Source organism: Cobetia sp. 3AK (assembly GCF_029846335.1).
Classification (GTDB): Bacteria; Pseudomonadota; Gammaproteobacteria; order Pseudomonadales; family Halomonadaceae; genus Cobetia; species Cobetia marina.
The window spans coordinates 285,776-343,446 of record NZ_JARWKR010000006.1; the positions used below are offsets into that span (position 1 = coordinate 285,776).

At 63.1% G+C, this 57,671-nt stretch carries 50 protein-coding genes, 2 tRNA genes and 1 other RNA gene (2 of these 53 running past the window's edge); 34 read left to right on the forward strand and 19 right to left on the reverse strand.

Translation table 11 applies throughout. From position 1 onward, the window contains the following. Positions 1-516, forward strand: the 3' portion of a protein-coding gene (locus QD228_RS11030; RefSeq protein ID WP_077379535.1) for a DUF2780 domain-containing protein. It extends 69 nt beyond the left edge of the window; 516 of the gene's 585 nt are visible here — the last part of the coding sequence; its start codon lies off the left edge, out of view; its stop codon occupies positions 514-516. Positions 517-655: 139 nt separating this feature from the next. Here the strand turns inward: QD228_RS11030 and ybiO are convergent, their stop codons facing one another. Further along, entirely contained in the window at positions 656-3,115 is a 2,460-nt protein-coding gene (gene ybiO, locus QD228_RS11035; protein WP_279875578.1) for a mechanosensitive channel protein, read from the reverse strand. A gap of 426 nt (positions 3,116-3,541) precedes the next feature. On the opposite strand from ybiO, the gene QD228_RS11040 reads away from it, so the two are divergent. The 4 genes from QD228_RS11040 (at position 3,542) to QD228_RS11055 (ending at position 7,768) form a co-directional block, all read left to right on the forward strand. Further along, positions 3,542-4,498: an ABC transporter substrate-binding protein gene (locus tag QD228_RS11040; protein ID WP_077379531.1), complete on the forward strand. Its 957-nt coding sequence runs from the start codon at positions 3,542-3,544 to the stop codon at positions 4,496-4,498. A gap of 155 nt (positions 4,499-4,653) precedes the next feature. Continuing rightward, entirely contained in the window at positions 4,654-5,622 is a 969-nt protein-coding gene (locus tag QD228_RS11045) for an iron ABC transporter permease (RefSeq protein ID WP_077379982.1), read from the forward strand. Positions 5,623-5,794: 172 nt separating this feature from the next. Continuing rightward, positions 5,795-6,775 carry an iron ABC transporter permease gene (locus QD228_RS11050; RefSeq protein WP_347882131.1) on the forward strand — a complete coding sequence of 327 codons (981 nt, stop codon included), beginning with the start codon at positions 5,795-5,797 and terminating at the stop codon, positions 6,773-6,775. A gap of 132 nt (positions 6,776-6,907) precedes the next feature. Further along, on the forward strand, positions 6,908-7,768 hold the full coding sequence (locus QD228_RS11055; protein WP_279875579.1) for an ABC transporter ATP-binding protein: 861 nt from the start codon (positions 6,908-6,910) through the stop codon (positions 7,766-7,768). 87 nt (positions 7,769-7,855) lie between these two features. Here the strand turns inward: QD228_RS11055 and ssrA are convergent. Together ssrA and smpB are read right to left on the reverse strand one after the other, a co-directional pair. Next, positions 7,856-8,210, reverse strand: a transfer-messenger RNA (tmRNA) gene (gene ssrA, locus QD228_RS11060). Positions 8,211-8,390: 180 nt separating this feature from the next. Further along, positions 8,391-8,867, reverse strand: a complete 477-nt coding sequence (smpB, locus tag QD228_RS11065; RefSeq protein ID WP_077379524.1) for an SsrA-binding protein SmpB — start codon at positions 8,865-8,867, stop codon at positions 8,391-8,393. 162 nt (positions 8,868-9,029) lie between these two features. Between smpB and QD228_RS11070 the strand changes: the two genes are divergently transcribed. Both QD228_RS11070 and QD228_RS11075 read left to right on the forward strand, forming a co-directional pair. Next, on the forward strand, positions 9,030-9,467 hold the full coding sequence (locus tag QD228_RS11070; protein WP_077379522.1) for a type II toxin-antitoxin system RatA family toxin: 438 nt from the start codon (positions 9,030-9,032) through the stop codon (positions 9,465-9,467). 72 nt (positions 9,468-9,539) lie between these two features. Next, positions 9,540-9,848 carry an RnfH family protein gene (locus QD228_RS11075; protein WP_191236458.1) on the forward strand — a complete coding sequence of 103 codons (309 nt, stop codon included), beginning with the start codon at positions 9,540-9,542 and terminating at the stop codon, positions 9,846-9,848. A gap of 159 nt (positions 9,849-10,007) precedes the next feature. On the opposite strand, the gene QD228_RS11080 is transcribed toward QD228_RS11075, so the two are convergent. Further along, a complete protein-coding gene (locus QD228_RS11080; RefSeq protein ID WP_077379518.1) occupies positions 10,008-10,436 on the reverse strand; it encodes an outer membrane protein assembly factor BamE in 429 nt (142 codons plus the stop codon). A gap of 78 nt (positions 10,437-10,514) precedes the next feature. On the opposite strand from QD228_RS11080, the gene fur reads away from it, so the two are divergent. Next, positions 10,515-10,937 (forward strand): ferric iron uptake transcriptional regulator, encoded by a 423-nt coding sequence (gene fur / locus QD228_RS11085; RefSeq protein WP_077379516.1) that lies wholly within the window; start codon positions 10,515-10,517, stop codon positions 10,935-10,937. Between the two features lie 155 nt (positions 10,938-11,092). Here the strand turns inward: fur and recN are convergent, their stop codons facing one another. After that, positions 11,093-12,763, reverse strand: a complete 1,671-nt coding sequence (gene recN / locus QD228_RS11090; RefSeq protein WP_279875580.1) for a DNA repair protein RecN — start codon at positions 12,761-12,763, stop codon at positions 11,093-11,095. 364 nt (positions 12,764-13,127) lie between these two features. Here recN and grpE point away from each other — a divergent pair, with 364 nt between their 5' ends. The 3 genes from grpE to dnaJ all read left to right on the forward strand — a co-directional run bounded on the left by grpE (position 13,128) and on the right by dnaJ (position 17,213). Next, on the forward strand, positions 13,128-13,757 hold the full coding sequence (gene grpE / locus QD228_RS11095; RefSeq protein ID WP_077379514.1) for a nucleotide exchange factor GrpE: 630 nt from the start codon (positions 13,128-13,130) through the stop codon (positions 13,755-13,757). A gap of 216 nt (positions 13,758-13,973) precedes the next feature. Continuing rightward, on the forward strand, positions 13,974-15,896 hold the full coding sequence (gene dnaK / locus QD228_RS11100) for a molecular chaperone DnaK (RefSeq protein WP_077379512.1): 1,923 nt from the start codon (positions 13,974-13,976) through the stop codon (positions 15,894-15,896). A gap of 168 nt (positions 15,897-16,064) precedes the next feature. Further along, a complete protein-coding gene (gene dnaJ, locus QD228_RS11105; RefSeq protein ID WP_077379510.1) occupies positions 16,065-17,213 on the forward strand; it encodes a molecular chaperone DnaJ in 1,149 nt (382 codons plus the stop codon). Between the two features lie 133 nt (positions 17,214-17,346). Here the strand turns inward: dnaJ and QD228_RS11110 are convergent, their stop codons facing one another. Beyond that, positions 17,347-18,372, reverse strand: coding sequence for an esterase-like activity of phytase family protein (locus tag QD228_RS11110; protein ID WP_077379508.1), 1,026 nt, complete (start codon positions 18,370-18,372; stop codon positions 17,347-17,349). 210 nt (positions 18,373-18,582) lie between these two features. Here QD228_RS11110 and dapB point away from each other — a divergent pair, with 210 nt between their 5' ends. The 5 genes from dapB to QD228_RS11135 all read left to right on the forward strand — a co-directional run bounded on the left by dapB (position 18,583) and on the right by QD228_RS11135 (position 25,461). Then, positions 18,583-19,389 (forward strand): 4-hydroxy-tetrahydrodipicolinate reductase, encoded by an 807-nt coding sequence (dapB, locus tag QD228_RS11115; protein WP_084209490.1) that lies wholly within the window; start codon positions 18,583-18,585, stop codon positions 19,387-19,389. 576 nt (positions 19,390-19,965) lie between these two features. After that, positions 19,966-21,111: a glutamine-hydrolyzing carbamoyl-phosphate synthase small subunit gene (gene carA, locus QD228_RS11120; RefSeq protein WP_279875581.1), complete on the forward strand. Its 1,146-nt coding sequence runs from the start codon at positions 19,966-19,968 to the stop codon at positions 21,109-21,111. 67 nt (positions 21,112-21,178) lie between these two features. Further along, positions 21,179-24,409 (forward strand): carbamoyl-phosphate synthase large subunit, encoded by a 3,231-nt coding sequence (gene carB / locus QD228_RS11125; RefSeq protein WP_084209488.1) that lies wholly within the window; start codon positions 21,179-21,181, stop codon positions 24,407-24,409. Next, positions 24,406-24,882: a transcription elongation factor GreA gene (greA, locus tag QD228_RS11130; RefSeq protein ID WP_077379500.1), complete on the forward strand. Its 477-nt coding sequence runs from the start codon at positions 24,406-24,408 to the stop codon at positions 24,880-24,882. Before carB ends, greA begins: the two co-directional genes overlap by 4 nt. Before the next feature lie 126 nt (positions 24,883-25,008). Further along, the gene (locus QD228_RS11135; protein WP_279875582.1) at positions 25,009-25,461 is read left to right on the forward strand and encodes a hypothetical protein; all 453 of its coding nucleotides are present in this window, start codon (positions 25,009-25,011) and stop codon (positions 25,459-25,461) included. Positions 25,462-25,567: 106 nt separating this feature from the next. On the opposite strand, the gene yhbY is transcribed toward QD228_RS11135, so the two are convergent. Continuing rightward, positions 25,568-25,882: a ribosome assembly RNA-binding protein YhbY gene (yhbY, locus tag QD228_RS11140; RefSeq protein WP_077379496.1), complete on the reverse strand. Its 315-nt coding sequence runs from the start codon at positions 25,880-25,882 to the stop codon at positions 25,568-25,570. Positions 25,883-26,057: 175 nt separating this feature from the next. On the opposite strand from yhbY, the gene rlmE reads away from it, so the two are divergent. From rlmE to pnp, 15 genes are all read left to right on the forward strand, one after another. Then, entirely contained in the window at positions 26,058-26,786 is a 729-nt protein-coding gene (gene rlmE / locus QD228_RS11145) for a 23S rRNA (uridine(2552)-2'-O)-methyltransferase RlmE (RefSeq protein WP_084209486.1), read from the forward strand. A gap of 449 nt (positions 26,787-27,235) precedes the next feature. Continuing rightward, positions 27,236-29,239: an ATP-dependent zinc metalloprotease FtsH gene (ftsH, locus tag QD228_RS11150; protein WP_065392485.1), complete on the forward strand. Its 2,004-nt coding sequence runs from the start codon at positions 27,236-27,238 to the stop codon at positions 29,237-29,239. A gap of 441 nt (positions 29,240-29,680) precedes the next feature. Then, positions 29,681-30,523 carry a dihydropteroate synthase gene (folP, locus tag QD228_RS11155; RefSeq protein WP_279875605.1) on the forward strand — a complete coding sequence of 281 codons (843 nt, stop codon included), beginning with the start codon at positions 29,681-29,683 and terminating at the stop codon, positions 30,521-30,523. After that, on the forward strand, positions 30,520-31,872 hold the full coding sequence (glmM, locus tag QD228_RS11160) for a phosphoglucosamine mutase (RefSeq protein WP_077379492.1): 1,353 nt from the start codon (positions 30,520-30,522) through the stop codon (positions 31,870-31,872). The genes folP and glmM overlap by 4 nt, the downstream gene beginning before the upstream one ends. A gap of 173 nt (positions 31,873-32,045) precedes the next feature. Further along, positions 32,046-32,792 (forward strand): triose-phosphate isomerase, encoded by a 747-nt coding sequence (gene tpiA, locus QD228_RS11165; protein WP_136939438.1) that lies wholly within the window; start codon positions 32,046-32,048, stop codon positions 32,790-32,792. 5 nt (positions 32,793-32,797) lie between these two features. Continuing rightward, on the forward strand, positions 32,798-33,184 hold the full coding sequence (secG, locus tag QD228_RS11170; RefSeq protein ID WP_077379488.1) for a preprotein translocase subunit SecG: 387 nt from the start codon (positions 32,798-32,800) through the stop codon (positions 33,182-33,184). Positions 33,185-33,247: 63 nt separating this feature from the next. Continuing rightward, a tRNA-Leu gene (locus QD228_RS11175) sits at positions 33,248-33,334 on the forward strand. 103 nt (positions 33,335-33,437) lie between these two features. Then, positions 33,438-33,514 (forward strand) — tRNA-Met (locus tag QD228_RS11180). A 123-nt stretch (positions 33,515-33,637) separates the two neighbouring features. Beyond that, positions 33,638-34,096, forward strand: coding sequence for a ribosome maturation factor RimP (gene rimP, locus QD228_RS11185; protein ID WP_077379486.1), 459 nt, complete (start codon positions 33,638-33,640; stop codon positions 34,094-34,096). Positions 34,097-34,172: 76 nt separating this feature from the next. Continuing rightward, positions 34,173-35,666, forward strand: coding sequence for a transcription termination factor NusA (nusA, locus tag QD228_RS11190; RefSeq protein WP_077379484.1), 1,494 nt, complete (start codon positions 34,173-34,175; stop codon positions 35,664-35,666). A 28-nt stretch (positions 35,667-35,694) separates the two neighbouring features. Further along, positions 35,695-38,145, forward strand: coding sequence for a translation initiation factor IF-2 (gene infB, locus QD228_RS11195; protein WP_077379481.1), 2,451 nt, complete (start codon positions 35,695-35,697; stop codon positions 38,143-38,145). Positions 38,146-38,172: 27 nt separating this feature from the next. Then, on the forward strand, positions 38,173-38,598 hold the full coding sequence (gene rbfA / locus QD228_RS11200; RefSeq protein WP_065392581.1) for a 30S ribosome-binding factor RbfA: 426 nt from the start codon (positions 38,173-38,175) through the stop codon (positions 38,596-38,598). Further along, on the forward strand, positions 38,598-39,527 hold the full coding sequence (gene truB / locus QD228_RS11205; protein ID WP_077379479.1) for a tRNA pseudouridine(55) synthase TruB: 930 nt from the start codon (positions 38,598-38,600) through the stop codon (positions 39,525-39,527). Before rbfA ends, truB begins: the two co-directional genes overlap by 1 nt. A gap of 98 nt (positions 39,528-39,625) precedes the next feature. Further along, the gene (gene rpsO, locus QD228_RS11210; RefSeq protein WP_065392421.1) at positions 39,626-39,895 is read left to right on the forward strand and encodes a 30S ribosomal protein S15; all 270 of its coding nucleotides are present in this window, start codon (positions 39,626-39,628) and stop codon (positions 39,893-39,895) included. A gap of 247 nt (positions 39,896-40,142) precedes the next feature. Beyond that, on the forward strand, positions 40,143-42,296 hold the full coding sequence (pnp, locus tag QD228_RS11215; RefSeq protein WP_279875585.1) for a polyribonucleotide nucleotidyltransferase: 2,154 nt from the start codon (positions 40,143-40,145) through the stop codon (positions 42,294-42,296). Positions 42,297-42,408: 112 nt separating this feature from the next. On the opposite strand, the gene QD228_RS11220 is transcribed toward pnp, so the two are convergent. The 9 genes from QD228_RS11220 to dksA form a co-directional block, all read right to left on the reverse strand. Continuing rightward, entirely contained in the window at positions 42,409-43,590 is a 1,182-nt protein-coding gene (locus QD228_RS11220) for an acetyl-CoA C-acetyltransferase (protein ID WP_084209482.1), read from the reverse strand. 278 nt (positions 43,591-43,868) lie between these two features. Continuing rightward, on the reverse strand, positions 43,869-44,249 hold the full coding sequence (panD, locus tag QD228_RS11225; protein ID WP_077379473.1) for an aspartate 1-decarboxylase: 381 nt from the start codon (positions 44,247-44,249) through the stop codon (positions 43,869-43,871). A 99-nt stretch (positions 44,250-44,348) separates the two neighbouring features. Continuing rightward, the gene (gene panC, locus QD228_RS11230; protein WP_176503562.1) at positions 44,349-45,203 is read right to left on the reverse strand and encodes a pantoate--beta-alanine ligase; all 855 of its coding nucleotides are present in this window, start codon (positions 45,201-45,203) and stop codon (positions 44,349-44,351) included. After that, entirely contained in the window at positions 45,203-45,994 is a 792-nt protein-coding gene (gene panB / locus QD228_RS11235) for a 3-methyl-2-oxobutanoate hydroxymethyltransferase (RefSeq protein ID WP_279875587.1), read from the reverse strand. Before panB ends, panC begins: the two co-directional genes overlap by 1 nt. Before the next feature lie 181 nt (positions 45,995-46,175). Then, positions 46,176-46,673: a 2-amino-4-hydroxy-6-hydroxymethyldihydropteridine diphosphokinase gene (folK, locus tag QD228_RS11240; protein ID WP_136939433.1), complete on the reverse strand. Its 498-nt coding sequence runs from the start codon at positions 46,671-46,673 to the stop codon at positions 46,176-46,178. A gap of 29 nt (positions 46,674-46,702) precedes the next feature. Beyond that, a complete protein-coding gene (gene pcnB, locus QD228_RS11245) occupies positions 46,703-48,103 on the reverse strand; it encodes a polynucleotide adenylyltransferase PcnB (protein ID WP_077379465.1) in 1,401 nt (466 codons plus the stop codon). 1,105 nt (positions 48,104-49,208) lie between these two features. Continuing rightward, positions 49,209-50,708, reverse strand: a complete 1,500-nt coding sequence (locus tag QD228_RS11250; protein ID WP_176503565.1) for a sigma-54 dependent transcriptional regulator — start codon at positions 50,706-50,708, stop codon at positions 49,209-49,211. 128 nt (positions 50,709-50,836) lie between these two features. After that, positions 50,837-51,751: a tRNA glutamyl-Q(34) synthetase GluQRS gene (gene gluQRS, locus QD228_RS11255; protein ID WP_279875589.1), complete on the reverse strand. Its 915-nt coding sequence runs from the start codon at positions 51,749-51,751 to the stop codon at positions 50,837-50,839. 136 nt (positions 51,752-51,887) lie between these two features. After that, complete coding sequence (gene dksA, locus QD228_RS11260; RefSeq protein ID WP_077379460.1) at positions 51,888-52,325, reverse strand: RNA polymerase-binding protein DksA; 438 nt, start codon at positions 52,323-52,325, stop codon at positions 51,888-51,890. A gap of 275 nt (positions 52,326-52,600) precedes the next feature. Between dksA and QD228_RS11265 the strand changes: the two genes are divergently transcribed. Continuing rightward, a complete protein-coding gene (locus QD228_RS11265) occupies positions 52,601-53,785 on the forward strand; it encodes an aminotransferase class I/II-fold pyridoxal phosphate-dependent enzyme (protein ID WP_084209477.1) in 1,185 nt (394 codons plus the stop codon). Further along, the gene (locus QD228_RS11270; RefSeq protein WP_279855800.1) at positions 53,785-54,651 is read left to right on the forward strand and encodes a DNA/RNA nuclease SfsA; all 867 of its coding nucleotides are present in this window, start codon (positions 53,785-53,787) and stop codon (positions 54,649-54,651) included. The genes QD228_RS11265 and QD228_RS11270 overlap by 1 nt, the downstream gene beginning before the upstream one ends. Positions 54,652-54,684: 33 nt before the next feature. Here the strand turns inward: QD228_RS11270 and QD228_RS11275 are convergent, their stop codons facing one another. Beyond that, a complete protein-coding gene (locus tag QD228_RS11275; protein WP_077379454.1) occupies positions 54,685-55,059 on the reverse strand; it encodes a Rieske 2Fe-2S domain-containing protein in 375 nt (124 codons plus the stop codon). Between the two features lie 200 nt (positions 55,060-55,259). Between QD228_RS11275 and QD228_RS11280 the strand changes: the two genes are divergently transcribed. Further along, positions 55,260-56,321, forward strand: coding sequence for a ChaN family lipoprotein (locus tag QD228_RS11280; protein ID WP_279875592.1), 1,062 nt, complete (start codon positions 55,260-55,262; stop codon positions 56,319-56,321). Between the two features lie 96 nt (positions 56,322-56,417). On the opposite strand, the gene QD228_RS11285 is transcribed toward QD228_RS11280, so the two are convergent. After that, positions 56,418-56,912 carry a hotdog domain-containing protein gene (locus QD228_RS11285; protein WP_279875594.1) on the reverse strand — a complete coding sequence of 165 codons (495 nt, stop codon included), beginning with the start codon at positions 56,910-56,912 and terminating at the stop codon, positions 56,418-56,420. A 235-nt stretch (positions 56,913-57,147) separates the two neighbouring features. Next, positions 57,148-57,671: the 3' portion of a methionine biosynthesis protein MetW gene (gene metW / locus QD228_RS11290; protein ID WP_077379447.1), read on the reverse strand. It continues 91 nt past the right edge of the window; 524 of the gene's 615 nt are visible here — the last part of the coding sequence; the start codon falls outside the window, past its right edge — the gene reads right to left on this strand; its stop codon occupies positions 57,148-57,150.

The window sequence follows — 57,671 nt, forward strand, 5'->3', positions numbered from 1 at the left end:
ACCGGCAACAGCTCTTCCGGCAACACCGCCAGTTCCTCCAGCTCCTCCAGCTCCATGATGAGCCTGGCCAGCAGCATGCTGAGCAGCCAGACGGGCCAGTCCCTGCCGGCAGCCGACCTGATGTCCAGCCTGACCTCCCAGCTGGGCGTGTCTTCCACCCAGGCGCTGGGTGGCTCCGCTGCCATGCTGGCACTGGCTCAGTCCCAGCTGGGTTCCAGCGCGACCTCCGAGCTGTCCAGTGAAGTGCCGCAGCTGTCCAGCCTGACCAGCAGCAGCTCTCTCTCGACCCTGTCCAGCCTTGCCAGCCTGAGCGGCAATGACAATGCCACGGCATTGGCCAGCACCGTCGGCAATGTCGATGACAGTGCGTCTCTGGACAGCGCCTTCTCCGCGCTGGGCATGGACAGCAGCATGGTGTCCCAGTTCGCGCCGGTGCTGCTCAGCTACATGGGTGGCGAAGGTGTCAGCTCGACGCTGCTGAGCTCACTGTCTGGCCTGTGGGGTACCGGCTCCTGAGCCAGCCTCGCGCATGAGGTGTGAGGCATCGATTTACGCCCGCACATGAAAACGCCCCCGAGCCATTGGCTCGGGGGCGTTTTCGTTTCAGTCCGGCGGCCATCGCAGGCAGCCGTGTCGGGATACCCCTGGCGCGCGATCAGTCGCCGTCGGCATCCGGTTGGGTGGTCTGACGGATGCGCTGTTCCTCGGCATCCACGACTTCGCCGTCCTTGGTGGCATGGCGGGTCAGCGGGGTCTCCTCGCGACGCTGAGCCACCTTGGCGGCGGCCTCACGCTGCTCGGGAGTCTTCGGCTGACCGGCGGCGGAGCCATCGATCACGAACGGTTCATGCATGGTGCGAACGTTGGCCGGCGGCGCACCACCGTCCTTGTCCTGACCGAAGTACATGGTCATGTGCGGGAACGGGATCTCGATGCCGGCGGCGTCGAAGTGCTGCTTCACGAGCTTGTTGTACTCGCGGCCGATGGCCCACTGGTTGCCCGGGCTGGTCTTGATCATCACACGGATGTTGACCGAGCTGTCGGCGAGCGACGAGACGCCAGCGATGGTGACCGGTTCGAGAATCTCCGCGCCATAGCTGCTTTCCTGGAGTTCGTCGAAGGCCGCACGCAGGTGCACGATGGCGTGATCGACGTTCTCGCGGTAGGAAATGCCGTACTCGCCGACATGGTAGGCGAAGTCACGCATGTAGTTGGAGACGGTATCCACCGAGGAGAACGGCACGATATGGAAGGTGCCGGACAGATCGCGGATGCCCACCGAGCGGATGGTCAGGCGTTCCGCCGTCCCGGTCACGCCACCGGCGGTGACCACGTCACCGGTGTTGATGGCATTCTCGAGCTGGATGAACACGCCGGTGATGATGTCCTGCACCATCTTCTGGGCCCCGAAACCGATCGCCAGACCGAGCACCCCGGCACCGGCCAGCAGCGGCGCGATGTCGATGCCGATCTCCGACAGCACGATCATCGCGGTGAAGACGATCATCGCGATGGCGATGGCATTGCGGAACAGTGCCAGCAGGGTTTCCACGCGTGAGGAGGGCTTGCCCTTGCCGGTATCCGGATTGAGCTTGTGCTCGATCAGGCTGGCGATGCCGACCCAGATCACGACCGCGAAGGCGAGGATGAACAGCACATGGAAGATGCGTGACAGCAGCAGGGCTCCGGCGTCCGTTGCCAGCCAGTCGCCAAGCGCCACGATGCTCCAGGCATTCAGCACCATGCCGACCACGACGACCAGGATGATGGCGCGCATGATGCGCAGTGCGGTCGGGATGTAGGAGTTGAGGCGCGTCTCCAGCATCGGCAGCTGACCACGCAGCTTGTCGGACACCTGGATGCGCTTGCCGATCAGCTGCGTCAGCACGCGAGACAGCAGTGCCCCGCCACCGATGGCGAGCAGCGTCTTGAGCGTCGCGGCCATCATGAAGGGCAGCGCCTCTTCCGGTGTCGTCTGCGAGATGATGAACAGGGTCGCGAAGTAGGCCAGCGCGATCAGGTGCCAGGTACGCGCCAGAATGCGCAGGCAGACGGCGATGAAGGCATTGTGGGTCTCGCGGGCCTGATCGAGCAGGCGGTCACGCAGCAGAACACGGTTGCGGCTGATGACCACGATGGCCCAGATCAGCGCGATACCCATGATCAGCAGGCTGACGAAGCTGCCCACGGCCGGTGCCAGATTGTTGTTGATCATCGGTACCACGACGAGGATACCGTAGCCGATGAAGCCGGCGAGCAATGCCAGTGAGCGATTCCAGTAGCGGGCGACCTCATCTCGCATCGGCATCAGGCGCAGGCCCTGGTAGCCGGAGGAGAACAGCATGCGCATCAAGGCCTTGACCAGCTCGATCACCAGATAGGCATTCAGGAACATCGACTCGCGCTGTCCTATCACGCCCTGTTCGCCATAGGCGAAGATGGCCAGCAGATAGCCCCCCAGGAACGCCAGACCGATCACGGCCACATCGACGATCGCCGCGATGATCACTGCCATCAGGGTGCGCAGCAGCGGGCTGCGGTGCTGACCATCCAGCGACCATTGGCTGACGCGACTGAAGAGCGGATGGGCCAGCCGGCGCAGGATCAGGAACAGCCCGATGGTGGAGATGACCACCAGCCCCAGACTGATGGCTTCGGTCATGAAGCGCTCCCAGTCGATGCTGCTGGCATCTTCACTGCCGAGGCCGCTGAGCGTCTGGATCATGCGGTCCAGGGTCGCGGAAAGCTCTGCGACAAGCTCCTGGCTGATCTCGGCCAGCTGGCGGGACAGTGACGGTGAGTCCTCGCTCAGCGTGACTTCCGCCCCCGCCACCTCGGCTGCCTGTTCGCTCGTCTTGCTGTCCAGCTGGCGCAAGCCTTCAATCAGTGCTTCACGCTGGTCGGGGTCCTCGAGCAACGTCGCCAGACTCTCATAGGACGAACTGGCGGCGTCAGCATCGCTGGCGGGGGCGGCATGCGCCAAGCCACTGACGCTGAGGCACAGCATGATCGCCAGTGCCATCAGGCCCTGTAACCAGCCGGCACTCAGGCGCGAGGCGATCGATGACGTTGCGGTTTGCGCGGGAGGGGAGTGGGGGGGGATCGGGGTCGCCACTGATGGCTTCTCCTGTCTGGTGAATGTCGGATGGAGATGGAGTCGAGTCATGCGGGCTCCCTGAGGTGACTCAGAGGCACCCGGATAGCTGAGCGTCTGTGCCTTTTGGACATCGGCATGGCCACGTCATACGTCAGGCGCTGTCGATTGGATGTGGGAGCGTGATGTGCGCATCCCGCGCACGCACTCTCCTTTGTTATCGGGGCGATTGCAGGTAACCCAACCCCCGATGACGGTATGCGAGAGATTCTTCAGCGCCACAGCCTGCGGCAGCGCTGCGCATCCTTCAAGCCTTGCTCACCGGATTGTTGCAATGTCGCGTTGCAGGAACTGATGTGGCCCGATGGCTGGACAGGCGGTATTGTTGCGATCAATTATTATTACCATCCGATCTCGCGCCCTGATATTCGCTCCCTGGAGAAACGAATGACCCACTCTTCCCATGTGTTTGCTGTTCCTGCCCTGTCCCGCCTGCGTCGTGGGCTGATGGCGTCACTGGCGGTCGTGTTGATGGGAGCCACGGTGTCTGCCGAGGCTCGTGAGGTCCAGACCGCCTATGGTGAACTGGAGCTCGAGGGCACTCCGCAGCGCGTGGTCACGCTCTATGAAGGGGCATTGGATGTGGCGGTCGCCAGCGAGGTGACGCCGCTGGGCGCGGTCACCACGCGCGGCGGTGATGGCGTGGCCAGCTATCTCCAGTCTCGGGTGCCGGAGATCGAGATCGTCGGTACACCGCGAGAGTTCAATCTCGAGGCCATCGTGGCGCTCAAGCCGGACATGATTCTGGCTCCCCCGGGGCTGGACAAGGCGCAATATCAGCTGATGTCGCGTCTGGCGCCGACCATCGTGCCAGGCGGGGAGGCGCTCAGCCGGGAGGCCTGGAAGCAGCAGAGCCGAGTCTATGCCCTGGCACTCGGGGAAGAGGCCGAAGCGGAGCTCGAGGCGCGTCTGGCCGCCATCGACGCTCACGCGGCGCGCCTGAAGGCCGAGATGACTACACCGCAGACTGCCAGCCTGGTGCGTCGCATGCCGGGTGGCCTGATGGCGATGTCCGATGAGCTGTTCGCGACCGGCTTGCTCGCCGCGACCGGCTATCAGCTGGTGGGCGGGGATCTGGTCAAGCCGGGGCGTCCGCACTCCGACCCGCTGAGCGATGAGAACATGGCGCGCATCGATGCCGACACACTCTTCCTGGCGACCCTGGATGATTCCTCTGAGGCTGCCGCTGACGCCCTGGCGAAGGAGCCGGCCTTCCAGCGTCTCGAGCACGCATCGCGTGACAGTCTGGTCGGCGTCAATGGTCAGTTGTGGACCAGTGCCAGTGGCCCGCTGGCGGCCGAGGCGCTGCTCAAGGACATCGAGCAGGCGCGCAGTGATGGGTAAGCGGGACTGGCCCGTCTCGACTCATCAGGCGTCATGCCGTCAGGTCGGGAGGCAGCATGGCGGCTGAAGGAGCGTCCTCACGGCCTGGCTCCCCACAGACAGCTCTTCGCCCGGCGACCCGCAAGGTAGCCGGGCGTCTGTCGTTGGGGCAGGTCATGCCAGTGGCGTGTCTGGCGGCGGTACTGGCCTGCCTGGCCAGTCTGTTGTGGGGCGCGGGAGATATCGGCCCTGCCCAGGCGTGGGCGGTATTGATGGGGCAGGGCAGCGAGGAGGCCCGCTTTGTGGTCACCGAGCTGCGTGCACCGCGTACCGTGATCGGCATCGCCGTGGGCATGATGCTGGCCTGCGGCGGCGCATTGATGCAGGTGGTCGCACGCAATCCCCTGGCGGAGCCGGGGCTGCTGGGTGTCAGCGCAGGCGCAGCATTTGCCGTCGCCATCGCCCTGTTGCTGGGGATGGAGGCCGCAGGCCTGCATGTGCTGGTGGCTCAGGCTGGCGCCTTGCTGGGCTGCCTGTTCGTGATGAGCACGGTGCGGCTGAGTGGTGCACGCCAGGACCCCGTGCGCCTGGTACTGGCCGGTGCAGCGCTTTCCAGCCTGCTGGTGGCTCTCACGTCGCTGGTATTGCTGATCGACCAGCGCGCGGCAGACGAGATCCGTTTCTGGGTCATCGGCAGTCTGGCAGGGCGTTCGCTGGAGGCGCTGGGTGGCAGCCTGCCGAGCCTCATGCTCGCCCTCGCGTTGACGCTGTGGCTGGTCAGGCCGCTGGCGGCATTGGCGCTGGGAGAGGCGGTGGCCAGTGGACTTGGCCATCACCCGGGGCGCGTGCGCAAGCTGACGGTACTGGTGGTCGCGTTGCTGGTCGGGGCCGCCACGGCCCTCGCGGGGCCGATCGCCTTCGTGGGACTGGCCGTGCCTTATGTCGCGCGTGCGCTGTGTGGCGCGGATATCCGCCGCACCTTGTGGTTGTGCCTGCCGCTGGGCGTGGTGATGCTGGTGAGCGCCGACGTGGTCTCGCGTCTGCTCGTTCGTCCTTCCGAGTTGCCGCTGGGCGTGCTGACCACGCTGCTGGGCGCGCCGGTACTGATTGCCGTGGTGCGCGCTCGTCGCCTGCCGATTCTGTGAGTCAGGCTTCAATGCGCCGTTCTTCATGACAGATAACCCGGAAACGCCCATGTATCGCTCCGCTCCTTCTTCATCGGCCTCTTCTGATGCCGGGGTGCCTCGGCGCCAGGCATCATGCCCTGTCGCCACGGCACCGGCCGATACATTCTGGTGGCGCTGCGGGCCCCTGTCGTTGCTGTGGCATCGGGCCCCATTGCTGGCCAACCTCGGTCTGCTGCTGGCACTGCTGAGTGCCTGCGTGGCCGCCTTGATGCTGGGCAGCGCGGGCCTGGGCCCCTACGCCGCCCTGAAGGCCGCGTTCGGCCATGGTGAATTCGCCGATGTCTTCGTGGTCCGGGAGCTGCGGCTGCCGAGACTGCTGGCCGGCCTCGGAACGGGCGCCGCCTTCTCGTTGGCTGGCTGTTTGATGCAGACACTGGCCAGCAACCGTCTCGCCACGCCGGGCATCATCGGCATCGACAATGGCGCGACCGCCTTTGCGGTTGCCTCCGTCGTCGGGCTCGGCGCCTCGCTGGCGCCACCGGCGATGGCACTGAGCGGCGCCGTGGTCGCCACGGCGCTGGCCTTCGGGCTTTCCGGTGGCATCGGCACGCGCGGCTATCGCTTCCTGGTCGCGGGGATCGGCGTCGGGGCGCTGTTCGGTGCCGGCACCCAGTTGATGCTGGCGCGGGTGTCCATCGATGTCGCCAACAGCGCCTATCCGTGGACGGTGGGGAGCCTCAACGCACGGGATGCCTCCTCGCTCGAATGGCTGGGCATTGCCTTGCTGCTGGCGGTGCCGGCGGCGTTGTGGCTGGGGCGAGGGCTCAATACGCTGCGCTTTACCGATTCTGTCGCCATCGGACTTGGTCAGCATGTCGCCCGTGTGCGCATGGCGACGCTGTGGCTCTCGGTACTGCTGACGGCCGCCGCGGTGGCCGTGGCCGGCCCGGTAGGCATGGTGGCGTTGGTCGGTCCCGAGATCGCCCGCTACCTGTCGCGCCACAAGGGAGTGCCCTTGCTGGGTTCGGCATTGGCAGGGGCGCTGGTGATGGTGCTGGCGGACCTCGCGGGACGCACGTTGCTGTCACCTCTCGAGATTCCGGTCGGCATCGTGATGGCGGTGGTCGGCAGCCCCTATCTGCTGTGGATCCTGCTGCGCAGCCCGCGCTAGTCAGGCTGTCCTGTCCGGCCGATGCCCCCATTCACCGTGTGGCTGACATGTCTGCATCACCGACATGAGAGTCGCCCGCAGCCCTCGCGGACCAATCGGGTCACGAGGGTCATCGTTTCAGGAGAATGCGCCATGAGCGCTGAACATCATCCACGCTGCGGGGACGCCGTGGACGCCACTCTCAAGGCCAGTGAGCTGTCGCTGGGGTATGGCAGCGGACAGCGGCATGTGGCCGTGATCGATGCGCTGACGCTGGCGCTGCCGGATGGCAAGGTGACGGCCATCGTCGGGCCCAACGGCTGTGGCAAGTCCACGCTGCTGGCCGGTCTGGCCCGCCTGCAGGCACCGCATGCCGGCGCGGTATTGCTGGAGGGTCAGGACATACGACGTCTCGGGCGCCGTGATGTCGCGCAGCGCATCGCGCTGCTGCCCCAGGAGACGCACTCGCCGGAAGGCGTGACGGTGCATGAGCTGGTGCGCTTCGGTCGCCAGCCGCATCAGGGAGCCTTCCGTCAGTGGTCGCAGGAGGATCAGGAGGTGGTCTCGGCGGCGATCGCGGCCGCTGACATCGAGAGTCTGGCCGACCGTGAGCTGGCCTCCATGTCCGGTGGCCAGCGTCAGCGTGCCTGGATCGCGATGGCGCTGGCGCAGCAGACGCCGCTGCTGTTGCTGGATGAGCCGACCTCGGCGCTGGATCTCGGTCATCAGATCGAGGTCTTCGAACTGATCCAACGGCTGGCCCACGAGGAAGGCAAGACCATCGTGATGGTGGTGCATGACCTGGCCAGTGCCTGTCGCTATGCCGACCACCTCGTCGCGATGCATGCGGGCAGCGTGGTCGCGGAAGGTCCGCCCTCCGAAGTGGTGACACCGGCGCTGGTGCGCAAGCTCTACGGTGTCGAATGCCGGCTGATTCCTGACCCCGAGACCGGTACCCCGCTGTTGATCGGCGTGCGGCGCACGGACGAGCGCCTGAGTGGCAGTGCTACCTGAGAGCGCCTGGCACGACTCGGCGCGCGGAATATCAGACAGCAGAAAACAAGAAGGCCTCCCCGAGGGGAGGCCTTCTTGTCACGGATATGGTGGAGGCGACGGGAGTCGAACCCGTGTCCGCCGGCACTCCGCCTTCGGCTCTACATGCTTAGTTTCATTATTTGATTTAACACGACTGCCGCCAATGAACAGGCTGCAGCAATGCGATTCTCTGAGTTTTAATCTCGACCTTAGAGACGTCGGCCAAGACGATCCTGTTTATACGGGCTCGTTCTCAATCCACCTTGAACAGGCGCAACGGTATCATGAGCAGCTTATGCAGCTAGAGCGTAGTTGTCGTCGTTTGCGACTATATATTTGCAACGTTTTATTTACGAGATACGTTACGATCTCGGCATGCACCTCAGGGTTTGCCACCAGCGTCGAATGCCAGAACGCCCCCATAACAGTGTTACTGCTTGCTGCTTTGCTACGGTGTCATCATAACAGGTGGAGACTGTGCTACGCCAGTTCAAGGCCTCAGGAATTTTTCTGGTCTGACAGTGATTTGCCGTGATTCAAAGCCCTTGTCTCCCATATCGCAACGGCGCAGGCGCGGCGCGTGATCATGGCGCTGACAGTCTCAGCGATCCCGCAGGATACGTGCCTTCTGGCGATTCCAGTCACGGTCCTTCTCGGTGGCACGCTTGTCATGCATCTTCTTGCCTTCCACCAGCGCGATCTCGCATTTCACGATCGCGTTCTTCCAGTACAGCTTGATGGGGACACAGGTGTGACCCTTGTCCTGGGTGCGCGAGAAGATGCGCGCGATCTGCTTCTTGTGCAGCAACAGCTTGCGCGTGCGTTGCGGGTCCGCCACCGCGTGGGTGTTGACCGTCTCCAGCGGATGGATATGGCAGCCGAGCAGCCAGGCCTCACCGTTCTTGATCACGATGTAGGTGTCCGTCAGCTGGCCCTTGCCCGCCCGCAGCGCCTTGACCTCCCAGCCTGCCAGTACCAGCCCCGCTTCGAAGGCTTCCTCGATGTGGTATTCGTGGCGTGCCTTCTTGTTCTGGGCGATCAGGTTGCCGCCCTGTTGGGGTTTCTTTTTCTTGCCCATGTTGCCTCGTTTGTCGTGTGCTCCTGCCACTGCCCGACGGACAGCTGGCGCATCCTTCTGGATGGGGGGAGGCGTGTTACCATTCAAGGCCAGACGGCACTTCATGCGCCGGCCCATTGTTCATGATACGCAAGGCGCGTATCCAAGTCAGCGGAGAGCTAGATGCCTACGGTCAACCGGTCTGCCCTGGTTCGGCACTCGGCCCAGGCGATGTTCGATCTGGTCAATGATTTCGAGCGTTACCCCGAATTCCTGCCGGGCTGCAGTGATGCCCAGTTGCTTGAGCAGGATGACGCCCATCTGGTGGGCAGGCTGACTCTGTCCAAGGCGGGCATGGAGCAGAGCTTCGTGACCCGCAATGATCTGTTCGCCCCCCAGCGCATAGAGTTGAGTCTGGTCGACGGCCCTTTCAAGCGTCTCGAGGGACGCTGGCTGTTCACGCCGCTGAGCGAGGATGCCTGCAAGGTCTCGCTGGAGCTGGATTTCGAATTCAGCAATCGCCTGCTGGGCATGGCCTTCGGCAAGTTGTTCAGTCAGGTCGCCGGTCAGATGGTCGAGGCGTTCACGCGGCGTGCTGACCAGCTGTACGGCGCGAATTGATGTCCGCCGCAGGCAAGGCCGTAGAGAAGGCCTGATGACGTGGTCTGAAAGGTGAGTCCGACAGGAGCAAGCATGAGCGACAGAATCACGGTCGAGGTGGCCTATGCGCTGCCGGAGAAGCAGAAGATCATCTCACTGGCCGTCGCGCCGGGAACCACGGCGCGCGAGGCCGTGCGCATGGCACATCTCGAGCAACATTTCCCGACACTGGGCGCCGAGGTCTTTCTCGAGGCGGATCTCGGGATCTTCGGCAAGGCGTTGCGCAAGCCCGATGAGCACGTGCTGGATGCCGGTGACCGGGTCGAGGTCTATCGTGCCTTGATCAACGACCCCAAGCTTGCTCGCAAGCGCCGGGCCGACAAGGCACGCGCCGAGAAGTAGCGGTGTCCTCACCGGGCATCGGCGACCGTACGCAAGACGGGGCACCCTGGGGTGCCCCGTCTGTCATCACGACTCGGTCCCTCTTGCTATCCGAGCGCTGGCGGGCATGCCGTTTCCCGCCAGCCGGACCTGTCGATGACGGGCCCGCTGGCGGTCGACTTACAGCTCGTCCGGCAGGTCAGCGGCGCCTGCACCACTGTCGTTGCGGTTCGGCTGTGCGGCACGCGGGTCGATGTCGAGGTCCGGCACGATGACGGTCTCCTTGTCGATGTCGCCGCTCTTGTCGATGGTGGAAAGCACATCGCCGTCGAAATTCAGCGTGACGCGCTTGTTGATGATCTCGCCGTCCGCTTTCTTGAGGCGATATACGTAGTCCCAGCTATTCTCACTGAAGGGAGCGGTTAGCAGCGGTGAACCCATCACATAGATGACCTGTTCGCGGCTCATGCCCGGCTTCAATTGCTCGACCATTTCCGGCTTGATCAGGTTGCCCTGTGGAAGGTCGCGCTTGTAGACGCTGAAGTAGCTACACCCGGTGAGCAGCGACAGGGCGCTGCAAAAGGCGACTGTTTTGATCAAGTTTTGCATTTGCCCTGAAGATTCCCTATCGTTTTGCCTTGGCCGATCATACCTGATACATCAAGCGACTGCGAAGAGTACCCCAGCATGGCCGATCAGAACCATGAACTGCGCAAGGCGGGACTCAAGGTAACCCTACCGCGAGTCAAGATCCTGCAGATCCTCGAGAAATCGATGGATCGACACCTGAGTGCCGAGGACGTGTACAAGGCGTTGCTTGAGGCTGGCGAAGATGTCGGTCTGGCGACGGTTTATCGTGTGCTCACCCAGTTTGAAACTGCTGGACTGGTGATGCGTCACAATTTCGATGGCGGCCATGCTGTCTTCGAATTGTCCCAGGAAGAACACCATGACCACATGGTATGTCTGGACAGCGGCGAGATCATAGAGTTCTGTGATCCCGAGATCGAGCGCCGCCAGCGCGAGATCGTCGAGGAGCATGGCTATGAGCTGGTCGAGCATGCGCTGGTGCTCTACGTGCGTCCCAAGGACACCAAGAGCGACAGCTGATGCTCAGGCCTCGCCTGTGTCAGGGATGACAAGGTTCGCTGCAGGACAGAAACACCAACGGCCGCCCCACAGGGGCGGCCGTTGGTGTTTCTGGCGTTCGAACTGCCAGGAGGTTCATTGGACGAATGGACGTCGGGAAGGCGGCCTTTCGGGGCTCAGTGACGGCTGTCCGCCGCGCTGAGCATCTCGCGAGCGTGTGCCAGGGTCTGCTCGGACAGGTGAATGCCGCCCAGCATGCGTGCCAGTTCCCGCACGCGGCCACTCTCGTCCAGCAGTGCCATGTGGGTACGTGTGGTGTTCTTCTCTGCCTGCTTCTCGATATGCAGATGTTGATGCGCCTGGGCCGCGACCTGAGGCAGGTGGGTGACGGTCAGCACCTGACCCTTGTCGCCCAGTCGGCGCAGCAGCTGACCGACGATCTCGGCGGTCGCACCGGAGATGCCGACATCCACTTCATCGAAGACCAGGCTGGGAATGGTCGAGCGACTGGCGGCCACCACCTGAATGGCCAGCGAGACACGGGACAGTTCACCGCCCGAGGCGACCTTGGCCAGCGCCCGCGGCGGCTGCCCCGGGTTGGCACTGATGCGGAAGTGGATGCGCTCCATGCCTTCGGGTTGCGGGCGCTCGCGTGGCTCGACGGCAACCTCGAACGTCGCCTTGCCCATGCCGAGGAAGGCCAGTTGATCCTGGATGTCGCTGGCCAGCTGGGGGGCGGCAGCGGCTCGTGACGTACCGACCTCAGCGGCCAGGATCTTCCAGGCATCCCGGCGGGCCGCCACTTCCTGGCGCAGTGCCTCGATGGCCTCCTCGTCACCCCCGAGCCCTTCCAGCTCCTCGCTCAGTCGCTGGTGCAGGCCATGCAGCTCCTCGGGCAAGACATGATGCTTGCGGGCGATCTGGTGGATGCGCCCAAGGCGCTCATCGACGAAGGCCAGGCGCTCCGGGTCGAGTTCGGTGACTTCGACGAAGCGGTTCAGCTCGCGTGCCGCTTCTTCTATCTGGATGCGTGCCTCTTCCAGCATGCCCAGTGCGCTGGCCAGCGAACCCTGCTCGCTGCCCGGCAAGTGTGTCAGTCGCGCCACGGCCTGATTGAGGCGCGCGAGGGCGCCTTCATCATCATGATCGCAGCACTCGGCGGCGGCCTGTGCCTCGCTGAGAATCTGTTCGGCATTGGCCAGGGTTTCCTGCTCCTGCTCCAGTGCCTCCAGCTCGCCTTCGCTGAGTGCCAGCTCATCAAGCTCCTCGACCTGATAGCGCAACAGCTGGCGACGAGCGCGTACCTCGTCGCCATCATTGCTCATGCGCTTGAGGCGGCGATGTGCCTCCTGCCAGTGGCGGAAGTCCTCGCGCAGCTGCGTGACCTGCGTCTCGATCCCGGCGTACTCGTCGAGCTGACGCAGGTGCGTCTCTTCCTTCAACAGCGAGTGGTGGGCGTGCTGGGAATGGATGTCGATCAGGTGCTCACCCAGTTCCCGCAGGTCCGCGATGGTGCAGGGGGTGCCGTTGATCCAGGCCTTCGAGCGTCCGCTGGCGGTGATCACCCGGCGCAGCAGGCAGTCGTCGCTGCCCAGCTCACGTTCGTCGAGCCACTCGCGCGCATCGCTGAGGCTTGTGATATCGAAGCGTGCGATGAGATCCGCGCGATCCGCGCCATGTCGCACGCTGCCGGCATCGGCACGTTCGCCCAGGCACAGGCCGAGCGCACCGAGCAGGATGGACTTGCCGGCACCCGTCTCGCCGGTGATGGCGGTCATGCCGCGGCGAAAATCGAGTTCCAGTGTCTCGACGATGGCGAAATCTTGAATGGCGAGCTGTAGCAGCATGACTACCTCCGAAGGGAAGCTGGGGCGTACGCCGTGCCGATCATTGCCCGTTTCGGGGGTGACTACGGAGTCGCCATACAGGATGTACATACAGTGTATATGGCTTTTTATACAGCACGCTCCGTCGGCCTTCAATCCATGCCGGACTCAGCTGGCAGAAAAGCCGCATCGAAGGCTTGAGAAGCCGAGTGCCGGCCCCATATAAAGGCCCTGACACTCATCGTCGGCAGCAATGGCGCGGCCTTGCTGCCCTACAGGCAACTCATGGCCTGTCTTCAGGGGTTTGCCTTCGTCGTCTCGAGGCAGGCTCCGCAGGCCACGAACAGGGCAATGGCGCACAGACGTCGGCCCGCAGGAGAACAGCATGGCTCAGGATCCGCAGACCCCGATGGATGAAGAACTTCAGCGTGCCGCTCGCGACGCCGAGCCGCAGCCGGAAACTCCGGAAGGCGAAGTGATTGAAGACATACTGGATGCCACCGATGTCGCCGCCGAAAGCGAAGGTGAGCTGATCGACAATCCGGAAGCCGAGATGCTGGCCGCTCAGGTCGAGGAACTCGAGCAGGCGGTGAAGGAGGCGAAGGACCAGGCGCTGCGTTCAGCTGCCGAGGCGCAGAACGCGCGCCGTCGCGCCGAACAGGATGCCGAGAAGGCTCGCAAGTTCGCGCTGGAGAAGTTCGTCAAGGAAATGCTGCCGGTGGTGGACTCGCTCGAGAAGGCGCTTGAGTCCATGAGCGACGACGAGGCAGCCAAGGCACATGTCGAAGGTATCGAGATGACCTTGAAAATGCAGCTGGATGCCCTGAACAAGTCAGGCGTCGAGCAGCTGGACCCCCACGGCGAGCCCTTCGACCCGGAATACCATCAGGCGGTCGCCATGGTGCCATCTCCGGATGCCGAGCCGAACAGCGTCATCGACGTGATGCAGAAGGGCTACACCCTCAATGGTCGCCTGGTGCGTCCGGCGATGGTCGCGGTCAGCAAGGCCAACTGAGGCCCTGCGGGGTCGAGTGGCCATGAGGGCATGTGTCGTGATGGCACATGCCCGCCCTGCGGGGCTTCAAGGAGGATCAGGGCGGCAAAAAATGCCAGCACACCCTTGAAAGCCTGACGCGCGACCCCACTTATTGAAGCAAGTTCAGGTGCCGACACAAGGTACCGACAACCAGACTCATCTTTCAGGCTAGCAACAGATTCGAGGTATACGATTATGGGACGCATCATCGGTATTGACTTGGGTACTACCAACTCTTGTGTGGCAGTGCTCGACGGCGACAAGACCAAGGTCATCGAAAACGCTGAAGGTGGCCGCACCACGCCGTCCATCATCGCCTACACCGACGACAACGAGATCCTTGTCGGTCAGTCGGCCAAGCGTCAGGCAGTGACCAACCCGGAGAACACCCTGTTCGCGGTCAAGCGTCTGATCGGTCGCAAGTTCAAGGATGATGTCGTCCAGAAAGACATCAAGATGGTGCCGTACAAGATCGTCGAAGCCGACAATGGCGATGCCTGGGTCCAGGTGAAGGACAAGAAGATGGCACCGCCGCAGATCAGTGCGGAAATCCTCAAGAAGATGAAGAAGACCGCGGAAGACTACCTCGGTGAAGAAGTCACCGAAGCGGTCATCACCGTGCCGGCCTACTTCAACGACTCCCAGCGTCAGGCGACCAAGGACGCCGGCCGCATCGCGGGTCTCGAGGTCAAGCGCATCATCAACGAGCCGACTGCCGCGGCACTCGCCTACGGCATGGACAAGTCTCGTGGTGACAAGACCATCGCGGTCTACGACCTGGGTGGCGGTACCTTCGATATCTCCATCATCGAAGTCGCGGACGTCGACGGTGAGACCCAGTTCGAAGTGCTCGCCACCAACGGCGACACCTTCCTGGGCGGTGAAGATTTCGACATGCATCTGATCAACTACCTCGTTGACCAGTTCAAGTCCGACAGCGGCATCGACCTGTCCGGCGACAATCTCGCCATGCAGCGTCTGAAGGAAGCTGCCGAGAAGGCCAAGATCGAGCTGTCCAGCGCTCAGCAGACCGACGTGAACCTGCCGTACATCACCGCAGACAACACCGGTCCGAAGCACCTGAACGTCAAGGTGACCCGTTCCAAGCTCGAGTCGCTGGTCGATGAGCTGGTCGCTCGCTCCCTGAAGCCGTGCCAGACCGCTCTGGCCGATGCCGGCCTGTCCGCTTCCGAGATCGACGATGTCATCCTGGTCGGTGGTCAGACTCGCATGCCGCTGGTGCAGTCCAAGGTCGCTGAATTCTTCGGCAAGGAAGCGCGCAAGGACGTCAACCCGGATGAAGCGGTCGCCGTCGGCGCCGGTATCCAGGGTGGCGTGCTGGGTGGCGACGTCAAGGACGTGCTGCTGCTGGACGTGACGCCGCTGACGCTGGGCATCGAGACCATGGGTGGCGTGCTGACTCCGCTGATCGAGAAGAACACCACCATCCCGACCAAGAAGTCTCAGGTGTTCTCCACCGCTGACGACAACCAGGGCGCGGTGACCATCCACGTCCTGCAGGGTGAGCGCAAGCAGGCGGCACAGAACAAGTCCCTGGGTCGTTTCGACCTGGCCGACATTCCGCCGGCCCCGCGTGGTGTGCCGCAGATCGAAGTCGCCTTCGATCTGGATGCCAACGGTATCCTGAACGTGTCCGCCAAGGACAAGGCCACCGGCAAGGAACAGTCCATCGTCATCAAGTCTTCCGGCGGCCTGTCCGACGAAGAGATCGAACAGATGGTGCGTGACGCGGAAGCCAACGCCGACGAGGACAAGAAGTTCGAGGAAATGGTCCAGCTGCGCAATCAGGCCGATGGCATGATCCACGCGACCAGAAAGACCCTGACCGAAGCCGGTGACAAGGCCGAAGCCAGCGAGAAGGAAGCCATCGAGACGGCGATCTCCGAGCTGGAAGAAGCCCTGAAAGGCGACGACAAGGACGCGATCCAGGCCAAGCTGGATGCGCTGACCGAAGCCTCCGGCAACCTGGCGCAGAAGATGTACGCCGAGCAGGGTGCCCAGGGTGAGCAGGCTGGCGACGGTCAGGCTGACAAGAAGCAAGACGACGACGTGGTTGACGCCGAGTACGAGGAAGTCAACGACGACAAGAAGTCCTGAGGGATCTCTTGAACGACGTCTGATGACAGCGCGGGAGCCTTGCGAAGGTGTCCCGCGTTGTCGTTTGCACCGGTAGCGTATCGCGTGGGCGCACGCTGTCGGTGACAGCCGATATCCCAGAACAGACAGGCAGCCTTGGGCTGCCAGCAATCCAGGCGGACCTGATCCATGTCCAAGCGTGATTATTACGAAGTGCTTGGTGTCGAGCGTGGCGCCGACACCAAGGACATCAAGAAGGCGTACCGACGCCTGGCTCAGAAGCATCACCCTGACCGCAATCCGGATGACGAGGCCTCGGCGGAGAAGTTCCGCGAAGTGTCGGAAGCCTATGAAGTGCTGTCCGATGCGGACAAGCGCGCGGCCTATGACCAGTTCGGTCATGCCGGTGTCGACGGCCAGGGCGGCGGTGGCTTCGGCGGCGGTGGCTTTGGTGGTGGTGCCGGTGGCTTCGGCGACGTGTTCGGCGATGTCTTCGGTGACATCTTCGGTGGCGGCGGTGGTCGTCGCAATCCGAACGCTCCGCAGCGTGGCAGCGACCTGCGCTACAACCTTGATCTCGATCTGGAATCGGCGGTCGCCGGTACCACGGTCGACATCCGCGTGCCGCGTCTGGCTGCCTGTGGTCACTGTGATGGTGACGGCGCCGAGCCGGGTTCCACCAAGGAAACCTGCCCGACCTGCAACGGCATGGGCAAGGTGCGCATGCAGCAGGGCTTCTTCGCGGTCGAGCAGGCATGTCCGACCTGCCACGGGCGTGGCGAGAAGATCAGCGTACCGTGCCGCAAGTGTCACGGCGAAGGCCGCGTGCAGGAATCCAAGACCCTCTCGGTCAAGATTCCGCCGGGCGTCGACACCGGTGACCGTATCCGCCTGAACGGCGAAGGCGAGGGCGGTGTCAACGGCGGGCCGTCAGGTGATCTGTATGTCCAGGTCAATCTGCGCGAGCACGAGATCTTCAAGCGTGATGGGCGTCACCTGCAGTGTGAAGTGCCGATCAGCTTCGTGGATGCAGCGCTCGGTGGTGAGCTCAACGTCCCGACGCTGGATGGTCGTGTCGTGCTCAAGATTCCGGCCGAGACCCAGACGGGCAAGTTGTTCCGACTGCGCGGCAAGGGCGTCAAGCCGGTGCGTGGTGGCCCTGCCGGCGATCTGCTGTGCAAGGTGGTCATCGAGACACCTGTCAGCCTGAACGAAGAGCAGAAGGAGCTGCTGCGCCAGTTCCAGCAGAGCCTTGGCGATACCGGCAAGAGCCACTCGCCGAAGGAGAACAGCTTCTTCGATGGCGTGAAGAAGTTCTTCGAGGACATGAAGCCCTAGGCTGCGTCTTCGTTCTCCTCCGCGCTGGCGGATGCGCAACGCGAAAGCCCCACCCCGATGACTCGGGTGTGGGGCTTTTTCATTGTCAGGGCTCGCCTGACATGTCATCAGCGATGCGCTGTCAGGCGATGTTTCACTCTTGAGAGGCTGGCGTGAAGGCCTCGGGCTCGATCACCGCGAAACAGCTCAGCAGCGTGGTCTGGAAGCTGCTGAAGTTGTCATCCGAGACCATCAGGAAGCGATTGCCCTCCAGGTGCGTGAGCCCTTCGAAGTTGTCCAGTGACCACCCCTCGCCACTCGACAGGCGGGCAAGGGTGCGGACCTCGACAGTCGTCCCCGGCTCTCCCAGATGCGCGCGACGCAGGCTGATGACCAGCGGATAGGGCGGCGAGAAGGCGCGCTCCAGCATCAGGATGTCCCCGTCCGGCAGCATCTCCATGGCGGTCAGGCTCGAGCCCGTGTCGCTGGCCAGGGGGTAGCGCCATTCCTGCTTGCCATCCAGCGTGAACAGGCGCGTGGTGCCTTCGTCCATGCCCTCCGGGGTGGCTTCCAGACCGGCGAGCAGGCCGTACTCGGGGTGCAGGGTCAGCGCCTCCATGCCATTGTTGGGGGCGGCACCGCGTACGCCCACGGGGGTGGCGGGTTCGCTGATCGCCAGTCCGCTGGGCAGGAAGTGCTCGACTCGGGGTTGCTGCTCGAAGCTGATGACCAGACGGGTATCGCCGCGCCGGCCGTTGTGGTCCTTCAGCAGCTGCATGCCTTCGGCATCGCTCAGGGCGCCTTGCAGGGAGATGTCGGTCTCGTCGCGCAGCGTATAGGTCTTGAGTGCCTTGGCACCGACCAGCTCCCCATGGCGGAAGGCCAGACGCAGGCGGTGCAGCCAGCCTCGGTCCGACACGGCGTACAGCAGGGATTCATCCTTGTCCCAGCCGATATCGGACAGGCCGCCGACGGGGGTGCCATCCAGCCACTTGCCTGGCAGCTTGAGGGTGCCGCACCACTGGATCTCCGGCAGCTGGCTCATCTGCTCCGGCGAGGCCAGCGAGTAGGGGCGCGGGTGAACGCCACAGGCACTCAGCAGGCCGGCAACTGCCGTGGCAAGGGTTGCGAGGCGCAGCAGGCGCCAATGACGAATGGCATAACGATGAAGTAGCGACATGCTGACTCCGGGAACTGAGCGGTGAAGAGGGAGTGACGTGGACGGGCAAGAACTCAGTCTCCCGCTACTCTAGCGCGTAACGGGGGCAAATACATGACGTCAGCCAACGCTGCAGGCGGCTGATATACTCGCGGGGACAGCACAGGTGGCACACCCTCATCATCGCCGTGGGGTGGCTGCCCTCAAGACCCACAACAGGCAGGAGTCAGCATGACCCGTATCGCAATCATGGGCGTCGCCGGACGCATGGGACGCACGTTGGTCGAGGCCGTCGGTGCCGTGGAAGGCCTGACGCTGACAGCGGGCATCGTCGAGGCCGGTAGCTCCCTGGCAGGTGCCGACATCGGCGAGCTGGCGGGGCAGGGGCGTCTGGGTGTGGTCGCCAGTGACAGTCTGGCCGCCGTGGTGGATGACGTCGATGTCGTGATCGATTTCACCGCGCCGCAGGTGACGCTGGCCAATCTGGCGCTGTGTTCGGAGCACGGCAAGCGCATGGTCATCGGCACGACCGGTTTCAGCCCGGAGCAGCTCGAGCAACTGGATGGCTATCGCGACAGCGTGCCCTTCGTGTTTGCCGCCAACATGAGCTCCGGCGTCAATCTGACGCTGAAGCTGCTGGAAACGGCAGCCCAGGCACTGGGGGATGCGGGGTATGACATCGAGATCATCGAGGCGCACCACCGCCACAAGGTCGATGCCCCCTCCGGCACGGCACTGGCGATGGGCGAGGCGGTGGCACATGCCATCGGTCGTGATCTCGAGACCCACGGTGTCTTTGCACGCGAAGGACAGTGTGGTCCGCGCACCGACAAGGAAATCGGCTTCGCCACCGTGCGTGCCGGTGACATCGTCGGCGAGCATACCGTGATGTTCGCCACCGAAGGCGAGCGCATCGAGATCACCCACAAGGCCTCAAGCCGCATGACCTTCGCCAAGGGCGCGGCGCGTGCCGCCGAGTGGCTGTCAGCGCGTGGCGTTGGACGCTACGACATGCAGGACGTGCTGGGTCTCAAGTGATGTCCCGTCGGGGGCTCGGGTCGAGATCGCGTCCCGGGCACTCGATTTGCCGCGTTCGAGTGGCTTCCGGGCGCATCGTGGAAGCTGTCACCGCCGACAGGATATTGTCCGTCGGCAGTGATGGATGTCGCACCTTGCGGCGGGAATTGTTCCTGGCAGGTGACTCAGGGGGCAGGCTCGCGATCACTCCCGATGCTCCATAAGCTGACCGCTGTGACGAAACGACCGTATGGTGGGCACTGCCGCCCGCTCGCGGTGCAGTCATGGGGTGGTCAGCACCGCAGGATTCGGGTAATCTCTACCCAATTTGGCCGCACTCTTGGGGCCGCTGTGACAAGCAATATTCCGAAGAATGATAACAAGCGGGATGAAGCCTGATTTTTCGGTTTCGTCCCGCTTTTTTGCAGCCTGAATTTGCCGCTTCCGGCGAGCGCTCCTCACATGGGGAAGGCGCGTGGGAAGAGTGGCAGCGGGACCCAGACTCGGCGTCAGCCGAGTACGACAATCAAGCAGCATGTCCGGTGTTCGACCGCGGATTCCGGGCAGGAAAGTGGACACTTAGGGGAGGACGTTGCGTTGATCAAACCCGCGATACTGGCCTTGGAAGACGGCAGTGTATTTCACGGCAGCGCCATCGGCGCTGATGGGCAGACCAGTGGCGAGGTGGTGTTCAACACTGCCATGACCGGCTACCAGGAAATCCTGACCGATCCCTCCTACACCCGACAGATCGTCACTCTGACGTATCCGCACATCGGCAATACCGGCATCAACGACGAGGACAACGAGTCCGATCATGTCGCGGCCGCCGGCCTGGTCATCCGCGACCTCCCGCTGCTGGCCAGCAACTTCCGCTCCACTCGCTCTCTCGATCAGTACCTGCGTGACGAGAATGTCGTCGGCATCGCGGATATCGATACGCGTCGTTTGACGCGCATCCTGCGCGAGAAGGGCTCGCTGAACGGCGCCATTCTCGCCGGTGAGGATGCTCAGGGAGGTGACGCCGTCGAGCGTGCGCTGGAAGCCGCTCGTGCCTTCCCGGGCCTCAAGGGCATGGACCTGGCCAAGGAAGTCTCCTGCCGCGAGTCATTCGAGTGGCACGAAGGCGAATGGACCCTGGGAGAAGGCTACGCCGACACCCGTGAGTCAGAGCGCCCCTTCCACGTGGTCGCCTACGACTACGGCGTCAAGCACAACATCCTGCGCATGCTGGCCTCGCGTGGCTGCCGTCTGACCGTCGTGCCGGCGCAGACGCCTGCCGCCGAGGTGCTGGCGCTCAACCCGGATGGCATCTTCCTGTCCAACGGTCCGGGCGACCCCGAACCCTGCGACTACGCCATCACCGCGATTCGTGAAGTGCTCGAGACCGAGACGCCGGTCTTCGGCATCTGCCTCGGTCACCAGCTGCTGGCCCTGGCCTCCGGTGCGACCACCGTCAAGATGGGCCACGGTCACCATGGTGCCAACCACCCGGTGCAGGATCTTGACAGTGGTGTGGTGATGATCACCAGTCAGAATCACGGCTTCGCGGTGGATGAAGCCGGTATGCCGAGCCATCTGCGCGCGACCCACAAGTCGCTGTTCGACGGCAGTCTGCAGGGCATCGAGCGCACCGACCGTCCGGCCTTCAGCTTCCAGGGTCACCCGGAAGCCAGCCCCGGCCCGCAGGACGTCGCCCCGCTGTTCGATCGTTTCATCGAGATGATGCGCGCGCGACGCTGAGCCGAGCGCAGGCCCGAGGGCCTGATCCATCGTTGAGTTCAGTCACCAGATCATTGCGGGAAGAGACATGCCGAAACGTACAGACCTGAAAAGCATCCTGATCATCGGCGCCGGCCCCATCGTCATCGGCCAGGCGTGCGAGTTCGACTATTCCGGCGCACAGGCCTGCAAGGCCCTGCGTGAAGAGGGTTACCGGGTCATTCTGGTCAACTCCAACCCGGCCACCATCATGACCGACCCGGTGATGGCCGACGCGACCTACATCGAGCCGATCACCTGGGAGACCGTGGCGCGCATCATCGAGAAGGAGCGTCCGGACGCCATCCTGCCGACCATGGGTGGCCAGACCGCACTGAACTGTGCACTGGCCCTGGAGCGCGAAGGTGTGCTCGAGAAATTCGGCGTCGAGATGATCGGTGCCAACGCCGATACCATCGACAAGGCCGAAGACCGTGATCGCTTCGACAAGGCGATGAAGAAGATCGGCCTGGCGTGCCCGAAGGCCAAGGTCGCACACTCCATGGAAGAGGCCTGGGAAATCCAGGCCGAGCTGGGCTTCCCGTCCATCATCCGTCCCAGCTTCACCATGGGCGGTTCCGGCGGCGGCGTGGCGTACAACCGTGAAGAATTCGAAGAGATCTGCCATCGCGGTTTCGAGCTGTCGCCGACCCGTGAGCTGTTGATCGACGAATCGCTGCTGGGCTGGAAGGAATACGAGATGGAGGTCGTTCGTGACAAGAACGACAACTGCATCATCGTGTGTGCCATCGAGAACTTCGACCCGATGGGCGTGCATACCGGTGACTCCATCACTGTCGCCCCGGCACAGACCCTGACCGACAAGGAATACCAGCTGATGCGTGATGCATCGCTGGCCGTCCTGCGCGAGATCGGTGTCGAGACCGGTGGCTCCAACGTCCAGTTCGGCATCTGCCCGGACACCGGTCGCATGGTCGTGATCGAGATGAACCCGCGCGTGTCGCGCTCCTCTGCACTGGCCTCCAAGGCGACCGGTTTCCCGATCGCCAAGATCGCCGCCAAGCTGGCCATCGGGTATACCCTGGACGAGCTGCAGAACGACATCACCGGTGGCAAGACGCCGGCGTCCTTCGAGCCGTCCATCGACTATGTCGTCACCAAGATTCCGCGCTTCACCTTCGAGAAGTTCCCGCAGGCCAATGACCGTCTGACCACGCAGATGAAGTCGGTCGGCGAAGTCATGGCCATCGGTCGTACCTTCCAGGAATCCCTGCAGAAGGCACTGCGTGGCATGGAGACCGGTGTCGATGGTCTCGATCCCATCGTGGCCGACTATGGCGACGAGAACATGGCGCGCATCAAGGGCGAGCTGCAGGCCGCCGGTGCTGAGCGTATCTTCTACATCGCCGACGCCATGCGTGCCGGCCTTGGCATCGAAGAGATCTTCCGTCTCACCAACATCGACCGCTGGTACCTGGTGCAGCTGGCCGACCTGATCGCTCAGGAAGGCGAAGTGGCGGCGAGTTCTCTGGGCGAGATGGATGCCAATCGTCTGTTCCGTCTCAAGCGCAAGGGCTTCAGTGATGCCCGTCTGGCGCGCCTGATGGGCGTGTCCGAGAAGGCCTTCCGCAAGCATCGTCAGCAGCAGGGCATCCGCCCGGTCTACAAGCGTGTCGATACCTGTGCCGCGGAGTTCGCTTCCGACACCGCCTACATGTACTCCACCTACGAGGAGGAGTGTGAGGCCGAGGTCAGCGACAAGAAGAAGATCATGGTGCTGGGCGGTGGTCCGAACCGCATCGGTCAGGGCATCGAGTTCGACTACTGCTGCGTCCACGCCTCCCTCGCCATGCGCGCGGACGGCTACGAGACCATCATGGTCAACTGCAACCCGGAAACCGTGTCCACCGACTACGACACCTCCGATCGCCTCTACTTCGAGCCGGTGACGCTGGAAGACGTGCTGGAGATCGCCGACAAGGAACAGCCTGTCGGTGTCATCGTCCAGTTCGGCGGTCAGACGCCGCTGAAGCTGGCCCGTGAGCTCGAGGCCGCCGGTGTGCCGATCATCGGTACCACGCCGGACGCCATCGATCGCGCCGAAGACCGCGAACGTTTCCAGCAGATGATCGAGAAGCTCGGTCTCATCCAGCCGGAAAACGCCACCGCACGCAGCTTCGAGGAGGCCTTCGTCAAGGCCGAAACCATCGGCTACCCGCTGGTGGTGCGTCCGAGCTACGTGCTGGGCGGCCGCGCGATGGAAATCGTCTACTCCGCCTCCGAGCTCGAGAACTACATGACCCACGCGGTCAAGGTCTCCAATGACTCGCCGGTGCTGCTGGATCACTTCCTGAATGCCGCCATCGAGGTCGACATCGACGCGGTGTCCGACGGCAAGCAGGTCGTGATCGGCGCCATCATGCAGCACATCGAGCAGGCTGGTATCCACTCCGGTGACTCGGCGTGCGCACTGCCGCCTTACTCGCTGCCGGCAGACGTCCAGGAAGAGATGCGTGAGCAGGTCAAGCGCATGGCGCTGGAGCTCAACGTCGTCGGTCTGATGAACGTTCAGCTGGCCTGGCAGGATGGCGTGATCTATGTCATCGAGGTCAACCCGCGTGCCTCGCGTACCGTGCCGTTCGTCTCCAAGTGCATCGGCCAGTCACTGGCGCAGATCGCCGCGCGTTGCATGGCCGGCCAGACCCTGGAAGAGATCGGTTTCACCCAGGAAATCGTGCCGACCTTCTACAGCGTCAAGGAAGCGGTGCTGCCGTTCGCCAAGTTCCCGGGTGTCGATCCGATCCTGTCACCGGAAATGAAGTCCACCGGTGAAGTGATGGGCTCTGGCGATACCTTCGCCGAGGCCTTCTACAAGGCGCAGCTGGGCGCCGGGGAAGCCATCCCGACATTGACGGGCGATCGCAAGGCGTTCCTGTCCGTGCGCGAGTTCGACAAGGCGGGCGTTATCGAGGTGGCCCGCTCTCTGGTAACATTGGGCTTTACGCTTTGTGCTACCCGTGGCACGGCAGAGGTGATTGCCGCTGCCGGGCTCGAGGTTGAACCCGTCAACAAGGTGTTCGAGGGGCGGCCGCATATCGTCGACATGATCAAGAACGGCGAGATCGCCTACATCGTCAACACCACTGAGGGACGTCAGGCCATCAATGACTCGTCCGTGATTCGCCGCACTGCGCTGGCGCACAAGGTGCCCTATGCCACGACGTTGGCGGGTGCCAATGCCGTGTGCATGGCGCTCGAGTACGGAAACGATGTCAAGGTCCGTCGTCTCCAGGATCTGCATGCAGGAGTCATGATATGAGTAGAAGTCCGATGACCGTCGAGGGCGAAGATCGCCTGCGCAAGGAGCTCGAGCACCTCAAGGGCACGGAACGCCCCAAGGTCATCGCTGACATCGCGGAAGCACGTGAGCACGGCGATCTCAAGGAGAACGCCGAGTATCACGCCGCGCGTGAGCAACAGGGTTTCATCGAGGGGCGTATCCAGGAGATTGAAGCCAAGCTCTCGATGTCCCAGGTCATCGATGTCACCAAGCTGCCCAAGACAGGCAAGGTGATCTTCGGTACCACGGTTGATCTGATGAACCTCGATGACGACAGCGAAGTGCGCTATCGCATCGTGGGTGAGGATGAGGCCAGCATCAAGGACGGCAAGATCTCCGTTACCTCACCGATCGCGCGTGCGCTGATCGGCAAGGAAGAAGGGGATGTCGTGGTCGTGCGTACCCCGGGTGGCGATGTGGAGTATGAAATCTCCGAAGTGCATCACATCTGAAGCACGTCACATCTGAAGAGCATCGCCTCTGATTCGTCAGATTTCGATGTCATGACAGCCCTGCCGGTCATCCCGGCAGGGCTGTTTTTTTGGCCTGCGGGCACGGAATCCTTCAGGGAGGGAGTAATGGAAGTACAGGGAAGTCAGCCGGAAAAGCGCATCATGGCAACCTCCATGGTGGCCATCTTCATGGTGCTCGGGCTCATGCTGTTCGGGGTGGCATATGTGGTCTCCCAGTCGTTTGCCTATCGGTACACCGGGGACTCGGCGCTGTTGACGCCGTCATTGGTCCTGGGGAGTGCCCTGTTGGCGAGGGGAGTTTTCCACCTGGTGGTGCCGCTGGCGCACTTCGGCGATCAGTCGCTTTATCTGCGGCCGTCACCACTCATTGGGTGTCGCAAGATCGAGTATGAGCTGATCGAGGATTTCACTTTCGACAAGAAGACGCTGGTCATCAAGTATCGTGATGCCGGCAACGGTGAGGGGGAGTCCAGGCAGACGACACTCAAGCGTCATCAGGTCACCCAGCGGGCGCTGGATGACATCACCTTCGAGCTGAATCAGCGCGTCAGGTCGTGATTGTCAGTCACAGAAAACAGAAACGCCGCCCTCGATGAGGGCGGCGTTTCTGTCTGCGGCAGGCGTGGCGTGCGAGGTGAGCCTCGTCAGGCCTGGGCCCGGCGGCTTACTTCTCGCTGAAGCGCTGTACGTTGGACAGCTTCGGCTTGGCCTGCGGGTTGCGGCGATACAGCAGGGCGATCTTGCCGATGCTCTGGATCAGGGTCGCGCCGGTTTCGCTGCACAGGTGGCGAGCCACCTCGCCACGGGCTTCGCGATCATTGATCGCCAGCTTCAGCTTGATCAGTTCGTGATCGTGCAGTGCGCGCTCGAGTTCGGTCACGACGCCGTCGGAAAGGCCGTTTTCCGAGACGGTGACGATCGGGTCAAGATGGTGCCCGATGCTGCGAAATGCTTTCTTTTGTGACTGTGACAAGCTCATGGTATCGTAAAGTTTCCCTGTTGGCGTCCGATGGGAGCGGGGAGCGTAGCGAAAGACAGGGTCGACTCCAGGGCTTGAAATCCAGGGGTGTGAACCCGTCTGTTGCGCAGGCAATGTCTGTGCCCGCGGGCGGAACCGCGCGCAGGACCCGCCATTCTACTCCATGACGACGCTCATGACACGACCCGTGCGCAAGCTTGCCACGCCTTTCGTGTCGTCGTTATCCCCCCGCACCATCTCCCGCCAGTATTCGATTTCCCCCGACATTCCAGGTGACAACGTGGCTCACCCCAGCAAGAGCAGCGCTGGCTGGATGAAGGAACACTTTGATGACGCCTATGTCCAGCGCAGCTGGGCCGATGGCTATCGTTCCCGTGCCAGCTACAAACTGATTGAAATCGATGACAAGGACCGCCTGCTCAAGCCGGGCGCTACCGTCATCGACCTAGGTGCCGCCCCCGGTGGCTGGAGCCAGATCGCCGCGGATCGCGTCGGCATGGAAGGCGTGGTCATCGCCTCCGACATCCTTGAGATGGACGCCCTGGCCGGCGTCGATTTCATCCAGGGTGACTTCACCGAAGAGGCCGTGCTGAACCAGATTCTGGCCACCTTGGGGGATCGCCCGGTGGATCTCGTGATCTCCGACATGGCACCCAACATGAGCGGCATGAGCGCGATAGATCAGCCTGCCGGCATGTATCTGGTCGAGCTGGCGCTGGATCTGGCGCGCCAGACGCTCAAGCCGGGTGGCAACTTTCTGGTCAAGGTCTTCCAGGGAGAGGGCTTCGATGCCTACCTGAAGGACATGCGTGGCAGCTTCAACAAGGTCGTCACGCGCAAGCCGGAAGCGTCGCGCGCCCGCTCGCGCGAGGTCTACCTGCTTGGGCAGGGGTTCAAGGGCTGACGTTGCCCTCGATGCCAGGCGATCCCGATTTCTGCCCCGGACGACGACTTCATCACCGGTTAAGGCGGCCGATGGCATACTTGGTCAGGCTGGAATCATTGTGCCTCGGTCGAAGTCGTTGTATCTCTGATATAGGCCGACTATCGGCTGAATAGTCCGGTGCCGGCCTTTAAGCAATGGTTGCCGGCCCCCATCTGGTGTAGTGTCGATAGCATTGGGCCTTGAGCACGGAGGGCCGGTAACAGGTTGATGAGATGCCAAGGTCGCATCATCATCGATCGGCAAGCAGAACAACGCAGGCAAGCTTTGAGTGACTCGGTAGGCAAGGCGGCGTGTTGCGTCGTTTGATACCCCGCAGGCACGATCAGATAGCATGGCAGGCCACCACAAGACGGCAGTCGGAGTATTCACGGCATGCCAAGACAGATTCATGCAATGAGGGTGTCCCCTTGAACGACATGGCGAAGAACCTGATTCTCTGGTTGATCATCGCGGCAGTGCTGCTGACGGTGTTCAACAACTTCAGCGTCGATACCTCGCCGCAGGCGATGAACTATTCACAGTTCGTCCAGCAGGTGCAGAACGACCGGATCAAGAGTGTGACCATCGATGGCTACACCATCGAGGGTGAGCGGGCCGACGGCTCCAGCTTTACCACCATCCGGCCGGCGGCGTCCGATCCCAAGCTGATGGATGACCTGCTCTCCAACAAGGTGGAGGTCATCGGCAAGAAGCCTGAGCAGCAGTCGCTGTGGACACGTCTGTTGATTGCCAGCTTCCCGATTCTGATCATCCTGGCCATCTTCATGTTCTTCATGCGCCAGATGCAGGGTGGTGGTGCCGGCAAGGGTGGCCCGATGAGCTTCGGCAAGTCGAAGGCCAAGCTGCTGAGCCAGGATCAGATCAAGACCACCTTCAGCGACGTCGCGGGCTGTGATGAAGCGAAGGAAGAGGTCGAGGAACTGGTCGACTTCCTCAAGGACCCCAGCAAGTTCCAGCGTCTTGGCGGTCAGATTCCGCGTGGCGTACTGATGGTGGGTCCGCCGGGTACCGGCAAGACCCTGCTCGCCAAGGCGATTGCCGGCGAGGCCAAGGTGCCGTTCTTCAGCATCTCCGGTTCTGACTTCGTCGAGATGTTCGTCGGTGTCGGTGCCTCCCGTGTGCGTGACATGTTCGAGCAGGCCAAGAAGCAGGCGCCGTGCATCATCTTCATCGATGAGATCGACGCCGTCGGCCGCCACCGTGGCTCCGGCATGGGCGGTGGTCACGATGAGCGCGAGCAGACCCTGAACCAGCTGCTGGTCGAGATGGATGGCTTCGAAGCGAATGACGGCATCATCGTCATCGCCGCGACCAACCGTCCAGACGTGCTTGACCCCGCATTGCTGCGCCCGGGCCGTTTCGATCGCCAGGTGATGGTAGGCCTGCCGGACATCCGCGGCCGCGAGCATATCCTCGGCGTTCACCTGCGCAAGGTGCCGATGGGCGACGACGTGGTGCCGGTCAATATCGCACGGGGTACGCCGGGCTTCTCTGGCGCGGATCTGGCCAACCTGGTCAATGAAGCGGCCCTGTTCGCTGCACGTCGCAACAAGCGCCTGGTCGGCATGGAAGAGCTCGAGCTGGCCAAGGACAAGATCATGATGGGCGCCGAGCGCAAATCGATGGTCATGTCCGAGAAGGAGAAGCGCAACACGGCCTATCACGAGTCCGGTCACGCCATCATCGGTCTGGTGATGCCAGAGCATGATCCGGTCTACAAGGTCTCGATCATTCCGCGAGGCCGTGCGCTGGGTGTGACGATGTTCCTGCCGGAAGAGGACCGCTACAGCTATTCTCGCCAGCAGATCATCAGTCAGATCTGCTCGCTGTTCGGCGGTCGTATCGCCGAAGAGATGACGCTGGGGCCGAATGGTGTCACCACCGGGGCTTCCAACGATATCAAGCGTGCCACCGAGCTTGCCCACAACATGGTCGCCAAATGGGGTCTCTCCAGTGAAATGGGCCCGATCATGTACGATGAGGACGAGTCTCACCAGTTCCTCGGCGGTCCGGGTCAGGGCGGCGGCAAGCTGAAGTCGGGCGACACCACCTCACGTCTCGACAAGGAAGTGCGTCGTATCATCGACGAGTGCTACGCCAAGGCGCAGCAGATCCTTGAGGAGAATCGCGACAAGCTGGATGCGATGACCGAGGCGCTGATGACCTACGAGACCATCGATGCCGAGCAGCTGGCCGACATCATGGCAGGGCGCACTCCGCGTCCGCCCAAGGACTGGGGTGGCCCGGCCGGTGGTGGTGACAGTGGTCTCGTCGCACCGGTGGCCGACACGCCGAAAGCTGAGGCGCCTGAGGCCCCCGGGTCAGACGGTGATGACGCAGACACTGACGACGGTGAGGAAGATACGCGCCGCCGTCCGTCAGATCCGCTGGGTGGTCCAAGCGGTCACTGAGCCATGAATCAGCCATCATCGCGCTGACTCTCACAACGCCCGAGCGGACATTCCGCTCGGGCGTTGTCGTTTTCGGGGCAGACATTCGCGGCGCCCTGGATGCCCCGAGGCGGCTGATGGCAGGTGATGTCATCCGCGATCAGGCGTCGGGGTGAGCCGGCTAAGTGTGGGTGAGGCGGTGTGACTCACTATCCTGCGCGGCGTGGCTCAGGTTCCTGACCCTGATCAGATGATTTGCCTGGGCAGATGGCGTTGCCATCTGCTGACGCCCCATGTGGCGGCCGTTCGACGCCTTGCGCGGCCGATGAGGCCTCTTTAAAGTGGGTGCCCGATTCCTTCTCCGGCAGCCATGATGTTCGTCCTGGCTGCCCGTTTTCTGCATGGGTGATCATGTCGACTTACGCTGATTCACTGCCACGCGAGCCCGTGGTGGGCCATTCAATGGCGCTTGACTGCGGTGGACGCACGCTTGACCTGTCACGCCCGCGTGTCATGGGGATTCTCAATGTGACCCCGGACTCCTTCTCGGATGGTGGGCGCAGCGCGACCCTGGACGCCGCGCTGCGCCATGCCGAGCAGATGCTGGCCGATGGCGCCGCCATCATCGACGTGGGTGGTGAGTCGACCCGCCCGGGGGCGAGCCCTGTCAGTGCGGATGAGGAGCTGGCACGTGTCTGTCCGGTCGTCGAGCGGCTGGTGAGCGAGCTGGGGGCGCTGGTGAGCGTCGATACCAGTACCCCGGAGGTGATGCAGGAAACGGCACGTCTCGGGGCTGGCATGATCAATGACGTGCGTGCATTGCGTCGTGAGGGCGCCCTTGAGGCGGCCGCGCGCAGCGGCCTGCCGGTGTGCCTGATGCACATGCGTGGCGAGCCGGACACCATGCAGCAGGATACCGCCTATGCGCAGTCGATCGAGGATGAGGTCAGTGGCTTTCTAGCCGAGCGCATCACCGTCTGTGAGGCCGCAGGGATCGAGCGTTCGCGTCTGTTGCTGGACCCCGGCTTCGGCTTCGGCAAGTCCCTGCAAGACAATCTGCGTCTGTATCACCGCATGGCGCAGCTGCACGAATTCACCCTCCCGCTGCTGATCGGCACCTCTCGCAAGAGCATGATCGGCAATGCGCTCGGGCGCGCGGTAGAGGATAGACTGGCTGGCAATCTGGCGCTGACGGCACTTGCCGTCCGTGAAGGTGCCCGATTGCTACGCGTTCACGACGTGGCCCCGACTGTCGATGCTGTCGACATGACGTGGGCCGTGCTACAGGAAGGCACGATACGATGAGTCGACGTTATTTTGGTACGGATGGTATTCGCGGCACGGTCGGTGAATTCCCGATCACGCCAGACTTCATGCTCAAGCTGGGCTGGGCGGCCGGGCGTGTCTTTGCACGCCATGGCCGCGGCAAGGTACTGATCGGCAAGGACACGCGCATCTCGGGGTACATGTTCGAGTCGGCGCTGGAGTCCGGTCTTTCTGCCGCAGGCGTGGATGTCTCCCTGCTGGGGCCGATGCCGACACCGGGCATCGCCTATCTGACGCGGACCTTCCGCGCGGATGCCGGTATCGTGATCTCGGCCTCGCACAATGCCTATCCGGACAATGGCATCAAGTTCTTCTCCGCGGCCGGCACCAAGCTGGATGATGCGCTGGAAGCCGAGATCGAGGCCGAGCTGGATCGCGATATCGAGATCGTCGGGCCGGATAGCCTCGGCAAGGCCTCGCGCATCCAGGATGCCGCCGGCCGTTACATTGAATTCTGCAAGTCGACCCTGCCGGGCCGTCTGGGCCTGCATGGCATGAAAGTGGTGCTGGATTGCGCGCATGGCGCGACCTACCACATCGCGCCGAATGTCTTCCGTGAGCTGGGCGCCAAGGTCAGCGTCATCGGTGGCGAACCGGATGGTCTGAACATCAACCAGGATGTCGGCTCCACCAACCCGCAGGCACTGCGGGCGGCCGTGATCGAGCAGGGCGCCGATCTTGGCGTGGCCTTCGATGGCGACGGGGACCGTCTGATCCTGGTCGATGCCGATGGCCGGGTCATCGATGGCGATGACATCCTCTACATGATCGCGCGGGATCGTCACGAGCGTGGGGTGCTGGGGGGCGGTGTCGTCGGCACGCTGATGTCCAACTTCGGTCTGGCGGCAGCGCTGGAAGGTCTGGGAATTCCCTTCGAGCGTGCCAAGGTCGGTGATCGCTATGTCATCGAGCGTCTGGAAGCCAATGGCTGGCAGTTGGGGGGGGAATCCTCCGGTCACATCGTCTGCAGCCATATCCAGAGCACCGGGGATGGCATCGTCTCCGCGCTGCAGGTGCTGGCGATCATGGCGCGTGAGGAATGTTCTCTCAGTGAGTTGCTGGTCGGTTTCGAGAAGGCGCCGCAGGCGTTGATCAACGTACGTCTGACTCCGGGCTGTGACAACCAGGCGCTGATGGCGGCGGATGCCGTCCAGGCCGCGGTAGCGGAAGTGGAAGAGACGCTGGGCAGCGAAGGACGCGTGCTGTTGCGTCCCAGTGGTACCGAGCCACTGATCCGTGTCATGGTCGAGGGGCGGCCGCACTTTGATGTGCAGGCACTGGCCCGTCAGATCGCCTCGGCGGTCGAGGCCAGCATGCAGGCCCGCTGATATCACCCGCGGTCATCAGAATCGACGACAGGCGCCCAGTGCGCCTGTCGTCGATTCTGAGCGCCATGAAAGGCCCGATCGAGCGTGCCTGCAGGGCTTGACAGTTCGCGATGAGGTTGTCAGTCAGGGGCCGCTCCATTACCATCCTCGCACTGCTCATAAGGGAGAAGCACATGCGTACACCGCTGATTGCCGGTAACTGGAAGATGAATGGCGATCTTGCCCTGATCGACGAGTTCGCCGACGCACTGGGGGCTGCAGCGCTGCCCCAGGGGGTTCAGGTGGCGTTGGCATTGCCTTTCCCTTATCTGAGCGCTGCGCGCGAGCGGCTGCCGGCGACGGTCCTGCTGGGCGCCCAGACGTTGAACCCGGCGGAATCAGGCGCCTTCACCGGTGAGGTGGCAGGCAGCATGCTCAAGGATGTGGGCATGACGCTGGTGCTGGTCGGGCACTCCGAGCGTCGCAGCCTGTATGGCGAGGACGATGCTGCCGTGCTTGCACGAGTCAATGCGGCTCTCGCGTCAGGCCTCACGCCGGTGCTGTGCATCGGTGAGACACTGGAAGAGCGTGAAGCCGGTGAGTCGGAGCGTGTCGTGCTGGGTCAGCTGGAGGCCGTGTTCTCCGAGCTGTCCGCTGAGGCGCGTGCCCGTCTTGTCGTGGCCTATGAGCCGGTCTGGGCGATCGGTACCGGCCGCACGGCATCGCCTGAGCAGGCGCAAGCCATGCACGCCGCTATCCGTGCACGCCTGGGCGAGTGGTCCGCGTCTCTCGCGGATGCCATGCAATTGCTGTACGGCGGTAGCATGAAAGCTGCCAATGCCGCCGAGCTGCTCGCGCAGCCGGATATCGACGGCGGCCTGGTGGGAGGTGCTTCTCTCCAGGTCGACGAATTCCTAGCCATTTGCCAGTCTGCAGGTTGAATCTCATGCAAGTAGCCGTTCTGATGGTCCATGTGGTACTCGCGGTCGCACTGATCGTGCTCGTCCTTCTCCAGCAGGGCAAGGGTGCCGAAGCTGGCGCTGCCTTCGGTGGTGGTGGTGCTTCCCAGACCGTTTTCGGGTCCAGCGGTAGTGGCAACTTCCTCGCGCGCTTCACCGGCGTGCTGGCAGCAGGCTTCTTCGCGACGTCCCTGACCCTGGCCTGGTTCGCCTCCAATGCCAACCAGACCTCCGTGGAAGCGGGCATCCCGAATGCCACCGTGATCGAGCAGCAGAAAAATTCACTGCCATCACTTGACGACTCCAGTGAAAGTGTGGAGAATACGTCGCCAGTGCTCGAGGAAAGCGGCAACGCAGACCAACCAGTACTCTAAGGAATTCAAGGCATTATCGTTTGAATTCTTCCGGGTAACGTCTCAGGCGATACCCGCCCCCGTGCCGAAGTGGTGGAATTGGTAGACACGCTATCTTGAGGGGGTAGTGACCTTATGGTCGTGGGGGTTCAAGTCCCCCCTTCGGCACCATCCTGTTAGATCGATTGGCAGTCTGGACGCAACTCTGCCACCTTTGAAAGACGTCATTCCTTGACCTCCTTTTACGGTGACATTACCATCGTCCGACTATTGTTGCGGGGTGGAGCAGTCTGGTAGCTCGTCGGGCTCATAACCCGAAGGTCATCGGTTCAAATCCGGTCCCCGCTACCAAGTTTCTTGAAAGGCCCCTTCCTATGAAGGGGCTTTTTGTTAGCACCAGTGCCAATCAGCCACCTAGCTCTCCTCTCTACTCCCGGTCAGGTGCCTGATGCAACTGCTGTAGGAGCCTCGTCTGTGTCAACCAAGGACGCTACGCTTAAAGCGCTTATCGATCCCGTCGTTTCTGCTCTGGGCTTCGAGCTCTGGGGTATCGACTATCTCTCCCAAGGCAAGCAGTCCCGTCTGGTGATCTATATCGACCATTCCGATGGCATTTCCGTGGATGACTGCGCAAGCGTCAGTCGTCAGGTCGGTGCCGTGCTGGATGTCGAGGACCCCATCACGGGCCAGTTCCAGCTTGAAGTTTCATCCCCAGGCATGGATCGTCCGCTGTTCACGCTTGATCAGTACGAGCGCTACATCGGTCATGTGGTGGCACTGCGACTGCGTCAGGCCTTCGATGGCCAGCGCAAGTACCAGGGGCTGGTGACTGGCACCGAAGACGGTGATGTCGTGATCCGGGTCGACGAAGAAGAATACTGCTTTCCGATCGAAAGCATCGACCAGGCACGCATTGTGCCGCAGTTCAAATAACTGACGTTGTCGGCACATTGCTCGCTTGGCGAGCTCGAGTCGATGCGCAAGGACAGGTTTCTGGCGAGGCAAAGTCATGAGCAAAGAGATTCTGCTGGTCGTTGACGCCATCTCCAATGAGAAGGGCGTGCCGCGGGATGTGATTTTCGAGGCCGTCGAGGCGGCACTGGCTTCGGCTTCACGCAAGCGTTTCGATCAGGAAGAGGCGGATATCCGCGTCAAGATCGATCGTGTCACCGGTGATTATGCGACCTTCCGTCGCTGGACCGTCGTGGAAGACGACGAGTTCGAGACGCCGGACTACGAGATCAAGGCCAGTATCGCCGAACAGCGCGAAGAGCCGCTGGCGCTGGGCGCCGTGGTCGAGCAGCAGATCGAGTCCGAAGCCTTCGGTCGTATCGCTGCCCAGACGGCCAAGCAGGTCATCGTGCAGAAGGTGCGCGAAGCCGAGCGTGCCGAAGTCGTTCGCCTGTACGCGGAGCGTGAAGGCGAGCTGGTCGCGGGGATCGTCAAGAAAACGACACGTGACGGCCTGATCATCGACCTGGGCGACAACGCCGAAGGCTTCCTGCCGCGCGGCGAGATGATCCATGGCGAGCGTTACCGCTTGAACGAGCGAGTACGCGCATTGCTCTGGAAGGTTGATACCGAGGCGCGTGGATCCCAGTTGATACTCTCGCGGACGCGTCCGGAGCTGATCATCGAACTGTTCAAGATCGAGGTGCCGGAAATCGCCGAGCAGCTGATCGAGATCAAGGGCGCGGCTCGCGATCCGGGCTCGCGGGCCAAGATTGCGGTCAAGAGCAATGACAAGCGCATCGACCCGATCGGTGCCTGTGTCGGCATGCGCGGCTCGCGTGTGCAGGCCGTGTCAAACGAACTGCGTAATGAACGCGTGGATATCATCCTGTGGGATGACAATCCTGCCCAGTTGGTCATCAACGCCATGGCACCGGCCGATGTCGGCTCCATTCTGGTCGACGAAGACACCCATTCCATGGATGTCGCTGTCGCCGCGGACAATCTGGCACAGGCCATTGGTCGTAGCGGTCAGAACGTGCGCCTGGCCAGTGAGCTGACAGGTTGGTCGCTCAATGTCATGACCGAGGCGGAAGCCGAGGGCAAGCGCGAGCAGGAAATCGACAGCTTTGTCGAATATTTCATCACTCATCTCGAGATTGAAGAGGATCTAGCCCGTGTCCTGGTGGACGAGGGCTTCACCTCACTCGAGGAAATCGCCTATGTCCCGCTCGAGGAAATGCTCGAGGTCGAGGGCTTTGACCAGGATCTGGTCGAGGAGCTGCGCGCTCGGGCCAAGGATGAACTGCTGAATCTCGCCATCGCCACTGAAGAGCAGCTGGACGGCGCACAGCCGGCCGAAGATCTGCTCAACATGGAAGGCATGGAGAGTCATCTGGCATACATCCTGGCCAGCAAGGGTATCGTCACCATGGAAGACCTTGCCGAGCAGGCCATCGATGATCTGAAAGACATCGAAGGCGTCGACGAAGAGCGAGCAGCGGCGTTGATCATGACCGCCCGCGCGCCCTGGTTCGCAAGCGAACAGTAACTAGGTCACGGGCTCAGGAGGGTCGTACATGTCAGAAATGACAGTCAAAGAATTCGCCAAGAAGGTGGGCCGCGAGTCAGCCCGCCTACTGGAACAGATGCACGAAGCTGGTTTGAAGCACAAGTCAGAGAACGACGCCGTGTCCGAGGTCGACAAGCAGAAGCTGCTTGACCACCTCACCAAGAGCCACGGCGGTGGTGCTGCCCCGGCAGCGCCGAAGAACCGCATTACCCTGACCCGCAAGACCAAGTCACGCATCAACACTGGCGGCGGTCGCGGCAAGTCCATCGAGGTGCAGGTCCGCAAGAAGCGTACCTACGTCAAGGATGGTGAAGAGCAGGCCGCAGATGCGCCGGCGACTGAGGCACAGGCTGCCAAGGCGCCTGCCGCCGAGAAGCCGGCTGCTGCCCCGCAGCGTGATGAGCGTCGTGGCAACGACAACCGCCGCGAAGAGCGTCCGCGTCAGAGTGCTCCGGCCGCTGCCGCTGCACCGGTCGCGGATGCTGCGCCGGAAGTCAATGCGCCGCCGAAGGAGCCGCGTGGTGATGCACCGCGTCGCGCCAAGGCTGCGCCGCGTGATGAATCACGTGATCGCCGTGAGGCCCGTGAAGATCGCAGCGAGCGCAAGCGTGGCGGGGCCAAGAAGGTCAAGCGCGCAGAGCGTCGCGGCGGTCGTCGTGGTGGTCGCGATACCAATCGCCAGCCGCCGAAGCCGGTCCAGACCTTCGTGCGTGAAGTCTCCATCCCCGAGTCCATCTCGGTGGCAGACCTCGCCGACAAGATGGCCGTCAAGGCGTCTGAAGTGATCAAGGCCATGTTCAACATGGGCGCTGCGGTCACCATCAACCAGACGATCGATCAGGAAACCGCGACCATCGTGGTCGAGGAAATGGGTCACACGCCCAAGCTGATCAAGGATGACGCGCTCGAGACAGCCGTTCTCGAGGGTATCTCCTACGAGGGTGAGCAGATCACTCGCGCGCCGGTCGTCACTGTCATGGGTCACGTTGACCACGGCAAGACCTCGCTGCTGGATTACATCCGCCGTACCAAGGTGGCCACAGGTGAAGCGGGTGGTATCACCCAGCACATCGGTGCCTACCACGTCGAGCACGACAACGGCGATGTGACCTTCCTGGATACTCCGGGCCACGCGGCGTTCACCGCCATGCGTGCTCGTGGTGCCAAGGCGACTGACGTGGTCATCCTGGTGGTGGCTGCCGATGACGGCGTGATGCCGCAGACCATCGAGGCTGTCGAGCACTCCAAGGCCGCGGGTGTCCCGCTGGTCGTGGCAGTGAACAAGATCGACAAGGAAGGCGCTGATCCGGACCGCGTGAAGAATGAGCTGTCCCAGCACGGCGTCATCTCCGAGGAATGGGGTGGTGATACCCAGTTCGTCCACGTTTCCGCCAAGACTGGCGAAAACATCGACGCGCTGCTGGAAGCCGTCCTGCTGGTCTCCGAAGTGCTCGAGCTTCAGGCCGTGCCGTCCGCGCCGGGTAAAGGCGTCGTGGTCGAGTCGCGTCTCGACAAGGGCCGTGGCCCGGTCGCGACCGTGCTGGTCCAGAACGGTACCCTGAAGAAGGGCGACATCGTCCTCGCTGGCCTGCACTACGGCCGCGTGCGTGCGCTGATCAACGAAGTCGGCAAGCAGGTCGATTCCGCGGGTCCGGCCATGCCGGTCGAGATCCAGGGTCTGGGTGGCACGCCGGAAGCCGGTGAAGAGTTCACCGTGGTCCCGGACGAGAAGAAGGCGCGTGAAGTCGCCAACTTCCGCCAGGGCAAGTACCGCGAGGTGCGTCTGGCGCGTCAGCAGAAGGCCAAGCTGGAGAACATGTTCTCCCAGATGGGTCAGGAAGAAGTCGCCAAGGTCAACGTCGTCCTCAAGGCCGACGTGCAGGGGTCTCTGGAAGCCATCCGTGGCGCTCTGGAAGAGCTCTCCACCGACGAAGTCAAGGTGGCCGTGGTATCTTCCGGCGTCGGCGGCATCACCGGCACCGATGCCAACCTGGCACTCGCTTCCGAAGCGATCCTGGTCGGCTTCAACGTCCGTGCTGACGCTTCCGCCCGTGAGATCGTCGAGCGTGAAGGCCTGGATCTGCGCTACTACAGCGTCATCTACCAGCTGATCGACGAGGTCAAGCTGGCCATGAGCGGCATGCTGGCACCGGAATTCCGCGAGCAGATCGTGGGTGTGGCCGAAGTGCGCGATGTCTTCAAGGCACCGAAGATCGGCGCCATCGCCGGTTGCATGGTCGTCGAAGGCACCATGTACCGCTCCAAGCGCATCCGCGTGCTGCGTGACAACGTGGTCATCTACGAAGGCGAGCTGGAATCCCTGCGTCGCTTCAAGGATGACGTCAACGAAGTCCGCAACGGCATGGAATGTGGTATCGGCGTCAAGAACTACAACGACGTGCAGGTGGGCGACAAGATCGAGGTGTTCGACCAGATTCAGGTCGAGCGTAGCCTCTGATAGCGCCCCTGCGAGGAGAGATCACGGATGCGTGAATACAGCCGTACTGACCGCGTGGCGGACCAGATCCAGCAGGAGCTCGCGCTGTTGATTCAGCGCGAGGTCAAGGACCCGCGCCTTGGCATGCTGACGGTCAGCGCCGCCAAGGTCAGCCGCGACCTGTCCTACTCCGATGTCTACGTGACCCTGCTGGGTGACGACAGTCCGGAACGCATCAAGGAAAATCTTGCCGTGCTCAAGCGCGCGGCAGGTTTCCTGCGCTCCCAGCTGGCGCGCACCATTCAGCTGCGTCACGTGCCGGAACTGCGCTTTCATTACGATGAGAGCGTCGTTCGTGGCCATCACCTGTCTTCACTGATCAATACGGCGGTCGCTGATGACCGCAAGCGCAGTGCAGAACGTGGTGATGATGACAGCGAAGACGGTGCCCCGGGCACCACGCCGGACGCCTGATGGGCCGTCGTCGTCGCGGCCTGCCGATTGACGGCGTACTGTTGCTGGACAAGCCCAAGGGCATGTCCAGCAACTACGCGCTTCAGAAGGCACGCCGCCTCTACCAGGCACAGAAGGCAGGGCATACCGGCACGCTCGATCCGATGGCAACCGGCTTGCTGCCGGTCTGCTTCGGTGAGGCCACCAAGTTCTCCTCGCACCTGCTCGAGGCGGACAAGGTCTATCGGGCACGGATCAAGTTTGGCCAGGTCACCGACACCGGTGATGCGGAAGGCGAGATACTGCGTGAGCGGGAGATTCCCGAGCTTGCGGAGTCCGAGCTGGAAGCGGTGCTGGACCGGTTCCGTGGCGAGATAGATCAGGTGCCGCCGATGTACTCCGCGCTCAAGCACCAGGGACGTCCGCTCTATGAGCTGGCGCGCCAGGGAATTGAAATCGAGCGTGCAGTCCGTCGCGTTACCATCTACAATATGGCGCTTCTTGCACGGCACTCCGATGGTATCGAGATCGAAGTGGCGGTCAGCAAGGGCACCTACATACGCAGTCTGGCCGAGGATATCGGCGAGGCGCTGGGCTGTGGAGCCCACCTCACGGCACTGCGTCGTCTCAAGACAGGCCCGTTCACGGGTGATGCCATGCTGGATTTCGAGCGCCTCGAGGCGCTGGCAGATCAGCAGGCACGTGAAGGCGTTCTGTTGCCTGTCGACATCCTGCTCGATCATCTTCCACGTCTCGACATCACTGCCGAGATGGCTCGGAAGATATTGCGTGGTCAACAGGCTGAAACGACGACAGGGTCGCTGGAAGTGGACTCCCTGGCTCGTGTGTATCAGGACCAGCAGTTGCTCGGGCTGGTCCGGATTGCGGCGGAGGGCATCATCGCTCCTCGCCGACTGCTCAGCTCCGCTGTCGAGGCGGCGGCTGGGTGAGCTGATTGCGGCCTGGCCGCAAGCCGCATGAAGACTGCAAATATGCGTGGTCTTCGACATTTCTTATCTACCAAGCATATTGCTTACTGGAGAGACAGATGGCACTTACCGCTGAGAAGAAGGCTGAGATCGTTAGCGAATTCGGCCGTGGCGAGAACGACACCGGTTCCCCGGAAGTTCAGGTTGCACTGCTGAGCGCCAACATTGATGGCCTGCAGGGCCACTTCAAGGCCAACAAGCAGGATCACCACTCCCGTCGTGGTCTGATCCGCATGGTCAACCAGCGCCGCAAGCTGCTTGACTACCTCAAGCGCAAGGATTTCGAGCGTTACACCGCTCTGATCCAGCGTCTGGGTCTGCGTCGCTAATCAGCGATGTTGCCGCCATGCATTCCGGTGCATGGCGGGCCCCCGGTGGGCACAGGAAAACCGACACTGCCTGCGGGCGGTGTCGGTTTTTTTGTGCCTGATACCGTGGGGAGAAGCGGGCGGGCAATCGCCTCCCGATCCGGCTGCAGCCCGCATGCTGCGTGAGACTCACTCGCTTTTCATTGTCTGCGCCGCGCATTACCATGAGCGCCGGACATCGACGACATCAGACTAAAGGACATGCGCCGTGAACCCGGTTACGCACAGCTTCCAGTACGGTAATGACACCATCACGCTCGAGACCGGTCGCATCGCGCGTCAGGCCACCGGCAGCGTGATGGTGACCATGGGCAATACCTCGGTGTTGTGCACGGTAGTGGCCAGCAAGTCCGCCAAGCCTGGACAGTCCTTCTTCCCCTTGTCGGTGCATTATCAGGAGCGCTCCTACGCGGTCGGCCGCATCCCCGGCAGCTTCTTCAAGCGTGAAGGGCGCCCGACGGAAAAGGAAACGCTGACCTCACGGCTGATTGATCGCCCGATCCGACCGCTGTTCCCGAAAGGCTTCATGAATGAGGTGCAGGTGGTCTGCACGGTGATGTCGGCAGAGCGCAATGTCGATCCGGATATCGCGGCGCTCATCGGTACCTCGGCGGCGCTCAGCATCTCGGGTGTGCCCTTTGCCGGCCCCGTGGGAGCAGCGCGTGTCGGCTTCAGTGAGCAACGGGGCTACTTCCTGAATCCCGGCTACAGCGAGCTTGCCCACTCCGAGCTGGACATGGTGGTGGCAGGTACCGAGCAGGCAGTGCTGATGGTCGAGTCCCAGGCGCAGGAACTCCTGGAAGACGAGATGCTGGGCGCGGTGCTCTACGGCCATCATGAGATGCAGAAGGTGATCACGGCGATCGAGATGTTTGCTGCCAAGGTCAATCGTCCCCAGTGGTCCTGGGTCGCCCAGACGCACGATAGTGTGTTGATGGAGGCGCTGGCGCGTGAGGTGGGCGAGGAGATCGGTGAGGCCTACCGTCTGCATGACAAGATGGAGCGTCAGGATGCGCTGGCATCACTCAAGGCTCGGGCGATTCAGGCGCTGGAGACGCAAGGGGATGCACGCTTCGAGGCAAGTGCGGTGGCCAGTGCCTTCGCTGCACTGGAGAAGCGCATCGTCCGTCAGCGCGTGATTGCCGGTGAGCCGCGCATCGATGGTCGTGATGCACGCACCGTGCGTCCGCTGGACATCGCCGTTGGCGTCCTGCCCAAGGCCCACGGCTCTGCGCTGTTCACGCGCGGCGAGACACAGGCCATGGTGACGGCAACGTTGGGCACCACACGTGACGCCCAGCTGGTGGAGGGACTGTCAGGTGAGAAGCATGATCGCTTCATGCTGCACTACAACTTCCCGCCTTACTGTGTCGGCGAGACGGGCTTCATCGGTTCTCCCAAACGTCGCGAGATCGGTCATGGGCGTCTGGCGCGACGTGGGATCGAGTCGATGTTGCCTACCGTCGAGGACTTCCCCTACGCGATCCGTGTCGTCTCCGAGATCACCGAGTCCAATGGTTCAAGCTCCATGGCGTCCGTGTGTGGTGCGTCGCTGGCATTGATGGATGCCGGGGTACCGCTCAAGGCGCCGGTGGCGGGGATTGCCATGGGGCTGGTCAAGGATGCCGACGGCGTGGCCGTGCTGACCGACATTCTCGGGGATGAAGATCACCTGGGGGATATGGACTTCAAGGTCGCGGGGACGGCAGAGGGCGTCACGGCATTGCAGATGGACATCAAGATCGAGGGGATCGATGAGGCCATCATGGAGCAGGCGCTGGAGCAAGCCCTTGAGGCGCGCCTGACCATTCTCGAGCAGATGAACGCTGTCTTGAAGGGTAGCCGCGAAGAGGTGTCCGACAACGCCCCGGCGATGCTGTCGCTGAAGATCGCGCCGACCAAGGTCCGTGACGTGATCGGCAAGGGTGGCTCGACCATTCGCAAGATCTGTGAAGAGACCGGTGCCAATGTCGATCTCGACGATGACGGCAGCGTGCGTATCTATGCCGAGCACAAGGCCCAGGCCCAGGCGGCCGCTCACTATGTCGAGGGCATCATCGCCGAGGCGGAGATCGGCAAGCTGTACGCCGGCAAGGTCGCTCGCATCGCCGATTTCGGGGCCTTCATCACCTTCATGCCGGGCACCGATGGCCTGCTGCATATCTCCCAGATCGTCGAGGAGCGCGTCAATGACGTGCGCGATTATCTCAATGAAGGCGATGAGGTCGTGGTCAAGGTGCTCGACATCGACAACCGCAATCGCGTCAAGCTGTCGCTGAAGGAGATCAGCGAGGAAGAGAAGGCGGCTTTCGTGGCACGTCAGGCAGCCGAGAAGCTTGCTGAGGCGGCAGACGGCCAGTAAGGCCACCATCCCCTCAGCCCAATGAAAAGCCCCCGCCAGCAGGACTGGCGGGGGCTTTCTTGTCTCCTGGTGCCCGTGATCGCGGGGGCAGCGGGAGATCATCCGTGAGCGATCAGCTGCGCTCGATGGCCAGTGCGACACCCTGGCCGCCGCCGATGCACAGGGTCGCCAGACCCTTCTTGGCATCGCGGGCGATCATCTCGTGTACCAGCGTGACCAGTACACGGCAGCCGGATGCCCCGATCGGGTGGCCCAGCGCGATGGCACCGCCATTGACGTTGACCTTGTCGACATCCCAGCCCAGCTCCTTGTTGACGGAGAGCGCCTGGGCGGCGAAGGCTTCGTTGGCTTCGACGAGATCGAGATCTTCCAGGCTCCAGCCGGCCTTCTTGAGGCACAGGCGGGTGGCGGGAGCCGGCCCGATGCCCATGATCTTCGGGTCGACACCGGCGTTGGAGTACGCCTTGATGGTCGCCAGCGGCGTCAGGCCAAGTTCGCGGGCCTTGTCGGCGGAACACAGCATGACCACGGCGGCACCATCATTGAGCGCCGAGGCGTTGCCTGCGGTGACAGTACCATCCTTCTTGAAGGCTGGACGCATGCCGGCGAGTTTCTCGGCAGTGGTGCCGGCACGCGGGTTCTCGTCGGTGTCGAAGACGATTGGGTCGCCCTTGCGCTGCGGAATCTCGACCGGAACGATCTGGCTCTTGAAGCGGCCCGCCTCGATGGCCTCGCAGGCCTTCTGCTGGGATGCGGCAGCGAAGGCATCCTGCGCTTCGCGGGTGATCTCGTACTTCTCTGCCAGGTTCTCGGCGGTGATGCCCATGTGGATATCATTGAAGGCATCCCAAAGTCCGTCGTGGACCATGGTGTCGATCGCCTTCCAGTCGCCCATGCGCTTGCCATTGCGGGAGTTGGGCAGCACATGAGGAGACAGTGACATGTTCTCCTGACCGCCGGCCAGAATCAGCTGGGCATCGCCACAGCGGATGGCCTGGGTGGCCAGATGCAGTGCCTTCAGGCCAGAGCCACAGACCTTGTTGATGGTCATCGCCGGCACGCCTTCCGGCAAGCCTGCCTTGATGACGGTCTGACGAGCCGGATTCTGGCCGCAGCCTGCCGTCAGCACCTGGCCGAGCAGAACTTCGTCGACCTGATCACCGCTCACCCCTGTGCTGGCGAGGATATCCTTGATGACATGTGCCCCGAGGTCAGCGGCGGAAATGCCGGCGAGGCTGCCACCGAAGGCACCTACGGCGGTACGACGAGCTGCTACGATCACCACATCTTGCATCTGAACGCTCCTGTTCTCTCGCGAGACTGTCTGAGTCAAAGACGCTGCGCCCTGCACTGTCGAATCGGGTAGAGGGCTTGCAGCCTTGCTGATGCGAGATTCCAGCATAAGGCAGTGTTGTGCAATGCGGCAATCGTCAAAGCGTCGTGGGTCTGTCAGCCATTTGCCATACGTGCTCCGGGGGGCGCCCTTTGCGTGGCCATCAACGACGACGCCAGCTCCGCTTTCGCGGGGCTGGCGTCGTCGTTGCGTGTTTCATTGCCGTGGGAGGACGGCGATCAGGCCATCTGCACCGGAATGGCGTTGGCCGTGTGGCTGACCTCATTGCCTTCCATCAGATAGACCATGGAGGGCTTGTGGGCCTCCAGCTCGCTCTCTGCATAGTTGGCGAAGGCGCAGATGATCACGCGGTCACCGACGTCGGCCTGGTGGGCCGCGGCACCATTCACCGAGATGATCTTCGAACCTTCTTCACCGCGGATGGCATAGGTGGTGAAACGCTTGCCATTGTCCACGTTGTAGATCTGGATCTGTTCGTACTCACGGATGCCTGCCATGTCGAGCAGGTCACCATCGATGGCGCAGGAGCCTTCGTAATTGAGAACGGCATGGGTCACGCGGGCCATGTGTAGCTTGGCCTTGAGCATGATGGCTTGCATCGGGATATCTCCGGTTGAGCGCCGCCGGGCGCAGGAGGCCTTGATGACCGGAACGCGGGACACGGTCGTGAAGGCAGGGCGGCGCAGTCTATTCAGGCATCAGGCCACCGGCAAGGCGACCTTCAGGTTATCGAGCAGACGGGTACGTCCCAGGTGTGCCGCGACCAGAATCACGGCATCACGGGTGTCGTCCTGTACCGGGCCCAGGTCCTCGGCGCGGCGCAGTTCGAGATAGTCCGGCTTGAAGCCGCACTCGCTGATGGCGGCCAGCGCGACGCGCAGGGCCTCGGCAGGCGCGGTGCCACTTTCGAGGCTGTCCTTGAGCGCATTCAGGCATTGCGCAAGGCGAGGGGCGATGGCGCGTTCTTCGGCGCTCAGGTAGCCGTTGCGCGAGGAGAGTGCCAGACCATCCTCGGCACGCACGATGGGCACGCCGAGGATCTCGATCCCGAAGTGCAGATCACGATTGAGCTTGCGGATCACCGCCAGCTGCTGGAAATCCTTCTCGCCGAAACAGGCGACATCGGGACGCACCAGATGGAACAGGATGCTGACGACGGTGGCCACGCCATCGAAGTGTCCCGGTCGGTTGCCACCGCACAGGCCTTCGGAGACCCCCGGGACCTGCACGTTGCACAGTCCGGTGCGCCCTTCGGGGTACAGCTCCGCTGTCGACGGGGCGAACAGCAGATCGCAGCCCTCTGCGGTCAATGCGTTCTGGTCATCGACAAGCGTGCGCGGGTAGCTGTCGAGGTCTTCGCCCGGCCCGAACTGCAGCGGGTTGACGAAGATGCTGGCGACGACGAAGTCCGCCTGTCGGCGTGCCGCGCGCACCAGGGACAGATGGCCTGCATGCAGATTGCCCATGGTGGGCACCAGCGCGATGCGCAGGCCCTTGCGGCGCACCTCGGCCAGGCGCTCGCGCAGGGCGCTGATGTGAGTGAGGGTCTCCATCAGAAGGTGTGCTCCGTTGCCGGGAAGCTGCGTTCCTTGACGGCCCGATGATAGGCAGCGAAGGCGTCCTGCACGCTGCTGGCCTCAGCCATGAAGTTCTTGACGAAGCGCGGCTTGCGGCCCGGTGTCAGGTCGAGCATGTCATGCATGACCAGAATCTGGCCGTCCACCTCGACGCCTGCGCCGATACCGATCACCGGCACCTCGACCGCATCACGAATGCGTGCGGCGAGCTCGGCAGGCACGCACTCGAGCAGAATGATCGCGGCACCGGCGGCTTCAAGCGTGCGGGCGTCGGCGATCATCTGCGTGGCGCGCGCTTCCTCGCGGCCCTGCACCTTGTAGCCTCCGAAGGCATGGACATGCTGCGGCGTCAGGCCCATGTGCACGCAGACCGGCACGCCACGCTGGACGAGGGTCGTGACGGCCTCGGCGAGCCAGGCTTCGCCTTCCACCTTCACCATCTCGGCACCGGCACGCATCAGACGTGCGGCATGGTCGAGAAGTATCTCGGTGCTAGCATTGCTCATGAAGGGAAGATCAGCCATGACCAGGCTGCCCTGCTTGCCACGCGCGACGGCCGCGGTGTGGTAACAGATGTCATCGATGGTGACAGGCAGGGTGCTGGTGTGGCCTTGCAGGACCATGCCGAGGGAATCGCCGACCAGCAGTACTTCAATGCCGGCTTCTCCAGCGAGGTGGGCGAAGGTCGCGTCGTAGGCAGTGAGGCAACTGAACGTCTCACCGTCGGCCTTGAGGCGGCGCAGGGTGCTCAGGGTGACGTTTTTCATCAGGAAGCGTACTCGTTGCGGCGCGTGTGCCTTGTCGTGTCCGTGGCGTCGGACGGACGACGTGGCCAGGATCGTCGCAGGCGGGGAGCCATGTGCGCGACCTGACAGGACGAGCCGGTGTTACCAGAAAGTGTTACCGAGCCACGATCAGTGGGCGCATCGGTAACAATGTGGCGAAACTCTACTCCCGAGGCCCGAGGGGGAGCAAGTCATCTCCTTCAACCCGCTGTGCCAGCGTCTCCAGGTCATCTTCGCTCAGGGAGGAAACGCGCACGGGGCCCAGCAGGTCCGCCAGTGGACGCAGCACGAAACCTCGTGTGAGCATCTCGGGGTGCGGCACTGACAGGCGCGGGGTAGTGATGGAGCGATCATCGAACAGTAGAAGGTCCAGATCCAGGGTGCGAGGCCCCCAGTGGCGCAATCGTACGCGACGGTGCTGCTGTTCGAGTGCCTGCAGTTGATCCAGCAGCGCCAGGGGGGAGAGGCGTGTGGTGAGCTCGGCGACGGCATTGACGAAGTCAGGTTGATCCTGAGGCCCGACCGGCTTGCTGGCATACAGGCGCGAGTGGCGCGTGCAGCGGGTCAGCGGCAGGCGGTCCAGCGCCTCAAGTGCGCGCTCGAGTTGAGCGCGCGGATCGTCAAGATTGGCACCGAGGCCGATCAAGGCTGTCGAAGTCATGCGAGGTTCCTGCGTCGGCACGTCAGTGCTCAGCCTTGTCCACGACCATTGCGACGGCGCTTGCCGCGACGTTTGGTGCCCGCGGGCTTGCTGCCTGCCGGCCCCTCATCGGACACGCCTTCGATCATGGCGACCTGAGCACGGGAATCGACTTCCTGGAAGTCGGTCCACCACTTGCCCAGTCCCGGCTTCACTTCGCCGGCGAATTCCCGCAGCAGCAGGAAGTCATAGGCGGCGCGGAAGCGTGGATGCTCGCGGGTCTGGAAGGCGCGCTTGCCACGGCGACGCGGCAGCTTGGCCTGCATGTCCCAGATCTCGCGCATCGGGATGCTGAAGCGCTTCGGAATCGAGGTGTGGTTGAGCTGACGGGCGATCGCCTGCTGAGCCGCCTGGTGGGCGGCCGGGATGTCCGGCATGCCACTGGCGACCAGCTGGTCGGTGCGTGCCTTGACGCCAGGCCACAGCAGCGCAGCGTAGAGGAAGGCCGGCGTGACCGGTTTGTCGTCACGGATACGATCATCCGTGCTCGCCAGCGCCTTCTCGATCAGCGGCATGGACCAGTGATAGTGCGCGAAGCTCTCTTCCGTTTCCGGGAACAGCATCTGGAATAGACCGAACTCACGTAACAGGTGGAACGTTTCCAGAGCGTAGCCGGACATGAACAGCTTCAGCACTTCCTCGAACATGCGTGCCGGCGGAATCTGCAGCAGCAGCGGTGCCAGCTCGTACATCGGTTCGGCGGTGGCTTCCTCGATGTCGAAGTCCAGCTTGCCGGCGAAGCGGACCGCCCGCAGCATGCGGACCGGATCTTCGCGATAGCGCGTTTCCGGGTCACCGATCAGGCGGATCATGCGCGCTTCGATGTCACGCACGCCATGCGCCCAGTCGTGGATCGTGAAGTCGGACACGTCGTAGTAGAGGGCGTTGATCGTGAAGTCGCGGCGCAGCGCGTCCTCCTCGATGGAGCCCCAGACGTTGTCGCGCAGCAGCATGCCATCTTCCGACTGCTGGGTATGCTGGCTCGGCGTGCTGTCGGCAGGCTTGCCACGGAAGGTGGTGACCTCGATCACCTCACGGCCGAAGCGTACATGCACGATGCGGAAGCGTCGGCCAATGATGCGTGCGTTGCGGAACAGCTCGCGGACCTGTTCCGGCGTGGCGTTGGTCGCCACGTCGAAGTCCTTCGGGCGCTCGCCGAGCAGGGCATCACGGATGCAGCCACCGACCAGATAGGCCTGATAGCCGCCGCTCTGCAGGCGATAGAGCACCTTCAGCGCGTTTTCGCTGAGCTGGCGGCGGGACACGGGATGCTCATCCCGCGGTATCACACGCAGGCTGGGCAGGGTGGCCTCGGGCGCGTCAGTTGCATTGAAAAGCGTCTTCAAGCGGTCACCGGGGCGTTGGAGAAAGCGGGTAAATCCTTTGAACATGCAGCGATTCGACTCGTGCGTAGCAGGCCGCCCAGTGTAGCGGAGGGCAGATACCTTGGCAAAGCGCCGGTCTGCCACTGATGGGCCGAGACTGCACTTCAAGGTGCCTGATGAGGGAAGAAATGCCTCTCGGGCAAGGAAAAAGGGAGACCGATTTCTCGGTCTCCCTTTCAGGTAGAGTACACGCATCCTTGAGCAGATGTTCTTTTTCGTGAAGGCGCATCGCCTTGAATACGCACCACAGTCGCCAATCACGCAGACAGATGAAGCTATTGTTGTTATCTGACCGTCTGTTCAGTGACCATCTCGTATTCAAAACAATCTTCCATTCACCGACGGCTGAATAGCCTCCCCCCGCGAGTTGTTGTTGGGTCGGGGGTGATCCGGGGTCGAGTATCTTGTTGTTGTTGGCACTCGAGGCCGGATTCGTCGCGTCCTGGTCAGTAGATTCCGGACTGCCGATATCTTGTTGTTGTTGGTTCGGCGGATGATGACGTGCGGCCGCTTGTTCTTGTTGTGGCTCCAGCATCCGGCCATGAATCTCGGCCGTGCTTGCCTGTCATCATCAATGTCACTCGCTCGACGAATCTTGTTGTTGTTGGTGTCGAGGGTTTTCGAAGCCTTGCGCAATCTTGTTGTTGTTGGACGCGCTTCGTATTTCCGGTTGTTCTTTTTCTTGACCGTGTTATTGCATCGGATGTGCCACAGCTTAAAAAAAACACGTAATTCAGTCATTTAGACATAGGTCGCTGAGACGTGAGGCGTAGGTGAGGCTGAGGTGTTACCTGACGTGGCCATTACCGCGCTGGATGGGGGCACTGTTTGGGGTCGATGGTAACAATTGGTGCGAAGGTCTAACGGAGTGACTCGCAAGCTAATGATTGGGAAGTGTTTTCCGGCATGGATTCGGCACTAAAGTCTAGCGAGGCCGGCAGGCAGCCTGCCGAGTCCTGAAGGGTTTGAGTGTTGATGTCTCGAAGACGGCCAGGTGAGTCGTGGGGGCGAGCACCCGCTTGGTGCAATACGGATGGGGAGCCCGCAGGTCGGCTGGTGATCGTGAGCCTGCCCATGCGCCTGCTTGAGGGAGACATGTGCTGATGATGCCTCAGGACGTCGCGCTGCCACGGCGTGCCTTCTTGCGCGGGATACCCAGCCGCTGACGGCGCTCCCACAGATTCTTGCGGCTGATGCCGAGTCGACGGGCTAGCTCCGTTTCGCTCATGTGGTCCTGATGTTCGAGAACGAAATGCTGGAAGTAGTCCTCGAGGGACAGGTCTTCCTCTTCCGGTGTCGGGGTGGCGAGGGGAGGCGCGGGTCGAGGGGGGGCGGTCTCCCGTGCCGGAGAGGCACCTTCAGCCTGCGGACGCGGTGCTGAGGTGACGGGAGGCGGCTGGTGGGCGAGGGGTTCCTGTGGACGGCCGTCAGCAGTATCGCTTCGCAGGACATGCTCGGCGCGCAGGCCCAGGTCTTCCGGGGCGATGATCCGACGGTCTGCCAGGATCACGCCGCGCTCCAGGGCGTTCTCGAGCTCGCGCACATTGCCGGGCCAGCCGTACTGATGGATTTCCTGGCGGGCACGCTGTGACAGCCGCATCCCCTCCCGGGCATGCCGGCGCGCGATGCCCTTCAGCAGGTGTTCGGCCAGTTCCAGCACGTCATCTCCCCGCTCACGCAGCGCAGGCAGGTCAATCTCCATGACGTTGAGGCGATAATAGAGATCCAGGCGGAATTCGCCGGTCGCGGAGAGGCGGTGCAGGTCGCGGTGAGTGGCCGCGATCAGGCGGACATCCACATGGCGCGTCTCGATGGCGCCGACGCGACGTATCTCACCCTCCTGAAGGACACGCAGCAGGCGAGCCTGAGCATCCAGCGGCAGTTCCCCGATCTCATCCAGGAACAGGGTGCCGCCATCCGCGGCTTCGATCAGGCCGGTGCGTGAATTCGTCGCGCCGGTGAAGGCGCCCTTTTCATGCCCGAACAGCTCGGATTCGATCAGGGTTTCCGGAATGGCGGCACAGTTGACGCAGATCAGCGGTGCCTGATGCCGTCCGCTCTGGCGATGGATCGCACGTGCGACCAGCTCCTTGCCGGTGCCGGATTCGCCAAGTACCAGTACGGTGACATCCGCGGGGGCCACCTTGCGGATGCGGGTATAGACCTGCTGCATCGCACGGCAGTGGCCGATCATCTCGACCTGCGAGCCGGTGGCTCCGGAATGAGAGGAGGGGCGCGAGGAGGGGGACGGCGCATCGTCATTGCGCGGCAAGGCCAGCGCCTCACGTACGCTGCGCGCGAAGGCCTCCTGATCGAAGGGTCTGGGCAGATAATCCGCGGCGCCGGCTTTCAGGCAGGCGATGGCGCCATGCAGGCTGGGGGGATCCGCCAGCAGGATCACCGGGGCAGGGTGGCTGGCCTCGAGAACGGGCTTGGCATGTTCTCCGGCGAGCGCGACATCGCAGATGACCAGTGCAAACTCGCCGGGTTTCTGACGACAGGCGTCTTCAAGTCCATTGGCATGCACCACGCCGTGCCCGTCGCGCTCCAGCAGATGCTGAAGGGCAGTGCGTGTGGCACCTTCCTTTTCGATGATCAGAATCCGGGCCATGGAATGCTATCGCTCGCCTGATGGAGTGCGTGAAGAAATGAGATGGCGCTGATGCCTTGGCTATCTCGTACAAAGTCTCCCCTGTTCCCCGTGGGCTGGCAATCCGACAATCGTGGCTGGCCTGGTCGTCATGGAAATGGCGTGGCCATGCGCAGTGACTGGGCCGCGCCAACGTTCGCGAGTGACCAGCGAGGAATGGCGTGGGCGAGTTGCTCAGCGGGGCTGGCGGTCGCCAGTTCCGGTGGCGGCGCCTGACCGAGCAGCGTCAGGGTATGGTGCAGCAGCGTTCGAATCGCGCTGGCGTCTTCCGGCAGGGCCGGTGCCAGATTCTGCTTGGAGAGCTTCTGGCCATTGGCGGCCGTGATCAGCGGCAGGTGCGTCAGGCGCGGTGTGGGGAGACCAAGGGACGCCTGCAGGAGGCGTTGCCAGGGCGTGTTGTCGAGCAGGTCCAGGCCGCGTACGACGTCGGTGATTCCCTGTTCGGCGTCATCCACCACCACGGCCAGCTGATAGGCCCACAGGCCATCGCGACGCTTGAGTACCACGTCGCCGAGTGCCGCCAGTTCCTGCTGGATCGGGCCTTGCAGGCGATCGTGCCAGCCGGCGATGGCGCCGGCTCCACCGAAGCGCTCTGCCGCTCGCACGTCCAGACGCCAGGCGTGCTCGCCAGCGGGTGGCTCATCGCGATCGCGACACCAGCCCGGGTAGACCGCGAAGTCCCGCCACTGCTTGCGGGAGCAATTACAGGGATAGGCGATACCCGTGGCCTTGAGCTTCGCGAGCGCCTCGTCGTAGGCGGCATGGCGATCACTCTGATAGCGCACCGCGCCGTCCCAGTGCAGCCCGAAGGCCTCCAGCTGACGCAGGATGGTGTCGGCGCTGCCTGCGGGGCAGCGTGGCGGGTCGATGTCCTCGATGCGCACCAGCCATTGGCCAGCGTGATGCCGGGCATCCAGGTAGCTGGCCACGGCCGCCAGCAGTGAACCGGCGTGCAGTGGGCCAGAGGGGGTCGGGGCAAAACGGCCACGGTAGGCGGTGGGCATCGGTAGGGCTCCGGCGTCCGTGATTGGGGGAATGTCTGGCTGTCCGGACCCCAACGCATACGGGCACCGCTCCAAGGAGGGTGCCCGTATGGGGGATGAGGTCGACGGCGGGCCGTCGGTTCACCGACAGCGGGGCTTAGCGGCCCAGCTGCTTTTCCTTCAGCTCGGCCAGTGTCTTGCAGTCGACACACTGGGTCGCGGTCGGGCGTGCTTCCAGTCGGCGGATACCGATCTCGACGCCACAGGCTTCGCAGAAGCCGTAATCGTCCTCATCGATGTTCTCGATGGTCTCGTTGATCTTCTTCAACAGCTTGCGCTCGCGGTCACGCGTTCTCAGTTCGAGACTGAAGCCCTCTTCCTGAGTGGCACGGTCTGCAGGGTCCGCGTAGTTGTTGGCATCTTCCTGCAGGTGACGCACGGTGCGATCAACCTCTTCCATCAGCTCCTGTTTCCAGTCCAGCAGGATTTGACGGAAGTGCGCTAGCTGCTTCTCGTTCATGTACTCTTCACCCGCTGCCGGCTCGTACGGGGTGAATTTCTTAAGCGCTTCCGGCTTGGTTTCAGCTACTGGCATGGGACCGCCTCATTCCGCAAGGTGACTTGGGCCGTCGACAGTCTGTTGCACTGCCTCCTTGGCCACGGCGAGGGGGCTGTCCTGACTGCTGCCCTCGCGAGAAGATCAGCTTATTTAGCGTAAAAATGACAAGTTTGCAACCGAACTCCGACGATAGTTTGTGCCGGCTCATGAACAGGCCTGTCCACGCAAACATGCATTTTCCTGTGAAAAGGGGGTGGGAATGGGCCTTGGCAGGTGCCTAGAATGAAGCTTCCGTCACGAGGAGTGCCATCATGCAGTTTGCCCGCCGTCTTGAATCCGTTGCCGCCTTTCGCGTGATGACGCTGCTGGAAGCCGCCCAGGCGCGAGAGGCTGCCGGGCATGATGTCATCCATCTGGAAGTGGGCGAACCCGACTTCCCGACCCCCGCGCCGGTGATCGCGGCCGGCCAGGCGGCATTGGCCGCCGGCCAGACTCGCTACACGCCCGCCTGTGGCCTGCCCGCGCTGCGCGACGCCATCGCGGCAGACTACCAGCGCCGTCACGGTGTCACGGTCTCGCCCTCGCGCATCATCGTCACGCCCGGCGCCTCTGGCGCTCTGCTGCTGGCCACCCTGCTGTGTGCCGAGCGCGGTGACAGCGTGCTGATGGCGGATCCGACCTACCCGTGCAATCGCCATTTCATGGGGCTGGTCGATGCCCAGCTCGACGTGGTGCCTGTCAGCGCCGAGAGCGGCTGGCAGCTGACCGCGGAGCTTGCCGATGAGGTCTGGCGCGAGAACACCCGTGCGGTGATGGTGGCATCTCCTTCCAATCCCACCGGGCACGTGTTGTCGCCACAGGAGCTGCAGGCGCTGGGAGAGCTGTGCAGAGCCCGAGACGCTCACCTGCTGGTCGATGAGATCTATCAGGGCCTGACCTATGGCGTGCCTGCACATACGGCGTTGGCGGAATGTCCGGATGCCTTCGTGATCAACAGCTTCTCGAAATATTTCGGCATGACCGGCTGGCGACTGGGCTGGCTGGTGGCGCCGGAAGCGGCGGTCGAGCCGTTGTCGCGCCTGGCCCAGAATGTCTTCCTGGCCGCCTCCACCCCCGCGCAGCATGCGGCGCTGGCGGCCTTCACGCCGGAGTGCGAGGCCGAGCTCGAACGCCGCCGCCAGGTGCTGGAGGCGCGGCGCGGCGTGCTGCTGGCCGGACTCGAGCGTCTCGGGCTGGCACCGTCGGTTCCCCCGCAGGGCGCCTTCTACGTCTGGCTGGATATCTCGCACTTGAGTCATGACAGTGAGGCCTTCTGCCGTGCCTTGCTGGAGGAAGAGAACGTTGCCATCACGCCGGGGACTGATTTCGCGCTGGCAGATGGACGTCGCCATGTGCGGATCGCCTTCACGGCCGATGAGGCGCGTCTGCGCGAAGCTCTGACGAGACTTGAGCGCTTCCTGGAGCGGCGTGCTGCCCCGGCGGGAGCATCTGCCTGATGCAGTTGACAGGGTTGTATCGTGGTCGGCTGATCCGGCGCTACAAGCGCTTCTTCGCTGAAGTGGAGCTGCTCGAGGGTGAACGGGCAGGCGAGGTGGTGACGGCGCATTGTCCGAATACCGGCTCGATGCGTGCCGTGTGCGTGGAAGGCTGTGAGGTATGGCTGTCACCGTCCAACAACCCGAAGCGCAAGCTTGCCTGGACCTGGGAGCTGATTCGCCTGCCCCTGGACCCTCCCGGGGCTGGCGGTCGGCGTGAGGCCTTGGTGGCGGTGCATACCGGACGTGCCAATGCGCATGTCGAGGCGGTCCTGCGGGAGGGTGACTCGTCAGAGTGCCCGCCTGCACTGCATGCTGCGCTGCGTGAGAGAGGGCTGACGAATCTGGCGCGAATCGAGCGGGAGGCGCGGGTCGAGGTCATGCCAGCAGGCAGTGAGGTCGCGGAGCGCTCGCGGCTCGATTTCCAGCTATGGCCGCGCGATGAGCAGGCCGCCTCGATCTATGTCGAGGTCAAGCAGCTCACCCTGCGTGAGTCGGATGGGCATGGGTATTTTCCGGACTCGGTCAGTACGCGCGCGCGCCGTCACCTTGCCAGTCTTGCCGCGCTGGTCGCGGCCGGTCATCGCTGTGTGCTGGTGTTCTGCGTCGCGCACGATGCCATCGAGGATGTCGCGCCGGCGGCTCACCTGGACCCGGCCTATGCCGAGGCCTTCGCCGCGGCCCAGGCCGCCGGTGTCGAGGTGCTGGCGCTGAGGATGCAGGTCGCACTGGCGCCCTGTCACGATGACGCGAGGCAGCCGCTCTGGCAGGCGTCGTTGACCCTCAAGGAGGTGCTGCCGCTGCACGAGGCGCGCTTCTGCGGGTAACGCCTGAGCTCACTCTGATCATCGCGGGGCACTTCAGTGCCGACTCTTCAGCACCAGCTGCGCCGGCGAGCCGTCAGGCCGCTCGATCGTCACGTCCAGCGCGGTCAGTCGCTGCCCCGTGCAGGGGCCACTGAGGCACAGGCCCTGCTGCGGCTCGAAGCAGGCCTGGTGACGATGACACAGGATCAGTCCGCCGGTGGCGTCCAGATAGGGGTCGCGGTGTTCGCGCTCGTCATGGGCGGGGTCAGCGATCAGGCGGCTGCCGCGGTGCGGACAGGCGTCGAGATAGGCGTGCAGTCCATCGGCCAGCCGGATCAGCATGGCCGGGCGGCCATCCTCGAGCCTGATCGGCAGGCTGCAGCCGATGCGCAGCTCCGGCAGTGGCAGGCGGAGCAGGCGGCGTGTCATGCGGGTGTCCTCTGAGTGGGCGAGAGGCGTTGGTGAAGAACGCGGTGCGTTCGGACATCAGGGGGCTCGCATCGGGTATCATGGGGCAATGACGGCCAGCAGGGAATGCTCGGCTGCCGCTGGCAGTGCTCGACCTTCCGTGCGCGATGGACTGTGTCGCCGTTGGCCATTATCGCCTTTCTTCACGCCTGGTTATCTTCATGTCGCTATTTCATCGTCCCGCCTTCCTCCGTCCTGCCCCAGCTGGGCAGGCAGGCCTCACGCGTCGCCAGTTGCTGGCTGGCATGGTCGCCGGCGCCGGCGGTCTCTCGTTGCTGGGGAGCGGGGCGCTGCAGGCGGCTCAGGCGCCGCCGGGGCCGCTTCCGCCCTTGCCTGCCTGGCATGATCCCGACGCCTCACATCCGTTGCTGGGCAGCATTCTCGTGGCGCAGGGCAATCGACGCCTGTCACCGGCGGCACTGGTGGACTGGGCGCAGGCGCATCCGCTGGTGCTGCTGGGAGAGCATCACGACAACCCGGATCATCATCTGCTGGAGCGCTGGCTGATCGATGCACTGGCGGCACGTCGTCAGTTGGGTGGCGTGGCGATGGAAATGCTGGATTCCCGTCAGGATGCGGCGCTGTCACTGGTCAATCGCACCTCGCTGGCCGTGGCGGGCCTGCCGGATGAGGAGCTGATGCGCCTGCTGGCATGGGATGCACGCTGGAAATTCACCGATTACTCGAGCGTGTTGCGTGGTGTGCTGGACAGCGGCGCCCCCCTGTCGTCCGCCAGTCTGACCAGAGAGCAGGTGCGCGCGGTGATGGCCCAGGACCAGACGGCGCCAGCACTGCCGGAGGCCGTGCTGAGGCTGCAGCGCGAGGCGCTGGATGAAGGCCACTGTGGTCTGCTGGGGGCAGAGCGCCTGGATGGTCTGCTGCGTGCCCAGCTGGCGCGTGATCAGCAGATGGCGGAGCGTCTCGAGGCGCTGGCCAATCGCGATGCCACGGCGTTGCTGGTGGCCGGCAGTGGCCATGCGCGTCGCGATATCGGCGTGCCGCGCTGGCTGACCCGGGATTCGCTCTCCATCGCACTGATGCCGGTGGCCTGGGGGGAGGAAGGTCAGCCGCTGACCCAGCTCGATGACTATCTTCCGGAAAGTGCGGGGGCGGCCCCGGCGTATGACCTGGTGTGGTTCACCCCGGCCGTCGCTCAGACGGAGGATGCCTGCGCGGGACTGCGTGAGGCGGCGGATATCGCCACGCCGGATCTGCCGGGCTGAGAAAGCGGGCCGGGCGAGCAACGCTGGCATGAAAAAAGGCACCTCCTGTGAGGTGCCTTTTGCGTTCTTGCATCGCGTCGCTCAGCCGGGCTGCGCTCAGCCGCTCTTGACGTCGATCTGGCCTTCCGCACGACGACGGGCCGCTTTCTGCGGCGTGGCATCCCCGTCGGCGTCATTGGACTGGCTGTCGTTGCTGCCGGCCTGCTCGCGGAAGCGATCCTCGATATACGTGATACGAGTGCGTCCGTGGGGCACCGGCTTGAAGTCGGCATCGACACTGACCAGCACGATGCGGTCGATGGTCAGGATGCGTTCACGCGTGATCTTGTTGCGGATCTCGACGCACAGCGAGATGGACGTGCGGCCAAAGGCGCTGGCGGTGATGCCCAGCTCGATGATATCGCCCTGGCGCGCACTGGAGACGAAGTTGATCTCCGACATGAACTTCGTCACCACGCGGGAAGTCCCCAGCTGGACGATGGCGTAGATGGCCGCTTCTTCGTCGATCCAGGCCAGCAGACGTCCACCGAACAGGGTGCCGTTGGGATTGAGGTCTTCGGGCTTGACCCATTTGCGGGTATGGAAGTTCATGCACTCTCTCCTCGGGATGCCGGCGCACCTCACCGGAAGTGCGAGCCGTGATCCTCAGCTGCGTTTACCCCGAAAGTATATAGACTTTAGTTGCGACTGTCTGTGCATGGCCCGGATAGCGAAACGCTATCGCGGCGCGGGGAGAGCGCGGGGAGAATTGACGGCGTCATGACGCGAAACGGCCGGCAGGGACTCCCTGTCGGCCGTCTTTCCAAAGGCGGTGTGGCGAGTGTGATCAGCGCTTGTCGGGCGGACAGTTGTCGCGGCAGACGCGGAAGATGGCCACCTCTCCGAACAGATTCGGCCACCAGGTCGCCGCCGGATGTGGCTCGTGATCGCCATTGCCGACTGCGCGGTCGATGATCTTGAGGCCCTGGGCACGACACAGCCGCTCGAAATCCGCAAAGGTCGAGAGGTGGATGTTGGGGGTGTCGTACCAGGCGTGCGGCAGTGACTTGGAGACCGGCATGCGCCCCTTGAGCCCCAGGTGCAGGCGGTGACGCCAGTAGGCGAAGTTGGGGAAGGTGATGATGGCTTCACGTGAGACGCGCATCATCTCTTCCAGCGCACGATCCGGGCGGCGCAGTACCTGCAGGGCCTGGGACATCACCACGCGATCAAAGGTGTCATCGGCGAAATTGGCCAGACCATCATCGACATTCTGCTCGATGACGTTCACGCCGCGCGCCACGCAGGCGCTGATGTTGTCGGGATCGATCTCCAGTCCGTAGCCGAACACCCCCTTGGTCTCCTTGAGCG

Bases quoted from the DNA above. Each gene is read 5' to 3' on its own strand.
- QD228_RS11040 (WP_077379531.1), top strand. From the start codon at position 3,542: ATGACCCACTCTTCCCATGTGTTTGCTGTTCCTGCCCTGTCCCGCCTG.
- tpiA (WP_136939438.1), top strand. From the start codon at position 32,046: ATGCGTACACCGCTGATTGCCGGTAACTGGAAGATGAATGGCGATCTT.
- QD228_RS11285 (WP_279875594.1), bottom strand. From the start codon at position 56,912: ATGAACTTCCATACCCGCAAATGGGTCAAGCCCGAAGACCTCAATCCC.
- QD228_RS11265 (WP_084209477.1), top strand. From the start codon at position 52,601: ATGCAGTTTGCCCGCCGTCTTGAATCCGTTGCCGCCTTTCGCGTGATG.
- nusA (WP_077379484.1), top strand. From the start codon at position 34,173: ATGAGCAAAGAGATTCTGCTGGTCGTTGACGCCATCTCCAATGAGAAG.
- glmM (WP_077379492.1), top strand. From the start codon at position 30,520: ATGAGTCGACGTTATTTTGGTACGGATGGTATTCGCGGCACGGTCGGT.
- rlmE (WP_084209486.1), top strand. From the start codon at position 26,058: ATGACACGACCCGTGCGCAAGCTTGCCACGCCTTTCGTGTCGTCGTTA.
- QD228_RS11250 (WP_176503565.1), bottom strand. From the start codon at position 50,708: ATGGCCCGGATTCTGATCATCGAAAAGGAAGGTGCCACACGCACTGCC.
- folK (WP_136939433.1), bottom strand. From the start codon at position 46,673: ATGACTTCGACAGCCTTGATCGGCCTCGGTGCCAATCTTGACGATCCG.
- QD228_RS11075 (WP_191236458.1), top strand. From the start codon at position 9,540: ATGAGCGACAGAATCACGGTCGAGGTGGCCTATGCGCTGCCGGAGAAG.
- greA (WP_077379500.1), top strand. From the start codon at position 24,406: ATGAGTAGAAGTCCGATGACCGTCGAGGGCGAAGATCGCCTGCGCAAG.
- infB (WP_077379481.1), top strand. From the start codon at position 35,695: ATGTCAGAAATGACAGTCAAAGAATTCGCCAAGAAGGTGGGCCGCGAG.
- QD228_RS11045 (WP_077379982.1), top strand. From the start codon at position 4,654: ATGCCAGTGGCGTGTCTGGCGGCGGTACTGGCCTGCCTGGCCAGTCTG.
- fur (WP_077379516.1), top strand. From the start codon at position 10,515: ATGGCCGATCAGAACCATGAACTGCGCAAGGCGGGACTCAAGGTAACC.
- pcnB (WP_077379465.1), bottom strand. From the start codon at position 48,103: ATGTTCAAAGGATTTACCCGCTTTCTCCAACGCCCCGGTGACCGCTTG.
- smpB (WP_077379524.1), bottom strand. From the start codon at position 8,867: ATGGGCAAGAAAAAGAAACCCCAACAGGGCGGCAACCTGATCGCCCAG.
- QD228_RS11275 (WP_077379454.1), bottom strand. From the start codon at position 55,059: ATGACACGCCGCCTGCTCCGCCTGCCACTGCCGGAGCTGCGCATCGGC.
- recN (WP_279875580.1), bottom strand. From the start codon at position 12,763: ATGCTGCTACAGCTCGCCATTCAAGATTTCGCCATCGTCGAGACACTG.
- QD228_RS11070 (WP_077379522.1), top strand. From the start codon at position 9,030: ATGCCTACGGTCAACCGGTCTGCCCTGGTTCGGCACTCGGCCCAGGCG.
- dksA (WP_077379460.1), bottom strand. From the start codon at position 52,325: ATGCCAGTAGCTGAAACCAAGCCGGAAGCGCTTAAGAAATTCACCCCG.
- carB (WP_084209488.1), top strand. From the start codon at position 21,179: ATGCCGAAACGTACAGACCTGAAAAGCATCCTGATCATCGGCGCCGGC.
- secG (WP_077379488.1), top strand. From the start codon at position 32,798: ATGCAAGTAGCCGTTCTGATGGTCCATGTGGTACTCGCGGTCGCACTG.
- yhbY (WP_077379496.1), bottom strand. From the start codon at position 25,882: ATGAGCTTGTCACAGTCACAAAAGAAAGCATTTCGCAGCATCGGGCAC.
- QD228_RS11055 (WP_279875579.1), top strand. From the start codon at position 6,908: ATGAGCGCTGAACATCATCCACGCTGCGGGGACGCCGTGGACGCCACT.
- QD228_RS11280 (WP_279875592.1), top strand. From the start codon at position 55,260: ATGTCGCTATTTCATCGTCCCGCCTTCCTCCGTCCTGCCCCAGCTGGG.
- QD228_RS11080 (WP_077379518.1), bottom strand. From the start codon at position 10,436: ATGCAAAACTTGATCAAAACAGTCGCCTTTTGCAGCGCCCTGTCGCTG.
- rpsO (WP_065392421.1), top strand. From the start codon at position 39,626: ATGGCACTTACCGCTGAGAAGAAGGCTGAGATCGTTAGCGAATTCGGC.
- panD (WP_077379473.1), bottom strand. From the start codon at position 44,249: ATGCAAGCCATCATGCTCAAGGCCAAGCTACACATGGCCCGCGTGACC.
- rbfA (WP_065392581.1), top strand. From the start codon at position 38,173: ATGCGTGAATACAGCCGTACTGACCGCGTGGCGGACCAGATCCAGCAG.
- gluQRS (WP_279875589.1), bottom strand. From the start codon at position 51,751: ATGCCCACCGCCTACCGTGGCCGTTTTGCCCCGACCCCCTCTGGCCCA.
- grpE (WP_077379514.1), top strand. From the start codon at position 13,128: ATGGCTCAGGATCCGCAGACCCCGATGGATGAAGAACTTCAGCGTGCC.
- panB (WP_279875587.1), bottom strand. From the start codon at position 45,994: ATGAAAAACGTCACCCTGAGCACCCTGCGCCGCCTCAAGGCCGACGGT.
- QD228_RS11110 (WP_077379508.1), bottom strand. From the start codon at position 18,372: ATGTCGCTACTTCATCGTTATGCCATTCGTCATTGGCGCCTGCTGCGC.
- truB (WP_077379479.1), top strand. From the start codon at position 38,598: ATGGGCCGTCGTCGTCGCGGCCTGCCGATTGACGGCGTACTGTTGCTG.
- folP (WP_279875605.1), top strand. From the start codon at position 29,681: ATGGCGCTTGACTGCGGTGGACGCACGCTTGACCTGTCACGCCCGCGT.
- dnaK (WP_077379512.1), top strand. From the start codon at position 13,974: ATGGGACGCATCATCGGTATTGACTTGGGTACTACCAACTCTTGTGTG.
- QD228_RS11220 (WP_084209482.1), bottom strand. From the start codon at position 43,590: ATGCAAGATGTGGTGATCGTAGCAGCTCGTCGTACCGCCGTAGGTGCC.
- QD228_RS11270 (WP_279855800.1), top strand. From the start codon at position 53,785: ATGCAGTTGACAGGGTTGTATCGTGGTCGGCTGATCCGGCGCTACAAG.
- dapB (WP_084209490.1), top strand. From the start codon at position 18,583: ATGACCCGTATCGCAATCATGGGCGTCGCCGGACGCATGGGACGCACG.
- QD228_RS11135 (WP_279875582.1), top strand. From the start codon at position 25,009: ATGGAAGTACAGGGAAGTCAGCCGGAAAAGCGCATCATGGCAACCTCC.
- dnaJ (WP_077379510.1), top strand. From the start codon at position 16,065: ATGTCCAAGCGTGATTATTACGAAGTGCTTGGTGTCGAGCGTGGCGCC.
- panC (WP_176503562.1), bottom strand. From the start codon at position 45,203: ATGGAGACCCTCACTCACATCAGCGCCCTGCGCGAGCGCCTGGCCGAG.